The sequence below is a fragment of the Mesorhizobium sp. genome (genome assembly GCF_965229135.1).
Classification (GTDB): domain Bacteria; phylum Pseudomonadota; class Alphaproteobacteria; order Rhizobiales; family Rhizobiaceae; genus Mesorhizobium.
Genome location: NZ_OZ245860.1, coordinates 4,194,009 through 4,249,208, shown reverse-complemented (window position 1 = coordinate 4,249,208; position 55,200 = coordinate 4,194,009). Strand labels below are relative to the sequence as shown.

Annotated in this window: 57 protein-coding genes and 1 pseudogene (2 of these 58 running past the window's edge); 28 read left to right on the top strand and 30 right to left on the bottom strand. The window is 63.1% G+C overall.

Annotation, left to right across the window (positions count from 1 at the left end; translation table 11 throughout):
* Positions 1-975: the 5' portion of an NAD(P)H-quinone oxidoreductase gene (locus tag ACO07C_RS20235; RefSeq protein ID WP_421915929.1), read on the bottom strand. 36 nt of this gene lie to the left of the window's left edge; the window shows 975 of its 1,011 coding nt (coding positions 1-975); its start codon is at positions 973-975; the stop codon falls past the left edge of the window.
* Between the two features lie 159 nt (positions 976-1,134).
* On the opposite strand from ACO07C_RS20235, the gene ACO07C_RS20230 reads away from it, so the two are divergent.
* The 3 genes from ACO07C_RS20230 to ACO07C_RS20220 all read left to right on the top strand — a co-directional run bounded on the left by ACO07C_RS20230 (position 1,135) and on the right by ACO07C_RS20220 (position 2,962).
* Entirely contained in the window at positions 1,135-1,329 is a 195-nt protein-coding gene (locus ACO07C_RS20230; RefSeq protein WP_421915928.1) for a DUF1192 domain-containing protein, read from the top strand.
* Positions 1,330-1,419: 90 nt separating this feature from the next.
* The gene (locus tag ACO07C_RS20225; protein ID WP_421915927.1) at positions 1,420-2,667 is read left to right on the top strand and encodes an MFS transporter; all 1,248 of its coding nucleotides are present in this window, start codon (positions 1,420-1,422) and stop codon (positions 2,665-2,667) included.
* Between the two features lie 31 nt (positions 2,668-2,698).
* On the top strand, positions 2,699-2,962 hold the full coding sequence (locus tag ACO07C_RS20220) for an ArsR/SmtB family transcription factor (protein ID WP_227344874.1): 264 nt from the start codon (positions 2,699-2,701) through the stop codon (positions 2,960-2,962).
* 121 nt (positions 2,963-3,083) lie between these two features.
* Here the strand turns inward: ACO07C_RS20220 and ACO07C_RS20215 are convergent, their stop codons facing one another.
* From ACO07C_RS20215 to ACO07C_RS20200, 4 genes are all read right to left on the bottom strand, one after another.
* Positions 3,084-3,548, bottom strand: a complete 465-nt coding sequence (locus ACO07C_RS20215; RefSeq protein WP_421915926.1) for an SRPBCC family protein — start codon at positions 3,546-3,548, stop codon at positions 3,084-3,086.
* Between the two features lie 13 nt (positions 3,549-3,561).
* A complete protein-coding gene (locus ACO07C_RS20210) occupies positions 3,562-3,936 on the bottom strand; it encodes a nuclear transport factor 2 family protein (protein WP_421915925.1) in 375 nt (124 codons plus the stop codon).
* Between the two features lie 171 nt (positions 3,937-4,107).
* Entirely contained in the window at positions 4,108-4,452 is a 345-nt protein-coding gene (locus ACO07C_RS20205) for an ArsR/SmtB family transcription factor (protein ID WP_421915924.1), read from the bottom strand.
* A gap of 3 nt (positions 4,453-4,455) precedes the next feature.
* Positions 4,456-5,112 (bottom strand): glutathione S-transferase family protein, encoded by a 657-nt coding sequence (locus tag ACO07C_RS20200; protein ID WP_421915923.1) that lies wholly within the window; start codon positions 5,110-5,112, stop codon positions 4,456-4,458.
* Positions 5,113-5,325: 213 nt separating this feature from the next.
* Here ACO07C_RS20200 and ACO07C_RS20195 point away from each other — a divergent pair.
* The 3 genes and pseudogenes from ACO07C_RS20195 to ACO07C_RS20185 all read left to right on the top strand — a co-directional run.
* Positions 5,326-5,451: pseudogene (locus ACO07C_RS20195) on the top strand (transcriptional regulator); the annotation flags it as partial.
* Positions 5,452-5,597: 146 nt separating this feature from the next.
* On the top strand, positions 5,598-5,831 hold the full coding sequence (locus ACO07C_RS20190; RefSeq protein WP_421915922.1) for a hypothetical protein: 234 nt from the start codon (positions 5,598-5,600) through the stop codon (positions 5,829-5,831).
* A 193-nt stretch (positions 5,832-6,024) separates the two neighbouring features.
* Positions 6,025-6,456, top strand: a complete 432-nt coding sequence (locus ACO07C_RS20185; protein WP_421915921.1) for a GlcG/HbpS family heme-binding protein — start codon at positions 6,025-6,027, stop codon at positions 6,454-6,456.
* A gap of 30 nt (positions 6,457-6,486) precedes the next feature.
* Here ACO07C_RS20185 and ACO07C_RS20180 read toward each other — a convergent pair whose 3' ends face one another.
* From ACO07C_RS20180 to ACO07C_RS20170, 3 genes are all read right to left on the bottom strand, one after another.
* The gene (locus tag ACO07C_RS20180; protein WP_421915920.1) at positions 6,487-6,888 is read right to left on the bottom strand and encodes a hypothetical protein; all 402 of its coding nucleotides are present in this window, start codon (positions 6,886-6,888) and stop codon (positions 6,487-6,489) included.
* A gap of 275 nt (positions 6,889-7,163) precedes the next feature.
* Positions 7,164-7,346, bottom strand: a complete 183-nt coding sequence (gene rpmF / locus ACO07C_RS20175) for a 50S ribosomal protein L32 (RefSeq protein ID WP_008834724.1) — start codon at positions 7,344-7,346, stop codon at positions 7,164-7,166.
* Between the two features lie 143 nt (positions 7,347-7,489).
* Positions 7,490-8,251, bottom strand: a complete 762-nt coding sequence (locus ACO07C_RS20170; protein ID WP_421915919.1) for a biosynthetic peptidoglycan transglycosylase — start codon at positions 8,249-8,251, stop codon at positions 7,490-7,492.
* Positions 8,252-8,330: 79 nt separating this feature from the next.
* Here ACO07C_RS20170 and ACO07C_RS20165 point away from each other — a divergent pair, with 79 nt between their 5' ends.
* Positions 8,331-9,248: a polyprenyl synthetase family protein gene (locus ACO07C_RS20165; RefSeq protein ID WP_421915918.1), complete on the top strand. Its 918-nt coding sequence runs from the start codon at positions 8,331-8,333 to the stop codon at positions 9,246-9,248.
* 88 nt (positions 9,249-9,336) lie between these two features.
* A complete protein-coding gene (locus tag ACO07C_RS20160; protein ID WP_421915917.1) occupies positions 9,337-11,673 on the top strand; it encodes a response regulator in 2,337 nt (778 codons plus the stop codon).
* Between the two features lie 21 nt (positions 11,674-11,694).
* Here ACO07C_RS20160 and ACO07C_RS20155 read toward each other — a convergent pair whose 3' ends face one another.
* From ACO07C_RS20155 to ACO07C_RS20135, 5 genes are all read right to left on the bottom strand, one after another.
* Complete coding sequence (locus ACO07C_RS20155) at positions 11,695-12,447, bottom strand: Stf0 family sulfotransferase (protein WP_421915916.1); 753 nt, start codon at positions 12,445-12,447, stop codon at positions 11,695-11,697.
* Between the two features lie 59 nt (positions 12,448-12,506).
* Positions 12,507-13,058 (bottom strand): chloramphenicol phosphotransferase CPT family protein, encoded by a 552-nt coding sequence (locus ACO07C_RS20150; RefSeq protein WP_421915915.1) that lies wholly within the window; start codon positions 13,056-13,058, stop codon positions 12,507-12,509.
* A 34-nt stretch (positions 13,059-13,092) separates the two neighbouring features.
* Positions 13,093-13,947, bottom strand: coding sequence for a lytic transglycosylase domain-containing protein (locus ACO07C_RS20145; RefSeq protein ID WP_421915914.1), 855 nt, complete (start codon positions 13,945-13,947; stop codon positions 13,093-13,095).
* A gap of 5 nt (positions 13,948-13,952) precedes the next feature.
* On the bottom strand, positions 13,953-15,203 hold the full coding sequence (gene ispG / locus ACO07C_RS20140; RefSeq protein ID WP_421915913.1) for a flavodoxin-dependent (E)-4-hydroxy-3-methylbut-2-enyl-diphosphate synthase: 1,251 nt from the start codon (positions 15,201-15,203) through the stop codon (positions 13,953-13,955).
* A 321-nt stretch (positions 15,204-15,524) separates the two neighbouring features.
* Positions 15,525-15,698, bottom strand: a complete 174-nt coding sequence (locus ACO07C_RS20135; RefSeq protein WP_421915912.1) for a YdcH family protein — start codon at positions 15,696-15,698, stop codon at positions 15,525-15,527.
* Positions 15,699-15,938: 240 nt separating this feature from the next.
* On the opposite strand from ACO07C_RS20135, the gene ACO07C_RS20130 reads away from it, so the two are divergent.
* Positions 15,939-16,142: a YdcH family protein gene (locus ACO07C_RS20130; protein ID WP_421915911.1), complete on the top strand. Its 204-nt coding sequence runs from the start codon at positions 15,939-15,941 to the stop codon at positions 16,140-16,142.
* A gap of 5 nt (positions 16,143-16,147) precedes the next feature.
* On the opposite strand, the gene ACO07C_RS20125 is transcribed toward ACO07C_RS20130, so the two are convergent.
* The gene (locus ACO07C_RS20125) at positions 16,148-16,300 is read right to left on the bottom strand and encodes a hypothetical protein (RefSeq protein WP_421915910.1); all 153 of its coding nucleotides are present in this window, start codon (positions 16,298-16,300) and stop codon (positions 16,148-16,150) included.
* 170 nt (positions 16,301-16,470) lie between these two features.
* Here ACO07C_RS20125 and ACO07C_RS20120 point away from each other — a divergent pair, with 170 nt between their 5' ends.
* From ACO07C_RS20120 to ACO07C_RS20105, 4 genes are all read left to right on the top strand, one after another.
* The gene (locus ACO07C_RS20120) at positions 16,471-17,916 is read left to right on the top strand and encodes an alginate export family protein (RefSeq protein ID WP_421915909.1); all 1,446 of its coding nucleotides are present in this window, start codon (positions 16,471-16,473) and stop codon (positions 17,914-17,916) included.
* Between the two features lie 106 nt (positions 17,917-18,022).
* Positions 18,023-19,249 (top strand): serine hydrolase domain-containing protein, encoded by a 1,227-nt coding sequence (locus ACO07C_RS20115; protein ID WP_421915908.1) that lies wholly within the window; start codon positions 18,023-18,025, stop codon positions 19,247-19,249.
* A 106-nt stretch (positions 19,250-19,355) separates the two neighbouring features.
* On the top strand, positions 19,356-19,853 hold the full coding sequence (purE, locus tag ACO07C_RS20110; protein ID WP_354464926.1) for a 5-(carboxyamino)imidazole ribonucleotide mutase: 498 nt from the start codon (positions 19,356-19,358) through the stop codon (positions 19,851-19,853).
* The gene (locus ACO07C_RS20105; protein ID WP_421915907.1) at positions 19,850-20,926 is read left to right on the top strand and encodes a 5-(carboxyamino)imidazole ribonucleotide synthase; all 1,077 of its coding nucleotides are present in this window, start codon (positions 19,850-19,852) and stop codon (positions 20,924-20,926) included. Before purE ends, ACO07C_RS20105 begins: the two co-directional genes overlap by 4 nt.
* Before the next feature lie 14 nt (positions 20,927-20,940).
* On the opposite strand, the gene ACO07C_RS20100 is transcribed toward ACO07C_RS20105, so the two are convergent.
* Positions 20,941-21,357, bottom strand: a complete 417-nt coding sequence (locus ACO07C_RS20100) for a lysozyme inhibitor LprI family protein (protein ID WP_421915906.1) — start codon at positions 21,355-21,357, stop codon at positions 20,941-20,943.
* A gap of 237 nt (positions 21,358-21,594) precedes the next feature.
* Here ACO07C_RS20100 and ykgO point away from each other — a divergent pair, with 237 nt between their 5' ends.
* From ykgO to ACO07C_RS20085, 3 genes are all read left to right on the top strand, one after another.
* Positions 21,595-21,720: a type B 50S ribosomal protein L36 gene (gene ykgO, locus ACO07C_RS20095; RefSeq protein WP_006203764.1), complete on the top strand. Its 126-nt coding sequence runs from the start codon at positions 21,595-21,597 to the stop codon at positions 21,718-21,720.
* A 209-nt stretch (positions 21,721-21,929) separates the two neighbouring features.
* Complete coding sequence (locus ACO07C_RS20090; protein WP_421915905.1) at positions 21,930-22,514, top strand: tetratricopeptide repeat protein; 585 nt, start codon at positions 21,930-21,932, stop codon at positions 22,512-22,514.
* A 128-nt stretch (positions 22,515-22,642) separates the two neighbouring features.
* Positions 22,643-23,710 carry an alpha/beta fold hydrolase gene (locus tag ACO07C_RS20085; RefSeq protein WP_421915904.1) on the top strand — a complete coding sequence of 356 codons (1,068 nt, stop codon included), beginning with the start codon at positions 22,643-22,645 and terminating at the stop codon, positions 23,708-23,710.
* Between the two features lie 33 nt (positions 23,711-23,743).
* Here the strand turns inward: ACO07C_RS20085 and ACO07C_RS20080 are convergent, their stop codons facing one another.
* The 3 genes from ACO07C_RS20080 to ACO07C_RS20070 form a co-directional block, all read right to left on the bottom strand.
* On the bottom strand, positions 23,744-24,289 hold the full coding sequence (locus ACO07C_RS20080) for a L,D-transpeptidase (RefSeq protein ID WP_421915903.1): 546 nt from the start codon (positions 24,287-24,289) through the stop codon (positions 23,744-23,746).
* 393 nt (positions 24,290-24,682) lie between these two features.
* On the bottom strand, positions 24,683-26,119 hold the full coding sequence (gene pyk, locus ACO07C_RS20075; protein ID WP_421915902.1) for a pyruvate kinase: 1,437 nt from the start codon (positions 26,117-26,119) through the stop codon (positions 24,683-24,685).
* Positions 26,116-26,604 (bottom strand): DUF1036 domain-containing protein, encoded by a 489-nt coding sequence (locus ACO07C_RS20070; RefSeq protein WP_421917573.1) that lies wholly within the window; start codon positions 26,602-26,604, stop codon positions 26,116-26,118. The genes pyk and ACO07C_RS20070 overlap by 4 nt, the downstream gene beginning before the upstream one ends.
* A gap of 245 nt (positions 26,605-26,849) precedes the next feature.
* On the opposite strand from ACO07C_RS20070, the gene ACO07C_RS20065 reads away from it, so the two are divergent.
* The 3 genes from ACO07C_RS20065 (at position 26,850) to ACO07C_RS20055 (ending at position 29,556) form a co-directional block, all read left to right on the top strand.
* Positions 26,850-27,647 carry an N-formylglutamate amidohydrolase gene (locus ACO07C_RS20065; protein ID WP_421915901.1) on the top strand — a complete coding sequence of 266 codons (798 nt, stop codon included), beginning with the start codon at positions 26,850-26,852 and terminating at the stop codon, positions 27,645-27,647.
* An 18-nt stretch (positions 27,648-27,665) separates the two neighbouring features.
* The gene (locus ACO07C_RS20060) at positions 27,666-27,974 is read left to right on the top strand and encodes a DUF1244 domain-containing protein (protein WP_421915900.1); all 309 of its coding nucleotides are present in this window, start codon (positions 27,666-27,668) and stop codon (positions 27,972-27,974) included.
* A gap of 400 nt (positions 27,975-28,374) precedes the next feature.
* The gene (locus ACO07C_RS20055; protein WP_421915899.1) at positions 28,375-29,556 is read left to right on the top strand and encodes an MFS transporter; all 1,182 of its coding nucleotides are present in this window, start codon (positions 28,375-28,377) and stop codon (positions 29,554-29,556) included.
* On the opposite strand, the gene ACO07C_RS20050 is transcribed toward ACO07C_RS20055, so the two are convergent.
* Positions 29,514-30,428, bottom strand: a complete 915-nt coding sequence (locus ACO07C_RS20050) for a LysR family transcriptional regulator (RefSeq protein WP_421915898.1) — start codon at positions 30,426-30,428, stop codon at positions 29,514-29,516. The two genes, ACO07C_RS20055 and ACO07C_RS20050, sit on opposite strands and share 43 nt — an antisense overlap.
* Before the next feature lie 109 nt (positions 30,429-30,537).
* On the opposite strand from ACO07C_RS20050, the gene ACO07C_RS20045 reads away from it, so the two are divergent.
* Positions 30,538-31,497 carry an SDR family oxidoreductase gene (locus ACO07C_RS20045; protein ID WP_421915897.1) on the top strand — a complete coding sequence of 320 codons (960 nt, stop codon included), beginning with the start codon at positions 30,538-30,540 and terminating at the stop codon, positions 31,495-31,497.
* 66 nt (positions 31,498-31,563) lie between these two features.
* On the opposite strand, the gene ACO07C_RS20040 is transcribed toward ACO07C_RS20045, so the two are convergent.
* The 6 genes from ACO07C_RS20040 to ACO07C_RS20015 form a co-directional block, all read right to left on the bottom strand.
* Positions 31,564-31,722 carry a DUF3309 family protein gene (locus ACO07C_RS20040; RefSeq protein WP_421915896.1) on the bottom strand — a complete coding sequence of 53 codons (159 nt, stop codon included), beginning with the start codon at positions 31,720-31,722 and terminating at the stop codon, positions 31,564-31,566.
* Positions 31,723-31,815: 93 nt separating this feature from the next.
* On the bottom strand, positions 31,816-34,989 hold the full coding sequence (locus ACO07C_RS20035) for an efflux RND transporter permease subunit (protein WP_421915895.1): 3,174 nt from the start codon (positions 34,987-34,989) through the stop codon (positions 31,816-31,818).
* Between the two features lie 84 nt (positions 34,990-35,073).
* Positions 35,074-36,249, bottom strand: coding sequence for an efflux RND transporter periplasmic adaptor subunit (locus ACO07C_RS20030; RefSeq protein ID WP_421915894.1), 1,176 nt, complete (start codon positions 36,247-36,249; stop codon positions 35,074-35,076).
* A gap of 806 nt (positions 36,250-37,055) precedes the next feature.
* Positions 37,056-38,186 carry a patatin-like phospholipase family protein gene (locus ACO07C_RS20025; RefSeq protein ID WP_421915893.1) on the bottom strand — a complete coding sequence of 377 codons (1,131 nt, stop codon included), beginning with the start codon at positions 38,184-38,186 and terminating at the stop codon, positions 37,056-37,058.
* Positions 38,187-38,279: 93 nt separating this feature from the next.
* Positions 38,280-39,062 carry a 3-hydroxybutyrate dehydrogenase gene (locus ACO07C_RS20020; RefSeq protein WP_421915892.1) on the bottom strand — a complete coding sequence of 261 codons (783 nt, stop codon included), beginning with the start codon at positions 39,060-39,062 and terminating at the stop codon, positions 38,280-38,282.
* Positions 39,063-39,290: 228 nt separating this feature from the next.
* A complete protein-coding gene (locus ACO07C_RS20015) occupies positions 39,291-40,379 on the bottom strand; it encodes a citrate synthase/methylcitrate synthase (protein WP_421915891.1) in 1,089 nt (362 codons plus the stop codon).
* Positions 40,380-40,470: 91 nt separating this feature from the next.
* Between ACO07C_RS20015 and ACO07C_RS20010 the strand changes: the two genes are divergently transcribed.
* Positions 40,471-41,610 carry a citrate synthase gene (locus tag ACO07C_RS20010; protein ID WP_421915890.1) on the top strand — a complete coding sequence of 380 codons (1,140 nt, stop codon included), beginning with the start codon at positions 40,471-40,473 and terminating at the stop codon, positions 41,608-41,610.
* Between the two features lie 43 nt (positions 41,611-41,653).
* Here the strand turns inward: ACO07C_RS20010 and phaR are convergent, their stop codons facing one another.
* Positions 41,654-42,265 (bottom strand): polyhydroxyalkanoate synthesis repressor PhaR, encoded by a 612-nt coding sequence (gene phaR, locus ACO07C_RS20005; RefSeq protein ID WP_421915889.1) that lies wholly within the window; start codon positions 42,263-42,265, stop codon positions 41,654-41,656.
* A gap of 297 nt (positions 42,266-42,562) precedes the next feature.
* On the opposite strand from phaR, the gene ACO07C_RS20000 reads away from it, so the two are divergent.
* The 6 genes from ACO07C_RS20000 to ACO07C_RS19975 all read left to right on the top strand — a co-directional run bounded on the left by ACO07C_RS20000 (position 42,563) and on the right by ACO07C_RS19975 (position 50,520).
* Positions 42,563-43,741: an acetyl-CoA C-acetyltransferase gene (locus tag ACO07C_RS20000; protein ID WP_421915888.1), complete on the top strand. Its 1,179-nt coding sequence runs from the start codon at positions 42,563-42,565 to the stop codon at positions 43,739-43,741.
* 90 nt (positions 43,742-43,831) lie between these two features.
* Entirely contained in the window at positions 43,832-44,557 is a 726-nt protein-coding gene (gene phbB, locus ACO07C_RS19995) for an acetoacetyl-CoA reductase (RefSeq protein WP_421915887.1), read from the top strand.
* Between the two features lie 712 nt (positions 44,558-45,269).
* Entirely contained in the window at positions 45,270-48,668 is a 3,399-nt protein-coding gene (locus ACO07C_RS19990; RefSeq protein ID WP_421915886.1) for a helicase-related protein, read from the top strand.
* Positions 48,669-48,694: 26 nt separating this feature from the next.
* Positions 48,695-49,081: an RNA-binding S4 domain-containing protein gene (locus ACO07C_RS19985; protein WP_421915885.1), complete on the top strand. Its 387-nt coding sequence runs from the start codon at positions 48,695-48,697 to the stop codon at positions 49,079-49,081.
* 150 nt (positions 49,082-49,231) lie between these two features.
* The gene (gene fdxA, locus ACO07C_RS19980; RefSeq protein WP_421915884.1) at positions 49,232-49,570 is read left to right on the top strand and encodes a ferredoxin FdxA; all 339 of its coding nucleotides are present in this window, start codon (positions 49,232-49,234) and stop codon (positions 49,568-49,570) included.
* Positions 49,571-49,938: 368 nt separating this feature from the next.
* Positions 49,939-50,520, top strand: a complete 582-nt coding sequence (locus ACO07C_RS19975; protein WP_354464903.1) for a CarD family transcriptional regulator — start codon at positions 49,939-49,941, stop codon at positions 50,518-50,520.
* 103 nt (positions 50,521-50,623) lie between these two features.
* Here the strand turns inward: ACO07C_RS19975 and ACO07C_RS19970 are convergent, their stop codons facing one another.
* The 3 genes from ACO07C_RS19970 to ACO07C_RS19960 form a co-directional block, all read right to left on the bottom strand.
* The gene (locus ACO07C_RS19970) at positions 50,624-51,397 is read right to left on the bottom strand and encodes an amino acid ABC transporter ATP-binding protein (protein ID WP_421915883.1); all 774 of its coding nucleotides are present in this window, start codon (positions 51,395-51,397) and stop codon (positions 50,624-50,626) included.
* Complete coding sequence (locus ACO07C_RS19965) at positions 51,394-52,074, bottom strand: amino acid ABC transporter permease (protein ID WP_421915882.1); 681 nt, start codon at positions 52,072-52,074, stop codon at positions 51,394-51,396. The genes ACO07C_RS19970 and ACO07C_RS19965 overlap by 4 nt, the downstream gene beginning before the upstream one ends.
* Positions 52,075-52,204: 130 nt before the next feature.
* Complete coding sequence (locus ACO07C_RS19960; RefSeq protein WP_421915881.1) at positions 52,205-52,978, bottom strand: amino acid ABC transporter substrate-binding protein; 774 nt, start codon at positions 52,976-52,978, stop codon at positions 52,205-52,207.
* A 300-nt stretch (positions 52,979-53,278) separates the two neighbouring features.
* On the opposite strand from ACO07C_RS19960, the gene ACO07C_RS19955 reads away from it, so the two are divergent.
* Entirely contained in the window at positions 53,279-54,136 is an 858-nt protein-coding gene (locus ACO07C_RS19955) for an RNA polymerase factor sigma-32 (protein ID WP_421915880.1), read from the top strand.
* A 23-nt stretch (positions 54,137-54,159) separates the two neighbouring features.
* Here the strand turns inward: ACO07C_RS19955 and ACO07C_RS19950 are convergent, their stop codons facing one another.
* On the bottom strand, positions 54,160-55,200 hold the 3' portion of the coding sequence (locus tag ACO07C_RS19950) for a M48 family metalloprotease (RefSeq protein WP_421917572.1). Its footprint extends 429 nt past the window's final position; 1,041 of the gene's 1,470 nt are visible here — the last part of the coding sequence; its start codon lies off the right edge, out of view; it ends in the stop codon at positions 54,160-54,162.

Here is a 55,200-nt window from a genome sequence, read left to right as displayed (position 1 = left end):
TCCGTCCTCCATGCGCTCATGCGCCCGCCACGCATCGGTGAGCGGGAAGATCATGTCCATGACCGGGGCAACCTTGCGGGTGCCGAGCAGCGGCCACACCTGAGCCTCCAATGCAGCGGCTATGGCCGCCTTGAACTCGACTGTGCGTGGCCTGAGCGTCGAGCCGGTATGGACAAGCCGCTTGACCATGATCTTGCTGAAATCGGCGCTCGCCACGGCCCCGCCCTGCACCGCGATCTGGACGATTCGGCCTTCGATCGCCGCGGCCTCATAGTTCCTCGCCACATAGTCGCCGCCGACCATGTCGAGGATCACATTGGCGCCCTTGCCTCCTGTTGCATCCTTGACCGCCGCGACGAAATCCTCTTCCCGGTAGTTGATCGCGCGATCCGCCCCCAGTTTCAGGCAGGCGTCGCATTTCTCCTTGCTGCCGGCCGTGGTGATGACATAGGCGCCGAACGCGGCGGCAAGCTGGATGGCCGTGGTGCCGATGCCCGACGAGCCGCCATGGACAAGCAAGGTCTCGCCGCGCTTCAGGCCGCCGCGCTCGAACACATTGTGCCAGACCGTGAAATAGTTTTCCGGCACAGCCGCCGCCTCGGTATGGGTGAAGCCGGCCGGCAGCGGCAGGACGCTGCCGGCATGCACCTTGACGTACTCGGCATATCCACCACCGGGCGTCAGCGCGCAAACACGGTCGCCGAGGCGCCAGCGTGACATCTCGTCGCCAAGGGCCGCCACTTCGCCCGACGCCTCGAGGCCGGGCAGGTCCGACGCACCGGGCGGCGGCGGATAGGCGCCCTTGCGCTGCTGCACGTCGGGCCGGTTGACGCCCGCTGCGCGCACCCTGATCAGGATTTCACCGGGGCCGGGCCGCGGCACATCACGTGTTTCGGGCTTCAGCACCCGAGGACCGCCGGGTTCCGAGATCGCGATGGCCGTCATCTTCGCCGGAATTTTCTGTCCATTCGCCATGCTTGCTTCCATCCCTGGTTCGCCAGACTGCCGCCATACTCTTGCCGGCTGCCATACGCTTGCCGGCTCCGAATCTTGCCGGATGTTTGCATCCGTACCCATGCCCTATGTATGCTCATTGCCAAATCAGGCAAATAGCCAAATCAGGGAGGAGCGACGATGGCGATCTTCGACGACGAACCCAGGAAAAAAGCACGCACGCACGAGATCGGGCAGGACCTGTCCCTGCTTTCCGTCGGCGAATTGTCGGAGCGGATCGGCATCCTGCGAGACGAGATCGCCCGATTGGAAGCCGAGCTCAAGGCCAAGGACAGCACGAAGTCCGCGGCCGAAGCATTATTCCGCCGCGGATAGTTTCAAAGGCGCCGGTTCGACGCCGCCGAAAAGCCGGAATGCGGATATCTTCAGACCCTGCGCTTCAGCAAACTCCAGCCGGATCAAAACATGTTCGCAGCCTATCGACCGATCCTCTCGCTGCTTCGCGGCACTGCGTTCCTGCTGGCGGCATCCGGCTTGCACGGCCTGCTGCTGCCGCTGCGGGGACAGTTGGAGGGGTTCTCGACAGCATCGCTTGGCCTTATGGGTACGGCCTGGGCGGGTGGCTTCGTCACCGGCTGCTTCTTTGCCCCGCGCATTGTGCGCCGGGCCGGTCATGTGCGGGCCTTCGGCGCCTTCGCCGCATCGGGAGCGATCGTGGCGCTGCTGACTGGCCTCATCATCGACGAGTATGTCTGGATCCTGCTGCGCGCCTTCACCGGCTTCACCATGGCCGGCGCCTTCATGGTGATCGAGAGCTGGCTGAACGAAAAGGCGACCAACGAGAACCGAGGCACTGTCTTCGGCCTCTATATGATGGTCACCTATGCCTCGATCATGGGCGGGCAGATGATCGTCGCCGGCGGCGACGTGCGGTCCGCCTCGCTGTTCATGATCACCGGCATCCTGTTTTGCCTGTCGCTCATTCCAACCGCCGTTTCGACGGCGTCGCATCCCAAGGCGTTGCAGGACGTCAAGCTTGACGTCAAAGGCCTTTATGCCAATTCGCCAGTGTCTGCGGTCGCTTGCCTGCTGGTTGGTATTGCCAATGGCGCATGGGGCACGCTTGGCGCGGTGTACGGCGCGCGCATTGGCATCTCCACGGCGGAGATCGCCTTGATGATGAGCCTCGTCGTCGTCGCCGGCGCCGCCATGCAGCTTCCCGCCGGGCGCCTGTCCGACAAGACCGACCGACGCTTCGTGCTGGCGGGCGCGGCTTTCGGCGCGGCGCTGTTCGCGCTTGCGATCTTCCTGCTGGCGCCGCGCTCGGGCATCTTGGTCCTGATCTGCACGGCCGCCTACGGCGCTTTTGCCTACACGCTCTATTCGATCGCCGTCGCCCACGCCAACGACCACGCGCGATCCGAGGATTTCGTCAAGGTTTCGGGCGGCCTGCTGCTGCTCTATGGTTTCGGCACGATGATCGGTCCGTTGCTGGGCGCGGCCCTGATGGGATGGGTGCGGCCGGAAGGCCTGTTCCTGGCGACGGCGTTCGCACATCTCAGTCTCGCTGGCTATACGCTGCTGCGCATCAGCCGCCGCGCCCCGGTGCCGATCGGAGACCGCGACGCCTTCAAGACACAGCCGGCCGACCGTTCGGTCACGCCGGAAGCCTTGCGGCTTGACCCGCGAAGAAAAGCTGAAACCAACGGTTGAGATTCGAAAAGCTTTGCCTCACAAATAAGGCATGATGTTTTCCGACGCCTTCATGGCGATTGCCGATCCCAACCGGCGCCATCTCTTGGAAGAACTCCGGCGCGGCCCGAAGACCGTCAACGAATTGGCCGCCGGACTGCCGGTGTCGCGCCCCGCGGTCTCCCAGCATCTGAAGGTGCTGCTCGATGCCGGCCTGGTCAACGCCAAGCCGGAAGGCACAAGGCGGGTCTATACGGTGAGCAATGCCGGTTTCCTGAAGCTGAACCTCTGGCTCGATCAGTTCTGGGAAACCTGATGCCTTTCTCTCAAAAGCGGGCAGCGGTTTTGAGACGAGGACATGCATGAGTGCTTGACGCCTCGCTTGAATGGCGAAATCGCCGCCCGCTTTAAGGCGCCCCGGATACCAGTATCCGGACTCAGGCTTCCGCCGATAGCGCCGCACCCAGCGCGTCAAGCAGTTCGCGGGTGCCGTGCTCGCGGGTGGCAGAGCTGTCATGGCCATCCAGAAAGGCGCCTTGCTCGGTCAGCACCAGCCGCGTCCCCTCGCCTTCGGCGTGCAACTCGATCGTAGCCAAGGATACCGAGATGCGGGTCTCGCCAAAAAGCATCTCATAGCTGTAGACGATGCGCTGGTCCGTTACGATGTCCTGATAGGTCGCGTTGTAGACGTGGATCGGTCCGTCCTTGGGTCCGCCGGCATTGACCTCCTTGCCGCCAACGCGAAAGTCCATCTCATGCCTGTTGGGCATCGGATTTCTGGGATCCGTGAACCAGCGCCTCTTGGCCGCCGGATTGCTGAGCGCGAAATACACTTTCGCCGGTGGCACCGGATAGAAGCGGTCGATGACGAAGGTGGAATGGACGACGGATCGAAGGGTCACGGGAGCTCTCCTGCTAGGCTGAAGGTTGCTGGGCGACGAAGACGCCGTCCCTGTAGGCAGCGCCGAAATAGACCTCGACACCGCGCAGACTGTCGCCTCGGAACGTATGAAGCTCGGTGTTACGGAAACTTCTGCCGTCGTGCATTTCGCAACGGTAGAGAACGAAGGCGCTGTCCCCGTCCTCGCAGATCCTCTCGATGGTAAGCGACTTGAAGAGGTTGCTGTTCGGCCAGCACCGCACGAAATAGGTCGCCCGGTCGATGGCATCGTCATAAGGGCTGGTGAAGGTGAAATCATCGGTCAGGACTGTCTCTATGAGGTCCCGATCGTTTGCCTGATAGGCGGCGAAGTAGCTGCGGATCAGCTCGGATCTGCTTTGGGCGGGCATAGTGGATGCTCCTCCAGTCTTGAGATGGCGGCCGTGCCGACCATTGGCTTCGCCGTCAACTTGTGGCCGGCTCATGTGCGAACTCCGCCGCCAGATTGGCCAATGCCGCGCTGAAGCCTGCCTCGCCGCAGCTGATATGCGTCACGGACGGTTCGGTCATGATGGCCTCCTTCAGTTTTCGCCGGTCTCGTTATTGGGTTCGGCAAGAAAGGCGCCGAGCCGGTCAAGCCGGCGCTCCCATGTCAGGCGCCGTTCGTTGATCCAGTGTTCGGCGGTTCTCAGCGCCTTCGGTTCGATCTGGCAGGTGCGTACCCGGCCGAGCTTCTCGGTGCGGACAAGGCCACTCGCCTCAAGCACATTCAGATGCTGGACGACGGCCGACAGCGACATCGCCAGCGGCTCGGCCAGTTGGCTGACCGAGGCCGGGCCGCGCGACAGGCGGTCGACCATCTGCCGGCGCGCCGGATCGGCAAGTGCCTGGAACATGAGATCGAGCTGGGCCGGATCGTGCAGCATGGCCTAACCGTCGTTGTAAGGGAACATGTGGAAATAAGGCTTCGCTTCCTCGATCACCCTGGCAAAGGAGGGCCGCGCCACCAGCCGATCATGATAGCGCTTCACAGCCGGATATCTGTCGCCGAATGGCTCAACCTTGTTGGCGTAGAAAAGCGCCGGCGACGCCGCGCAGTCTGCCATGGTGAAGGTCTCGCCCGTCGCCCAGCTCTTTGCCTGCATGTCCTGCTCGAGGAATGCATAGGAATTGCGCAACTGGCCGCGGGCCTGTTCGACACCGAACGGATCGGTCTTGCCTTCCGGTCGCAGCCGGTCGCCGACGATCTTCTGCATCGGCTCCTGCACGTAGAAATCATGGAAGCGGTCGGCCACGCGGACCTTGCTGGCAAGGTCGACATCGGCGGGAAGCAGTTCGACCGGCCCGGGATAATGGGCGGCCAGATATTCGACGATGATGGTCGATTCCGGCACCGTGCGGTCGCGCGCATCGTCGCGCAACGCCGGCATCTTGCCCGACGGCGACAATTTCAGGAAAGCGGCTCGCGACTGCTCGTTGCCGAGATCGACGATGACCGATGTGAACGGCGTGTCGTTCTCATAAAGCGCGATCAACGGCTTCCAGCAGAAGGAGGCCAGCGGATGAAAATGGAGCGTAAGCGTCATTGTCCTGCTCGTCTGTTCCTTGGGACACCAGCTTGGCGTCCTTGTTTTCGTGAAAACTAACACTGAAGCATTTACTTAACTATTAGCGCAGGCTTCATGCGTCAACCCCTGGCATTGCCTCTACCTGGCCTTGGTATGAGCGAGATGGCGGCTGTCATCGTCCAATCGTCCCGGTGCGGTTCGTGGCCGCTGCCTTCGATGTGGGGGAGCCGTGCGCCAGCGCTGGTGCCGATCCCTGCGCATCTTGGCGCCTGGGGCCGCGTCTGGCTGCCGGTGAGCGACGAGCTGTCGATCCGGGCCGAGCTTCTCGAACAGGGCGGCCAGTCAATGTGGGAGCAACCCTGCAGGCGGCTTACGAGGCGGTCGTCGCCTGCAGGAGAGACGCGGAGCATGGCGCGCCGGCCTGATCAAGTTATTTTTCCATTTAAAGGCCGGCTCTGCTATCAAGGAGCCGAAATCATAATTTACGGGATTGGATAGAGCCCTTGGTTGAGAACTCTAAGGATACGGCCCGCGCGCGGGCGGATTTGCGATTCAAGAAGCAGGAAGAAGCCGCCACGGTCCGCCAAAAGGCCATGGCGGAATATGTCGCGGAGAGCGATGCCCGGCAGGCCAAGACCAACAAGCTGAGAGCTTTGCGCCTCGCCAAGGAAGCGGAAGACCTCGCCAATGCGCCAGCAGTTCCGGCCAAGAAGCCGGCGCGCGCCAAGAAAAAGTAAGACAGCCAACCACTACGCAGCAGAGTCCGCGAAGCGGAAGACGGCACGCCGTGTCCATCATGCGGGATGTCGGGGCGGCACCGGCCTGCCTTTGCCATCACGCCATTTCTGGCGAAGCAATTTCAACGCAAACCGGGATTTCGCACCGCCCGCACCCGGTCAATGATTCACGTATTTCAAGAGGAGATCGCCCATGACCGCACTGACGCTCGAAAAAGCCAAGCAGATCATCGACGCCGCCTTTGCCAAGGGCACCGAACTCAAGCTCAAGCCGCTCGGCGTCTCGGTGCTTGATGCGGGCGCCCATCTGGTCGCCTTCCAGCGCCAGGACGGCGCCTCGTTCCTGCGTCCGCAGATGTCGGCCGGAAAGGCCTATGGCGCGCTTGCCATCGGCATGGGGTCGCGCCGCGTGGAAGCCTTCGCCAAGGAGCGCCCGCACCTGATGGCCGGCATTTCCGATGTCTCGGGTGGCCGTGTCCTGCCGGTCGTCGGCGGCGTCCTGATCCGAGACAAGGCCGGCATGGTCATCGGCGCGGTCGGCATTTCCGGCGACACATCCGACAATGACGAAGCCTCCGCAATTGCCGGTATCGAGGCTGCCGGCTTCACCGCCGACCCAGGCTGAGGACGAGCCGCGCGCCGAACCTCGATATCCCTAATTCAAATTGATATCCCGGCTGGCCGACCGCATCGACACGGCGAAACCGGCCAGCACGTCGATCAGCGCGATGACCATCAGCGTAAAGAAGACGGAATGAGCCGCGCCTTTCACCAGCAGGAACTCCACCAGGAACGCCACGAAGACGAAGGTCGATAGCAGGTGGTCCATGATCGACGCATTCGTGGTGCGCGTCGACTTCACCATTTCCGCGAAGAAGAAGACCAGCCCGATCAGCACAATCAGGTCGCCGATGGTCATCGAAAACACGCCGCCCGACATCATGTGGACGGAGAATATCTCGGTCGCCCATGGATCGTCGCCGCCGCCGAATATTCCCAGAAGTCCAAGATTGTAGACGACGAAGGGCACGATCAGCAGCGGAATGGCTCCGAACATCTGGCGTCTCCGGTTGGGGCATCTTCTGTAGAATGCGGCGCACGCTCGCCGTCAAGAATTTTCGTAGAACCCGGCCGGACGACATAGTACCCGGAGGCATTAAAGTCCGCCGGCCGAAGCTTCGCCAGCAATCATGGCGATGACATCGTTGAAGTCGTATGCCCGTAAATGCGGCTATGCGCACGCATAATGCACCCTTAATGGACCGCCAACGCAAAAAGACCGGCCAGGGGCCGGTCTTTTTGTCTAGATCGAACGTTCGAGGAAAGCTGATCTCAGCTTTCCTTGGGCGTCAACACCTGGCGGCCGCGATACATGCCGGTCTTCAGGTCAATGTGGTGCGGGCGGCGCATTTCGCCGGAATTCTTGTCCTCGACATAGGTCGGGGCCTTGAGGGCGTCGGCCGAGCGGCGCATGCCGCGCTTGGACGGGGAGGTTTTTCGTTTCGGAACGGCCATGGATATGCTCCATTACATGGTCAAAAAAGCCCCGCCTGCCCTCGTGAAAGGGCCGTTTCAGGGGCCGGAATCTGAGAAAGTCGGGTGCCTATACACGCCCTGCGCCGTTTTGGCCAGCGCCACCGCGAATTTTTTTGAGTTGGCTACTGGAGACATCCGACATAGGCGCCGGATCGGCCCGCCCGCCGCTCGATCAGGTTGGCGAGCCGTTTGAGACCCGGACCGGGCTTTGCCGGATTGCGTTCGATCGGGTTGGGCAAGGTCACGGCCAGCAGCGCCGCCTGACGCCGTGACAGCTGCTTGGCCGAAATTCCGAAATGATGCTGGGCGGCGGCCTCGATGCCATAGATGCCTGGCCCCCATTCGGCGACGTTGAGATAGATTTCCATGATGCGCCGCTTCGACATGACGGCATCGAAATAGACGGCGAGCGGCAATTCGACGACCTTGCGCACCGTGGCCAGCGGCCGCGCCCACAGAAAGAGGTTCTTCACCGTCTGCATGGTGATGGTCGAAGCGCCGCGCGTCGCCTCGCCGGCCAGCGCGTCGTCGACGACACCCTTCAACTCGCCAAGGTCGACGCCGCGGTGGAAACAGAACTGCCCATCTTCCGACATGATGACGGAATGCGCCAGCACCGGTGCCACGTCGTCGATCGAAACCCAGCGGCGGTCGTAGCCGGAAAACGTCGCCAGGTCTTTCAACATCAGCGTCGAAACCGGATGCACGAACGACGGCAGATAGAGGAAGGTCAACACGGCCGGTATCAGCGCCATCACGAAGAGTACGGCAATCCCGCGCCGGACCCAGCGTTTGAGACCGATGCGGTTAACGCCCTTCGGTCTCCCCGCCATGTCCAGCCCTTCGGTTTCGTGATCGACGATCGGTTCCGTCAAGCCGCCCAACCCGTGCTACTCCCCCTCCCCGGCATAATGGCGCTTGGCTTCTTGCGCAATGTCTGAGTGTCGGCTACCCGTCCCGGCCATGACGAAAGACGATCAAATGGCGTTCGAAACCATCCTTGTCGAGCATGCGGCCGCGATCGAGGCGCAACTGCGTCAAATCCTCGACGGACGCGCGCTCGCGGGCGAGATCGCCCGTCCCGAACGGTTGATGGCGGCCATGCGCCACGGCGTGCTCAACGGCGGCAAGCGCCTGCGCCCGTTCCTTGTCATGGAAAGTGCGGCCCTGTTTTCCGCCGATGGCGAGGCCGCCTGGCGCGTGGCGGCGGCGCTTGAATGCATGCATTGCTACTCGTTGATCCATGACGATCTGCCGGCCATGGATGACGACGATTTGCGCCGTGGCCAGCCGACCGTGCACAAGGCCTTTGACGAGGCGACCGCCATTCTTGCTGGCGATGCCCTGCTGACATTGGCCTTTGACATTATCGCCGATGCGGGGACCGTGCTGCCGCCGGACCGCAAGGTGGCATTGATGCTGGCGCTTTCCCGCGCTGCCGGAGCCGGTGGCATGGTCGGCGGCCAGATGCTCGACCTCGAAGCCGAGCGGCATCGGCCGGACGAGGCGGCCATTATCCGCCTTCAGGCGATGAAGACGGGGGCACTGATCCGCTTTGCCTGCGAAGCCGGCGCGATCGCTGCTGGCGCGCCATCCGAACACCGCGAAAGGCTGGCTGAATTCGGCTCGGCGATCGGACTCGCCTTCCAGCTTGCCGACGACCTGCTCGATCTGACGGCCAACGCCACCCAGATGGGCAAGGCAACCGGCAAGGATGCTGCGGCCGGCAAGGCGACATTGGTGGCTCTGCATGGCACGACCTGGGCGCGGCGCCAACTCCAGGGCCTCGTCGACCAGGCCCATGTCCTGCTCGAGCCCTATGGCGAACGCGCGGCACTTCTGAAGGAAGCCGCCAAATTCGTGGCAGTCCGCAACAACTAAAGCGCGGCTTTGCTCCACGAACGAAATTTTAATGTAAATGAAGCGTAATCCCGATCATTAAAATGATGCGTATGTGTTGGGGTTGCGCATGCCGGAATATTCTTCCTTTATCCGGTCGATCCGGATCCGCTACCTTTCAGGACTGTTGATTTTCGCACTCGCTTCCGCCGCCATCATGGTTGCGCTGGATCGGGTGAATTCCTTCCGTCGCGACATCGAGGCCGTGAGCAGCAACCTCGTGGTTTTCACGCGCGACTTGCGCAACGCGACAAGTTTCGCCGAGACGACCGGCACCGCCTGGCAGACGGAAACGCGCGATGCGCTCGCCACATCGGCGCGTGGCCACTCGGAGCGCCTGACCAGCGACATCGAGACACTCGATGCCCAGATCGCCGCGATACGGCCGCGCCTGTCGACGCGAACCGTAAACGAGCTCGATTCCGCGTCCGTCAACGGCGATCTGTTCTGGTCGCCGCGCGACATGGTGCGTAATTTCAACCGGATGTCGGTGGCGCAGAAGGCCGACGAGTGGAGCTATCGCGAGATCCGCAACCAGAACGACTTGGTTGCACAGCCGATGCTGGTCCGTGTCCGCACCGCCATGGACAACGAGCGTCATCTGGCCGATGCCGCCAGCGACAGGCTGCTGTTGTGGGCAAGCGGCCTGCTGTTTGCCGTTCTCGCCATCGTTGCCTTCTGGATCTTCCGCCCGATGGAAAAGGCGATCCGGCGAGCCTTCACCGAATCCGCCGCATCGCTGTTCAAGGCAGAAGCCGCCGATCGCGCCAAATCCGAATTCCTGGCCAATATGAGCCATGAGATCCGCACCCCGATGAATGGGGTTCTCGGCATGGCGGAGTTGCTTGCCAAGACCGAGCTTACGCCGCGCCAGAAGACCTTCACCGATGTCATCGTCAAGTCCGGCAATGCACTGCTGACCATCATCAACGACATCCTCGATTTTTCGAAGATCAACGCCGGACAGCTCACGCTGGACCCGACTCCGTTTCGCCTTTCCGAAGCGGTCGAGGACGTGGCGACCCTGGTGTCGGCGCGTGTCGCCGAGAAGAACCTGGAACTGATCGTCCGCGTCGACCCGCGTCTTCCCGCCTTTGTCGTCGGCGACGCCGGACGGTTCCGGCAGATCATCACCAACCTGCTCGGCAATGCCGTGAAATTCACGGAGAAAGGCCATGTCCTTATCGATGTCGGCGGCGACACCGTCGATGGCGTGGTTCAGCTCAAGGTGCGGGTCGAGGACACCGGCATCGGCATTCCGGCCGAGAAGCTGCAGAACGTGTTCGAGAAGTTTGCCCAGGTCGATGGTTCCTCGACACGCCGCCACGAAGGCACTGGCCTTGGCCTTGCGATTGCCGCCCGTCTCGTCGACCTGATGGGTGGCAAGATCGGCGTGGAGAGCGAGATCGGCCGCGGGTCCGTCTTCTGGTTCGCGGTGCCGCTGCCCGCGCATCAGGCGCAACAGCGCGACGAGGTCGTGCCGGTCGATGTGACCGGCGCGCGCGTATTGGTCATCGACGACAATCCGGTCAACCGCGAAATCCTGCTCGAACAGCTCAGAAGCTGGAGCTTCGACTGCGCCGCCGCCGAAAGCGGCGCTGTCGGTCTGGCTTTCCTCGATCGCGCCTGCCAACTGGGCGCCGCGGTCGACTGCATCATCCTCGACTATCAGATGCCTGGCATGAATGGCGCGGATGTCGCGAGAGCCATTGCCGCCGACAGCCGGCTGAACACCATTCCGGTCGTGCTGCTGACGTCGGTCGACCAGGTCGACTTCGGCAGGATGATCATCGACTTCGGCATCGCCGCGCACCTGACCAAGCCGGCCCGCTCGGCGGTGCTGCTCGGCACGGTCATCTCGGTCGTGCAGAAGGCCCGCGCGCAGGGCAGCAAGGCACAGTTCGTGCGCGAGCCCATAGCCGTCGCGCAGCCGTCGGCCCCGGCCTTCACCGTCATTCGCGGCCCTGTCATGCCGGTCTCCGCCGCGCCGGAATCCGCTGTGACGCCAAACGGGCCGATCGACATCCTCATCGCCGAGGACAACGACGTGAACCAGTTGGTTTTCGGGCAGATCCTCAACGGCCTGGGCCTGAGCTACCGCATCGCCGGCAACGGCCGCACCGCTGTCGAAATGTACCGCGCGCTTCGGCCCAAGCTCATCCTGATGGATGTCTCGATGCCCGAGATGAACGGCTACGAGGCAACACGCGCCATCCGCGCAATGGAGGCCCCTACGGGCAGTCACATACCGATCATCGGCGTCACCGCGCATGCGCTGAAGGGCGACCGCGACAAATGCATCGAGGCCGGCATGGATGACTATCTGCCGAAGCCGGTCTCGCCCGATCGTCTGGGAACGAAGATCGGCACATGGCTCAGCGAGACCGTGGTGGCCAAGACGGCTTGATCCAGGGCGTCTGCCGGTGGCTCAGAGGGCTGCGTCCACACGATAGCGCCGCATCCAGTCAAGGCTTGTATCATCAGCGAGCTTTGCAACGCCGGGTCTCACATCCTCGGCATTCGGCGACCGAATCCCGAGAGCTTCGCAGATTGACACCAATGCCGCGGCCGGGTTGGCCGAAAGCCGTTCGTAGCCAATTCGCAGCGGGGTTATGCCTTGCTCGGAAAACCATCTGTTCCAGGCCAGATCGTAGGCCTCAAGCTGGGCGACCTCGCGTTTGATCCGCTGGAAGTCGTACCGCGATTCATTTGGAGGTCCGACCCTTTCGATCTCGGTTCCATCAGGAGCGATATGCCAGAGACCGGTCTGCTGCGCCTTGATCAGGGAAATGGCCTGCGCGAGTTTGTTCTCCCGCGAGAGATGTATGTAGAGCACGCGGCCAAAAGCTTTTTCAAAACGCACCGTGTCTGACGCAAGTCCAGGGAAAATCTGATCGAGGATCCCCGAAAGCTCATCCAGGTTTTCGCGCATCAGGCGCAGGCCAAAGACGCCTGTGCCACCCTTGCCGGCACTGATTGCCGCATCGAGGTAGGCCGTGTTGAATTCAATCTCGTCCATCATATCGCGAGCGGGCAAGTTCCACTCTTCGGCCCACTCCGGCACGTCCTGCCGCCGATAGAATGAGTGGGGATCGCCGGCCGCTCCGGTGGATGCCAGGAGCTTGCACAGCAAAGTGCTTCCGGTTCTCGGCGTGCCGCAGATAATATATGCGTCGAACATGTTACAGCCCATGCTGGTCGCCGAAGGCAGCGCAACCGCCCCTGACAGATGATGGGCGCCTATAAACGAAATTCCATTTGTATGCGACGGGCGCATTCCAGCGGCGTGAGCAGACTGGTGTCGACTTCGAGATCGTAGCGGATACCCTTGTGCACGCGGCCATATTGCCAGCGCGCCAGCCCCGGCAACCGGTCGGCCCGCTGGACTTCACGAGCCTCGAGAACCTTCAGTGGCGCCAACACGCCAACCAGACGAAGGTCGAAGGCGGCGAGCACTTCGAGATATTCCGGCAGTTCGCCGTCGCACAGCACATCGTCGACGATGAGGTTGTTGCCCTGCCCCGCCATGGCGGCGATGGCGTGCCGCATGCCCCGCAAGGCCCGGGCCCCGGCCACGCCGGTTTTGACGACAACGGATGGTTTGTCGTCGTCAGCAGCGGTTTCATAGGAAAAACCGTCCTCATGGTCCTGCAGGGCTTCCGGCAGCATCTCGATAAAAGCATCCATCTGGACGTGCAGGAAGGGCTCGGCGGTCAAGGTCTGCAGCGCCTTGGCGATCGAGCTTTTGCCGGCACTGCCAACGCCATTGAGAAGAATGATCTTGGCGGCCATACCGACTTGCCCTCACCAGGAATTTCCGGCTGTTCTACCGGTTGCGCATGACCAGGCAGGAGCCACCGACACTGTGCAGTTTCTGGCAGATAGTATCGGCATTGGCCCTTGTGTCGGCCCCGATCCTGACCGCATAGATGCCGCGTCGGCCGATCGGCGTGCGCACCCGGCTGATCACCGGATCATGATTGGCGAGCAAGGCCGGAAAGCGGCTTCTCACCCGAAGCCATTGGTTCAGCGCGGCGGAGCGGCGGAAATTGCCGGCCACCTGCACGCCCCACGGCATGACGTTGATCGAGGCCATCGCCACGGTCGTCGACATGATCGCCGGCAGCCTGCGGCAGGCGACGGCGAAACTCGCCTTGGGGTCAAGCGGCCGGGAGGTTCCGGGGTAGGATGTGTCGGTGAACTTGTCCACCGGCTCGCCCATGATGTCGAACACGTAGCTTTCGGTCTCCATCGGCAAAAAACCGCCGGAGCTCAGCCAGCGCGACACCCGGTTCTCGCCGGCGTTGTAGGCGGCCGCCGCAAGGCCGAGATTGCCATAGGTGGTTTTCATCTCGGCGAGATATTTTGCCGAGGCCGGGATCGCCTGGGTGATGTCGAAGGAATTGGCCAGGCCCCGCATCTTGGCGGTGCCCGGCATGAACTGGGCGATTCCCTCCGCGCCAACCGGGCTCACCGCATTGGGATCAAAACGGCTCTCTTTCCAGATCAGCCGGGCGAAGAAATCCTTCGGCAGGCTGTTCTGGTCGGCATAGGCCTCGATCAGGTTGCAAACCTTGTCGATGAGCCGCTGCTTGGCGGATTGGGGCGGATCGGCCTGGACGACGGTAGACCAGCCTAGCCCACACAGCAGAACCAGCGTCGCCCTGAGGAAACGCTGCATGAGGCCTACTCCGCCGCGGCCTTGCCGCGGCCGAACCGCTGCTCGATATAGTCGGCGACCATCTTCTCGAAATCCGCGGCGATGGACGGTCCGCGCAGCGTCGCCGCCTTCTTGCCGTCGACGAACACAGGCGCGGTCGGCGTCTCGCCGGTGCCGGGCAGGGAAATGCCGATATCGGCATGCTTCGACTCACCGGGACCGTTCACGATGCAGCCCATCACCGCGACCTTGAGGTTCTCGACGCCGGGATATTTTTCGCGCCAAACCGGCATGTTCTTGCGCAGGTCCGCCTGGATATTCTGCGCCAGTTCCTGGAACACCGTGGACGTCGTGCGGCCACAGCCGGGGCAAGCGGCGACGATCGGCACGAACTGCCGGAAGCCCATGGTCTGCAGCAGTTCCTGCGACACCTGGACCTCGCGCGTGCGGTCGCCATTGGGCTCCGGGGTCAGCGAAATGCGGATCGTGTCGCCGATGCCTTGCTGGAGCAGGATGCCCATCGCTGCGGAAGACGCGACGATGCCCTTCGAACCCATGCCGGCCTCGGTGAGGCCGAGATGCAGGGCATGGTTGGAGCGGGTGGCGAGTTCCGTGTAAACGGCGATCAGGTCCTGCACGCCGCTGACCTTGGCCGACAGGATGATCTTTTCGCGGCCAAGGCCGATCTCCTCGGCCATCTCCGCCGACAGGATGGCCGACTGCACGATCGCTTCGCGGGTGACTTCCTGAGCGGTCAGCGGGAACCCCCGGGCCTGGTTGTCGTCCATCAGCCGGGTCAGCAATTCCTGGTCGAGCGAACCCCAGTTGACGCCTATGCGCACCGGCTTGTCGTATCGGATCGCCATCTCGACTATTGCCGCGAACTGCCGGTCCTTCTTGTCCCTGAAGCCGACATTGCCGGGGTTGATGCGGTACTTTGCGAGCGCTTCGGCACAGGCTGGGTGATCGGCCAGGAGCTTGTGGCCGATATAGTGGAAATCGCCCACCAGCGGTACATTGATGCCGAGCCTGAGCAAGCGCTCATGGATGCGCGGCACGGCGGCGGCGCTCTCGTCACGGTCGACTGTGATGCGTACGATCTCGGAGCCCGCGCGATGCAGCGCCGCGACCTGCGCGACCGTCTGGTCGATATCGGCGGTGTCGGTGTTGGTCATCGATTGGACGACGACAGGGGCGCCGTTGCCAACCATCACACCGCCGACATCGACACCGACCGAGGTCCGGCGCGGAAACGGAGAGGAAAAATATCCGGTCATGCCGGCTACCCTTTATCCAACACTTTGAATCTGCGCGTCGCTCCGAAAACCGTATCCGGTTGCGGGCCGGCGCGCCAAAGTCCGGGCATGAGGTGGAGGAGCATGGCTGGCTTGTCAATGGCGACACGTCGCCATTGCTTCAAATCAGACCAGGGATAAGCCGGAAAACTTCGATCTCGTATGGCCGAGAACAACAAAAAAATGTCTCCGGAATCCGGGTTCGGTTTCCGGCCGCGTGCACCAGGATCGACAACCACCATCCGGCGGCCGAAGCCGCCGGCGGGGAATCTCGAACTGTGGTGCTGCTATCTCAGCTGGGCGTCAGTGTTTGGTAGCCCTCAGTTTTTCAATCTCGTCCTTGAGTGCCAGCTTGCGTCGCTTGAGATTCACGATTTCCAGGTCGTCGACCGACGGATGGTTCATCGCATTATCGATCTCGCGTTCGATATCGCCGTGTTTCCGCTGCAACTCATCAAGATGGGATGCAAGAGACATGATTGGTTCTCCCTTTCATGGTTTTCCTCGATTGCAGCCGTCAAAGGCACGTCCACCGCAGGTCGCATCTGTGACGGCACGATGACACTGTGCCACCATCCGGAAGCGATGTCGAATGATCCGTGGTAGCATTCCACGACAATGCGAAATGTGATATGGGCTGCGCGCCGGCTGAAAAAGACGCCGGCCCCGCCCAATCAGGCCCAGTTCTGGGCGCCGCAGACGTGCACACGGTAGAGAATGTCCGATCAGGAACAGGCCGATACTCGACTCGAATTTTCACGGCTGAAGCAGGAACATGCCGATTTCGACGCCGCGATCAACGCGATGATCGCAATGAATTGCGACCCGCTCCAGATACAGCGCATGAAGAAGAAGAAGCTGTTCCTGAAGGATCGGTTGATGGCGCTGGAAGACAAGATCATTCCCGACATCATTGCGTGACGCACCTATGCGGCGATCGAAAGCCTCGCGGCGCGGTCGCACAGCAAGCCGATGAGATTGCCGGTTCGTTCCTCGGACGTGTCGATGGGAACAACAAGGCACATCGTCGCCTCGAACCGTGGCGTCGCGCGCGCCATGAAGGTCGGCAAGGAAAGCATCGCCGGCAGCCAGAAACGGCGTGTGCAAGCAAGTCCCCGGCGGACAGTATTTCGTCCGCGTTATCCATCTGTCGCAGAAAGTGCGGAAGAAGGGTCAATGATGATCTATAGTGCCTGATGCCAGTGGCTTGTCGAGAGTATGACAGACATGCTTGCATTAGGAGATGCGAATGCGCCGGCATAAACCATGGCCCGTCGCAATTGTCTGTTTCTCCGAAGTTCTCTTTGTCCCCAGCCTCGCATTGGCTGATGATCCCATGGTGCTGCTGGACAGTGATGGGCTTGTGGTCAGGGCGCATCTGCAGGCTGGCTTGAACGTCGTCTCCGAACATAACCTGTTCTGGAATTATGCCGACACGTTCGCGGCGGGCGCCGGGTTCAACGCCAACCCGACCTGGCTCGAAGGCTATGTCAAACCCGGCCTGAGCTTCTCCAAGGAACTCACCTCCGTCGTCTCGGCCTATGGCCTGATCTCGCTGGTCGCTTCAGGCACCCTCGGCATCGACGCCTATGACACGGGCAACACAGGCCGCATAACCCTCGAGGAGGGCTATCTCGGCCTTCGCTCCACCAACAAGGACGGCAGCCCAACATTCGACATTTCGGTCGGACCGCGCGAGTTCAAGGCGGGCACGGGCATGCTGCTCGCCAATGGCGGCTCCAGCGGCTTCGATCGCGGCGCGCTCAAGCTCGGGCCGCGCAAGGCATGGGAGCAGGCCGCGATCGGGCGGGTCGGCATCGACGGCTTTACCGGTACCGCCTTCTTTCTTGACGCCAATGAGCTGTCCGACACCGACAGCAACACCAGGATCGCCGGCGCCGACCTTCGCTATGACGCGGGGCCCGAGAATTTTGCCGGCGTCACGTTGGGCCACGTGCTGGACTCCGACGCCCCATACCCCAAAGCCGCGCCCAACGGCATCGGTGCGCCGAGCATCCTGCCGGGAGGCCGCGACGGCCTGAATTTCACCAACCTCTATGGCCGCGTCAGCCCCGAGCAGGGGAGTCTCGAGGACTTCTTCGTTGGTGGCGACTTCGCCTATGAATGGAACGACAGGATCGACATGGCGGCATGGGCGGGCCGGGTTCAGGTCGGCTACACCTTCACCGAGTATTCATGGGCGCCGACGATCACCTATTCCTACCAGACATTTTCGGGCGACGATCCATCGACCTCGAAACTCGAGCGCTTCGACCCCCTCTTCTACGAGGGCAGTCCGAGTTCCTGGTCGACCGGGTCGAAATCGTCGATGCTCTTCATAAACTCCAACGTCAACGCTCACCAGATCAGCCTGCGCGTGACGCCGAACCCCCGGGACACCTTCACCCTTCGCTACTCCTATATCGACGTCAATGAACTGCGCAGTCCGATCCAGTTCGGCCAGGCGACGCGTGTCGACGACTCGTCCGAGGGCGTGCCGAACGCGATCACCGGTGCCACGGCCAGGCATCTCGCCGATGACATCTTCCTCGAATACAACCGTGTCTTGACCCCCAACATCTATCTCACCGCCGGCTTCAGCGTTTCCTTTCCCGGGCCTGGAGCGGCCTCGCTCGTCAACGGCAATCTGCCAGTCTGGACAGGAGGTTTCGTCAATGTCGTCGCCAATTACTAAGATCGGTGCCGGAAGGAGATTCACTCTAGCTGCCGTGCTGCTGTTCACCGCGGCACCGGGCGCGGCGATCCTGCCGACGATTTCCAGTGCCGGGGAGACAACCCCCATGTCCGCCGAAGCCTCCGACCCCGGCAAACTCGGATGGATGGTCGGCGCGCCGCCGCCGTCGGACAAGATCATCCGTTTTTCCGACCCCGATTATTTCAGCTTCCCCAAGCTGCGCTGGACCGTCTGTCACTTCCGCCAGTTGATGCCGACGGTCGGCGTCAGCCGGGGGATCGGCGCGCCGGTGTCACTTGAGCGAAAGCTCGACCCGACTATCGACGCCGTAACATTCACCCCGCTGGGCAGCGACAAGCCGATGAGCTGGGAGGAATCGCTGGCCGCCAACTACACCGACGGCATCGTCGTCCTGCATGACGGAGTCGTGGTCTACGAGCGCTACTCCGGCTGCCTCGACGATACCGGCCAGCACGGCGCGATGTCGGTAACCAAGTCGCTGACCGGGCTTCTGGGCGAGATGCTGGTGGCAGAAGGCACGCTCGACGCCAACGCCAAGGTCGCCACCATCGTGCCGGAGTTGGCCAAGAGCGCCTTCGGCGACGCGACCATCCGGCAGGTGCTGGATATGACGACAGGCCTTCACTACAGCGAGGACTACGCCGATCCCGATGCCGATGTCTGGATCTATTCGGCGGCCGGAAATCCCCTGCCCAAGCCGGCCGACTATTCCGGCCCGCGCACCTACTTCGAATACCTGCGGACAGTGCGCAAGGAAGGCGAGCATGGCAGCGCTTTCGGCTACAAGACCATAAACACCGATGCGTTGGGCTGGGTCATCGCGCGCGTCACCGGCAAATCCGTCGCCGACCTGTTGTCGGAGCGTATCTGGAGCAAGATGGGCGCCGAGCAGGACGGCTACTACACAGTCGATTCCATCGGCACGCCTTTTGCTGGTGGCGGCCTCAACGCCGGCCTGCGCGACCTGGCCCGGATCGGCCAGTTGCTCCTTGACGACGGCGTCCTCAACGGCCAGCGCCTCGTGCCGGAAGCCGCGATCGCCGACATCCGCGCCGGCGGCGACAAGGCTGCCTTCGCGAAGGCGGGATATTCACTGCTCAAGGGCTGGAGCTATCGTGGCATGTGGTGGATCTCCAACAACGAGCACGGCGCCTTCATGGCGCGCGGCGTCCACGGCCAGGCCATCTATATCGACCCGACCGCCCACATGGTCATCGCGCGCTTTGCGTCCAACCCCGTCGCCAGCAATGCCGCCAACGACCCGACCTCATTGCCAGCCTACGAAGCGCTCGCCAGACACTTGATGCAGTGACGTCCAGGTGGGGCGCGTCAGGACCGGCATGCGGCCTGCGCTGCTCGTCCTTGCGGCTTCTGGCGAATTCGGCTAATGCGCGCCTTTGTCGCCAGGGAGCAAAAGCTTGGACGATCAGCGCGCCGACGTCGCCATCATCATGGGCAGCCAGTCCGACTGGGCGACCATGCGCCATGCCGCCGAAACGCTTGAGGCGCTGGGCATCCCGCACAAGCGGCTGATCGTCTCCGCCCATCGCACTCCCGACCGGCTCTATGATTTTGCCAAGGGTGCCAAGGCTGCCGGCTACAAGGTGATCATCGCCGGCGCCGGCGGCGCCGCGCACCTGCCCGGCATGACGGCGGCGATGACGCCGTTGCCGGTTTTCGGCGTGCCGGTGGAATCGAAGGCGCTCTCCGGACAGGACTCGCTGCTTTCCATCGTCCAGATGCCGGCCGGCATTCCGGTGGGCACGCTGGCCATCGGCAAGGCGGGCGCCGCCAATGCAGCCCTTCTGGCCGCCGCCGTGCTGGCGCTGAATGACGAAAAACTCGCCGCGAGGCTCGATGCCTGGCGCGCATCCCAGACCGCCAAGGTCGCGATCGAACCGACGGATACGCCGTGAGCCTGCCCGCCGGATCGACGATCGGCATCATCGGCGGCGGCCAGCTTGGCCGCATGCTGGCGATGGCCGCGGCGCGGCTAGGTTACCGCACCTTGGTGCTGGAGCCTCAAGCCGATTGCCCAGCCGCACAGGTGGCCAACCGGCAGATAACGGCCGCCTATGACGATCCGGCCGCCCTTGCCGAACTGGCTGATGCCAGCGCCGTCGTCACCTACGAGTTCGAGAACGTCCCGGTGGCGGCGGCGGCGGCGCTTGCCGCCAAGGTCCCTGTCTATCCGCCGGCGCGTGCGCTGGAGGTGGCGCAGGACCGCGTGACCGAGAAGACATTCCTCAATGGCATCGGCATTGCCACCGCGGATTTCCGCACCGTCGACAATGATGCCGAACTGACGGCGGCGCTGAAGGCCTTCGGCGGCAGCGGCATATTGAAGACCCGCCGCATGGGCTATGACGGCAAGGGCCAGCGTGTCTTCCGCAACGTGGAAGCGGGCGGTTTTGCCGGCACCTGCGAGGCGATGGGCAATGTGCCGTTGATCCTCGAAGCCTTCGTACCGTTCGAGCGAGAGGTCTCGGTCATTGCCGCGCGCGGCATGGACGGCGCGGTCAACGCTTACGACCCGGCCGAGAACGTCCACCGCAACGGCATCCTGCACACCTCGACGTTGCCTGCCGGCATAAGTGCCGGCACCGCTATGGCGGCCCAGGCAGCGGCATCGAGAATACTTTCGGCGCTGGATTATGTCGGCGTCATCGGCGTCGAGTTCTTCGTGCTTGCCGATGGTTCGCTGCTGGCCAACGAGATTGCGCCGCGCGTCCACAATTCCGGCCACTGGACGGAAGCCGCCTGCATCGTCTCGCAATTCGAGCAGCATATCCGCGCCGTGGCCGGTCTGCCGCTGGGTGACACCCGGCGCCATTCCGACTGCGTCATGGAGAACCTGATCGGCGACGATGTCCTGCGCGTTCCTCAACTGCTCGCCGAGCCGGACCTGATGCTGCACCTCTATGGCAAGGCCGAGGCACGCCCTGGCCGCAAGATGGGCCATTTCACCCGGATCGGCCGGCGCGGCTAAGCCTTTCCAGCCCCCTAATCGTCGCCGTCAGTGTCGCTGGCATTGGCGCAGCTCTGGTCCCCCTGCGGGCAGGTCGAGTCGGCCTTGAGCTGCTTGATGCGGTCGTTGGTCAGTCGCATCAGGCATTCCGACACGACCATCGGATGGATCGAGCCGCTCTGGCTGCCGGAGGCGGCATAGTTGCATTCCGCGTCACGAAACACGATCCACCGTTGCTCGGCCGTCTGCAGCAATTGCCTGGTCGCGTCGTCGGCTGCGCCGGCTATGCCTTGATAGGTGCTGTTGAGCTTTGCATTGGCGGTCGCATAGTCCTCCGCGGCGCATACGTTCATGCCCGACTGGCTGTCGTCATTGCGGTCACATTCCTGTGCCTGGGCAGCCGAGGCCGCCGCCAGGATGGTAAAGCAGACGGGCAGGATAATTCGGCGCATGATGATCTCCACGGCTTCGCGACGGCGGCATCATTCCAGCCGGGCACCGACCACGCAATGCCGCCAGGCTCGGATGCCGGATATTTCATGGCGCCAACCAATCGGGCCGGTTATGCGGCATGCTTGCGGTTGACACGGACAAGGCTCCTCGTTTATGAGCCACCCACACGTTCAAAGGCGCGCTTCTGGCGCGCCTTAAAAATTAGGCCCAGCGGGCCCAGACCGACAGGCAAGACCATGAAGATCAAGAATTCGCTCAAGGCGCTCAAGGCGCGTCATCGCGACAACCAGCTGGTTCGCCGCAAAGGCCGCATCTACATCATCAACAAGACCGCCCCGCGCTACAAGGCGCGCCAGGGCTGAGTTTTCGGCTAGAGGCGCTTGGCCTCTGTCTGTGTGATGCCGCCGCATCGGTCCGAGAATCGGATCGTTTTGCGAAAGCATGATGCGGAAATTCAAAAAGCAGAGCACCGCGCGGCCGCAAGGTCGCGCGGTGCTCTGCTTTTCGGCCTGCCCGCCGCCTCACACGAAATTCAGTTTGACGTTCCGCTGTCCGGGACTAGGTTTCGTTGATGCGGATTCACCATGCATTGCTCGCCGCCCTTGTCTTGTGCGGCTCGATTGCAGGGCCAGCCTGGGCGGATGACCCGGCCGGTCCTCCGGTTGCCGCGACGAAGGAAGCCCGGCTCGATCAGCTGTTTGTCGACCTGAAGCGCGAGCGCAATGAGAAGGCCGCCGAGCGGATTGCCGGGCGCATCTGGGGTGAGTGGTACCAATCGGGCAGCGCCTCGATCGACCTGATGATGCAATGGTCGCAGAAGGCGATCGAGAACCAGAAGTACGACGTCGCGCTCGACTTCCTCGACCAGGTGGTAACCCTGCAGCCGAACTACGCCGAGGGGTGGAACCGACGCGCCACCGTACATTTTATGATGAAGAATTTTGGAAAGTCGATGTCCGACATCGACCGTACGCTGCAGCTGGAACCGCGCCACTTCGGGGCGCTTTCGGGCCTGGCGCAGATCATGGCCCTGACCGGCCACAAGCAATCGGCCCTCGAAGCCTGGCAGAAGGTACTGGCCATCTATCCGATGATGCGCAGCGCGCAGAACCAGGTCGCCACGCTGTCGGAAGAACTCGCCGGCGAAGGCATATGATGCAAGGGATTAGGCAGTAGGGAATAGCCATTAGGCGCCTGAACCTCCTCTACTGCCTACTGCCTACTGCCTACTGCCTACTGCCTACCGCCTAGAACTAATCCCGCTCCACTCCCGTATATCCCCCCATGAACCTGATCTACGCCGTGCTCGCCTTCCTGATGGCTGTCGTCTTCACCCTGGTCGGGGTCACTCGTGTCGGCTCGTGGCTGGTCGAGCGCGGCAACCCGCCGGCCGGAGGGTTCGTCGATATCGACGGCGCCCGTATCCACTATGTCCATGTCGCGGCGCCGGCCCATGCCGACCTGCCGCCGATCGTCTTCATCCACGGCGCCAGCGCCAATCTGAAGGACCAGATGCTGCCGCTCAGGCCGCTGCTGGAAGGTCGCGCCGAGATGCTGTTCTTCGACCGGCCGGGATTTGGCTGGTCCGGCCGCGGCTCTGGCAACAATGAGACCCCCTCGGCGCAGGCGAACACCGTCGCGGCCTTGATGGACCGTCTTGGCATCAGGCAGGCGATCATTGTCGGCCATTCCTTCGGCGGCGCTGTCACCACCGCCTTTGGCCGCGAGCACCCCGACAAGACGCTCGGCCTCGTATTCCTGTCTCCGGCGAGCCATCCATGGCCGGGCGGCGCCACCTCCTGGTACTACGACCTGACGACCATTCCAATCGTCGGCTGGCTGTTTTCCGAAACGCTGACCTATCCGGCAGGAACGCTGCAGATGGCGGCGGCCACGACATGCGTCTTCTCGCCCAACAAGGTGCCGGACGACTATGTTGCCAGGGCTTCGATTCCCATGGTGTTGCGGCCGTCGGCCTTTCGCGCCAACGCCACCGATGTCGCCGGGCTCTATCGCTACGCTGTCGGCGCGGCGCCGCACTACGGTGAGATCAAGGCGCCGACGGTGGTCATCTCGGGCGATCGCGACAAGGTAGTCTACGCCAAAATCCACTCGGTCGGCCTTGTCAGGGACATTGCCGGTGCCGAACTCGTATGGGTGCACAATCTCGGCCACAAGCCCGACTGGATAGCGCCGGACCTCGTTGTCGGCGCCATCGAGAAGGTTGCAGGAAGGGATGCCGATCTACAGGCAATGGCCAAGACAGTGGAAGCGCGAATCTCCGGCGACATGTATGGTGCCGGCAAATGCGCCGATATCAAGCTGCCGGAGGCGGAACTCGCGCCGACCTGAAATTTGTACTTGGCTACGCGCGGGCACGCAGCACTAGATGACCAGCAGCGGTGTCTTGCTGGGGACGCGATCGTAAAGATCAATCACATCCTGATTGAACATGCGCACGCAACCGGACGACGCCGATTTGCCGATGGACTTCCAGTCCGGCGATCCGTGGATTCGATAAAGCGTGTCGATGCCGTCCTTGAAGATGTAGAGAGCGCGCGACCCGAGCGGATTGCTGATGCCGGGCGGCATGCCCTGGCGCCATTTTTCCAGTTTTGGATCCCGGCCGATCATTGCCGAGGGCGGCGTCCAGGTCGGCCATTTGCGTTTCCACTGGACGATCGCACGCCCCTTCCAGGAGTACCCCTGGCGCCCGAGCCCGACGCCATAGCGCATGGCCTTGCCGTCCTTGAGAACCCAGTAGAGGTGCTTGTCCGTGGTGTTGACGACGAGCGTGCCGGGTTTTTCTCCTGTCGGATCGTCAACGATCTGCCGCAGGAACCGCTCGTCGACCTTGGTGAAGGGAATGGCCGGAAGCGAACGCCCGTCATCTTCGACCGCGGCATACATGCTCGCGTAGTCAGGCGACACCCGGGCCCGCTCAGGCGCGGCAACGTCGGCCGGCGCCTTCTGCGGTGTCGGCTCAAGCGGCCCCGGATTTGCGGGAAGGGGGCTGGCAATGCCGACCGATTGTCTGGGAAACTGGGCACAAGCCGAGATCGTTGAAACCCCAATAAGCGACATCCCGGTCAAAAGTGACCGGCGCGAGACGAGAGATGACATTCAGTATACTTTCAAGCGATGGGAAATGCAGGCGGGCGCGATGCGACTGTTAACGCCGCTTCACCGCGCTTTGTAGAGGTGATCGCGGCAACCCTGTGTCGAGACAAAGGCCGGGATCATTGTCCTGGCCTTTGTTGTATTATCGACACAGCCTGGGCCGAGCAAAGTCGCGCGATGCGCTTCCGTCAGGAAATGAACGGGCTACCGGCTGCTCTGCACTTCCGATCCGACATAGGCGATGCGCAGCATGTTGGTCGAGCCCGGCGTCCTCAGCGGCACGCCGGCGGTGATGATCACGCGGTCGCCCGGCTTGCCAAAGCCTTCTTCCAAGGCAATGCGGCAGGCACGGTTGACCATATCGTCAAGGTCGGTGGCATCCGGCGAGACCACGCAATGCGTGCCCCACAAAAGCGACAGCCGCCGTGCGGTGTTGAGGATCGGCGACAGGGCGATGATCGGCACCTGCGGGCGCTCGCGCGCGGCGCGCAGGCCCGTGTTGCCGGACGCCGTATAGGTGATGATCGCCGACAGTTTCAGCGTTTCGGCAATCTCGCGCGAAGCCAGCGAAATGGCGTCGGCCCCCGTCGCTTCCGGCTCCGAGCGCTGAGCATTGATGATGCCGGCATAGGTCGGATCGGTTTCAACCTTCGTCGCGATGCGGTTCATCATCGCCACCGCCTCGACCGGATAGGCGCCGGCCGCCGACTCCGCCGACAGCATGATGGCGTCGGCGCCTTCGAAGACGGCGATCGACACGTCCGATACCTCGGCCCGGGTCGGCACCGGTGCGGTGATCATCGATTCCAGCATCTGCGTGGCCACGACCACGGGCTTGCCGGCGCGGCGCGCGGCGCGCGTGATCTGCTTCTGGATGCCGGGCACTGCCTCGAGCGGCATCTCGACGCCGAGGTCGCCACGGGCGACCATCAGCGCATCGGAAAGCTCGATGATCTCGGCCAGCCGGGCGACGGCCTGCGGCTTTTCGATCTTGGCCATGATCAGCGCCCGGCCACGCGCGATCTTGCGCGCCTCGGCGAGATCCTCCGGCCGCTGCACGAAGGAGAGCGCGACCCAATCGACGCCTTCCGCCAGCACGGCATCGAGATCCTTGCGGTCCTTCTCCGTCAGCGCACCGACCGGCAGGTCCGTGTCCGGCAGGCTGACGCCTTTCTTGTCGGAAATGGTGGTGCCGGCGACAACGGTACAGACGATCGACTTGCCGTCGCTCCTGAGCGCCTTGAGCTCAAGCTTGCCGTCGTCGATCAAAAGACGGTGACCGGCCTCGACCGAGCTCAGGATTTCCGGATGCGGCAGGTACACCCTTGTCGACGTGCCAGGCTCGGGATTGTTGTCGAGCGTGAAAGTCTGGCCGACGGTCAGCACTTCCTTGCCGTTGGCAAACTTGCCGACCCGCAGCTTCGGGCCCTGCAGGTCGGCAAGAATGCCGATCGGCCGGCCAACCTTGTCCTCGACGGCACGGATACGCCCGACCAGCGTGCGCATCAGCTCATGGTCGGTGTGGCTCATATTGATGCGGAACACATCGGCGCCAGCCTCGAACAGCTTCTTCAGCATCTCCTCGGAAGAAGAGGCCGGACCGATGGTGGCGAGGATCTTGACCTTGCGGCTGCGTCTCATTGACTGTTCGTTCCCGGGGCGGCTGGCGCGCCCCCCGTTGCGGGCTCATCGGTCAGCTGGACCATCCAGCTAGCCTGTTCACCCGTGTCATATTCCTGGAATCCGGCGCGCTGGAAGCCCCGGGCGACGCAGTCGGTTACGCCGGCGATCTTGAACTCTTTCTCAGCCACGCACATGTTGATCGGGCCGTCCCAGCGTCCGCCGCGCTCGGCGTCTTCTGCATAAAGATAATAAAACCTTGATGACAGCGGGCCTTCGATCAACGTCTTGCAGCTCGATCCCTCGATGTGCCACCAGCCCTCGGTGATCCAGCCGGCCTTGGCCCGGTAGCCGATGCCGACGCCCACGAGGTTCTGCGTGGCGTTGCAGACGCGGAAATCGGCACGTGCCGGCGAGGCCATGACAATCGCGGACAAACCCACGGCAAGGGTCAGGAGGGGCATGGCAAAGGCATAGCGCGCGCGCTGCCTGCCAGCGGAACCCATTCCAAAACCCGTGAAGAACCACATCAGCATCTCTCTGCGCCCCTTTTCGGAAAAGTCCGGGCGCATGTCAACGCGCCGTTCTGTCCAATTCCAATCGATTTAGAAAGGCCCTGGCGCGAGATTCCGTCGCTTCTGCCAGATTTCCGCGGAAACCGTGGCCAAACAACGGCATTGCGCGAGCGTCCTCTTCGTGGAATGACGATAGCATCCTCCCAGGAAGCCAGCGAACAGACCATTTCCCGCCAATGACCCGATCCACAGTTTTCGCGCCTTTCGATATTGTCGAGGGAGACCGCAAGCGAGGCATCGTGCTGCTGGCCGACCATGCCCGCCGCGACCTTCCAGAAGACTATGGCAGCCTCGGCCTGCCGGCGGCGGAACTCGATCGACACATTGCCTACGACATCGGCGTCGAGACGGTGACGCGTGAACTGGCTGCCTTGCTCGGCGTGCCCGCCGTCCTCAGCAATTTCTCGCGTCTGCTGATCGACCCCAACCGCGGCGAGGACGATCCGACGCTGATCCGTCAACTCTATGACGGCACGGTCGTGCCGGGAAATTATCCCCTGGCCGCCGAAGAACGCGAGAGACGGCTCGATCGCTTCTATCGCCCCTATCATGACGCGGTCGGCGCGATGGTCGCCTCCGTCGCGCAGGCGTCGGGCCAGGCGCCTTTCATCTTCTCCGTGCATTCCTTCACACCGGCCATGCAGGGCGTCAAGCGCCCCTGGCATGTCGGCATCCTGTGGGACCTGGACGACCGCGTGGCGCGGCCGCTGATCGACATGCTGGCAGCCGACACCAGCCTCGTCGTAGGCGACAATGAGCCTTATGACGGCGCGTTGCGCGGCGACACCATGTTCAAGCACGCCATTGTCAACGGTTTTGCCCATGCCCTGATCGAGATCCGCCAGGACCTTATCGCCACCGGCAAGGATGCGCTTGCATGGGCGGAACGGTTGGCGCCGATCGTTGACGCGATCGATCGTCGTCCCGATATACATGTGGTCAAAATGTTCGGCTCGCGTACCGGGCCGCTCTAAGCCCGCAAGGAGGTTTCGATGACCGAACTCAGCGACGAGCAGAAGCGCGATTTCGAGGCCGCCGCCTTTCGCCGGCTGGTCGAGCATCTGCGCGAACGCAATGACGTACAGAACATCGACCTGATGAACCTCGCTGGCTTCTGCCGCAACTGCCTGTCCAACTGGTATCGCGAGGCGGCGAACGCCGAGGGCGTCGATCTCACCAAGGATCAGTCCCGGGAAATCGTCTACGGCATGCCCTATGCGCAATGGCAGGCGCTCAACCAGACCGAAGCCTCCGACGCCAAGAAGGCCGAATTCGAGGCAAGGCGACCGAGGGATCACTGACGAACCGATAAGGCGAGGCTCTCCGATTTCGTCATCCTAGGGTGGAGCAGTCGCGAAGCGACGTCGCGGAAACCCTAGGATCCATGCCGCGACGGCCGTCAAGAGCACAGCGACTCAGAATGAAGGTTGCTGACCGGAGTTGGTTCAGCACCGTTAGAATCGCTCAGAATTCGCGGCATGGATCCTCGGGTCTGCGCCGCGTCGCTACGCTCCTTGCTCCGCCCGTGGATGACGAAGGGAGAGGCGTTTTCGCCAATCTCAAACGTCGGATAGTTTCAGCACCAACCGTACCGATCCCATTTCGCGTTTGGTCCAAGCATTTCCGGTCAATCGGCGCTTGACTGAAAATTGAATCGATCTAATTTGCCGCTCCAAGCCATTTTCGGACCGGAATCGCCTAATGAACGCGTCGAACGCCATGCAGACAGCCACTCGGGGACGATGGGCGGTTGCGGCCATCTTTCTCGCAAACGGCTTCCTGACCGGCAGCTGGGCGCCGCAGATTCCGGTGTTCCTGACCCGGCTTGATATCTCGAAATTCACCCTTGGCCTGCTGATCCTGCTGTTTGGCGCCGGCGCGGTCGCCGCCATGACCTGGTGCGGCCATCTGATCTCGAAACATGGTTCGCGCACCGTGCTGCGCTGGTTCGGCCTGTGCGGCAGTCTCGGCCTGCTGCTCGTGGCGTTGGCGCCCAACGTGCCGCTGGCGGCCATCGCGATGTTCATCTTCGGCGGCTCGATCGGCGGCATGGATGTCGCCATGAATGCCAATGCCGTGGTGGTCGAACGGCGGCTTTCCCGCGCCATCATGTCCTCCTCGCACGGCTTCTGGAGCCTTGGCGGCTTCGCAGGCGGCGGCCTGGGCGGGTTCGCCATCCAGCATTACGGCCATCTTGCCCATGCAGCCGTGGTGACGGCGCTCGCCTTCGCGGTGATCGCGGTGGCGATCCGCCATCTGATCGCCGAGGACAGGCCGCGGGCATCCGAGCACCACAAATTCGCGCTGCCGGGAAATCCGCTCGTCTATCTGGTCGGGCTGATGGCGCTGCTGACGATGATTTCCGAGGGCGCGGTGCTCGATTGGGCGGCGCTTTATCTCCGCCAGGAGCTTGGCGCCGACCTTGCCGTCGCAGGCCTCGCTTACGCCGCCTTTTCCGGCGTCATGGCCATCATGCGCTTCTTCGGCGACGGCGTGCGCAATCGCTTCGGCGCGGTGATGACGTTGCGCGTGTCGGCCCTCGTCGCTGCCGCGGGCATGCTGATCGCCGGCCTCTCACCATCGCCCTGGCTCGCCATCGCGGCCTTTGCCTTCTGTGGTTTCGGCATCGCCAACATGGTGCCGATCATCTTTTCGGCCGGCGGTAACCAGGAGGGCATGTCCTCGGGCACCGGCATGAGCGTGGTCACCACCATGGGCTATTCCGGCATCCTCGTGGCGCCGTCCGCAATCGGCTTCGTTGCCGAGCATTCGAGCTTCGGGCCGATCTTCATTGCCATGTCCGGCCTGCTGATCGTCGTCCTGCTGATGGCCAACCTGGCTCACCGCGCCGAATTCGCGCCGAGCGCCGCGCCGGCCGAATAGCGCTTCAGTTCCTCGTGGAGGAAATCGGCCACACGACGTAAACGCACGCTGGTGCGCACATCACGGTGCATCGCCAGCCACACCGGCAGCGCCGGCAATTGTAGTCCAGGCAGGACCTTCTCCACCAGTGGATCACGGTCGGCCAGCGGTTCCTGGCCAAATCCAATGCCGTTTCCGGCCCGTATCGCTTCCCACAAAACGATCTGGTTGTCGGCCCTGAAGCGAAAGGCGCTGCGGCCTATCGAGACCCCGAACTGGGCAAAGCCCCTGATGATTTCGTCGCTGCGGTCGAAGCCGATCAGATCATGTTCGGCAAGGTCATGGGGCGTGCGTGGCCGGCCGCGACGGTCGAGATAGGATTTTGCCGCGCAGGCGCAGAGCGCAATATCGCAGACCTTGCGCGCCACCAACTCGTTCTGCGCCGGCTTGACCATGCGAATGGCGATGTCGGCGTCACGGCGCAGCAGGTTCTCGACCTGGTTCGACGCGACGATCTCGACCTCGATGCCGGGCTCCTCGATGCCGAGCAGCGCCGTCATCTCCGGCAGTACATAGGCGGCCACCACCTCGCTGGCGGCGATGCGCACCGTACCCTGGATCGCCTCGACGGATCCCAGCGCCAGGAGTGAGAACGCGCTCGCCTGTTCGCTGACGGCCCTGCCGCGCTCGAACAGCGTGCTGCCCGCTTCCGTCAGTGCATAGCCGCGCCGCCCGCGCCGGAAGAGCGTTACGCCCAGCACCTGCTCCAGCTCCGAGATATGGCGGCCAAGTGTCGGCTGGCTCGCGGAGAGTTTTCGCGCGGCGGCCGACAGGCTGCCGGTTTCGGCAACCGTGACGAAACTCTTGATCAGGTTCCAATCGATGTCAGTCATTCATTTATGAATATCAAACGCTCATTCCTAGTCAATTTCTATTCGCGTTAGAAGCGACGATATTCCGACTGCAAACCAATCAGACCAGACCCAATCAGGAGCACGCAACATGACCAGGATCGCAATTCTCGGTGCCAACGGCCGGCTTGGCCGCGTGGTCGCAAAGGCTTTCATCGACGCCGGCTATGACGTCCGCGCCATTACACGCGGCGGCAAGGTGCCGGCGGAACTCAAGGGCGCGACGGCCGCCGCCGGTGACGCACTCGACCGTGATGCCCTCATCCGCGCCACTGCAGGCGTCGACATCATCTTCAACGGCCTCAATCCGATCTACACCGACTGGGGCAAGTGCCTGCCGATGGCCGAGAACGTCATGGCGGCCTGCCATGCGAACGGGGCGCTGCATCTCTTCCCCGGCACCGTCTACAATTACGGCTCGCCAATGCCGGCCGTGATCACCGAGGATACGCCGTTCCATCCGACGACGGAAAAGGGCCGTATCCGCTGCGCCATGGAGGACCTGTTTCGCGCCGAGGCCGACGCCGGCCGCGTCCGCACCATTCTCCTTCGGGCCGGCGATTTCTTCGGCGGCACCGGCAGCGGGTCGTGGTTCGACCTGGTCGTCGCGGCCAAGATCAGCAAGGGCATCTACACCGCGCCTGGCCCGGCCGATCTCGTGCATGAATGGGCCTATTTGCCTGACTTCGCCGTAGGCTTCGTCGCGCTGGCCAAGAATCTCGACAAGCTCGGTTTCTATGAGGCTCTGAACTTTCCGGGCCACGCGGTCACCGATCTGGAGATCAGGGCCGCCGCCGAGAGGGCTGTCGGCCGTCCGCTCAAGATGACCTCAATGCCCTGGTGGGTGCTGCGCGCCGGCAGCCCGTTCGTGGCGATGTGGCGCGAGATCGTCTCGATGTCCTACCTGCGCTTCGAGCGCCACCAACTGGCCTCGACACGGCTGGAAGGCATCATCGGCGAGATCCCGCACACGCCGCTGGATCGAGCTGTTCGGGAAGCCCTTGAAGACATAGGCGTCATAACGCTGGCGCACGCCTCCAGGGCCGCGTGACCTCAACAGCGACCGGCATGGTGATCATGGCCATGCCCGTTGCTGTTTCCCGGCCCAACGCAACCTTCAAAGCCGCCCAAGCACCAGCAGGATGAGAAGCAGGACCAATACCGCTCCGACCACTCCCGATGGCCCATAGCCCCAGGACCGCGAGTGCGGCCATGCCGGCACGGCACCAATCAGGAGAAGGATCAGGATGATGACGAGGATTGTGGTGATCGGCATCGAACGCTTCCCCCGCGGTGAGATTCCCGGCAACAATGCGAAAGGCCGCCCGGTTGTTCCGGGCGGCCTTTCGTCATCGATCGGAGGCAGGTTCTATTCGGCGGCCTTGGTGAACGCCGCTGCCGGCTCGACACCGCGTCCCGGCGTTTCGGTCGATGCCGCGCCGTCCTTGCCGCGCCGGAACAGCCGGCTGAACCAGCCGCGCCGTGCGCCTGGCTTCACCTTGGCGCGGGTGAACACCATCAGCATCGACGGCGTCACCACCAGCGTGAGGATCGTGGCGAAGGACAGGCCGAAGACGATCGCGGAGGACAGCGAAATCCACCACTGCGTCGACGGCGCGTTGATCGTCGTCTCGTGATGGAAGATTTCGAGACCCAGACCGAAGGCAATCGGCAGGACACCGAGGATCGCCGACACCGCCGTCAGCACCACCGGCCGGGCGCGTTCCCGGCAGGTCTGCAGCACCGCGTCCATCTTGTCCCAGCCCTCCTCGCGCAGCCGGTCGTAGGTGTCGATCAAGACGATGTTGTTGTTCACCACCACGCCGGCCAGCGCTATGACGCCAATGCCCGACATGACGATGCCGAACGTCTCACCTGTTATCAGCAACCCCAGGAAGACGCCGATTGTCGCCATGACCACGCAGGACAGCACAAGCCATACGCTGGTGAACTTGTTGAACTGCGCCAGAAGCACGAGGAAGATCAGGAAGATCGCCGCGCCGAAAGCCTTGCCGAGGAACGCGCTGGCCTCCGCGCTGTCTTCGTTCGAACCGGCAAGCTTCCAGCGTATGCCGCTGCCGAGGTTCATGTCGGCGACGGCCTTCGTGACCTCCTGCTGGACGGCCGCGACCTGCGCGCCGGCCGCGACATTGGCCTGCACCACCACCGTGCGGGCGCCGTCGATGCGGTTGAGGGTGCCGACGCTCGGCTTGGCCTTGCGGACCACGAAATTCGAGATCGGCACCGACCCTTGCGAGGTCTGGACGCGCAACTCGTCGAGCGTCGACAGGGTGCGCCGGTCCTCCGGCAGCCGTAGCCTTATATCCACCGCCTTGTCGGCGCCGGCAGGGCGATATTCACTGAGCTTCAGCCCGTTGGTCACCAGTTGAACCACGGTTCCCACCGAGGTCGGACTGATGCCGTATTGCGCTGCCTTGGCACGGTCGACCTCGATTGCCCAGTCGACGCCGGGCGGCGGCAGGCCGTCGGAGATGTCGATGACATCCGGCACCTTGGCGATGCGCGCCGCAACCGCGCGTGCCTTGTCTTCAAGGCCCTTCGGGTCTACCGCGGAAAGCCTGATCTGGATCGGCTTGCCGGTCGGCGGGCCGGCTTCAGGCACCCGCACTTCAACATCGACACCGGGAATTCCGGCCATGACGCCGCGAAGATCGTTGAGGATCTGATTGGCGGACTTGCGCTCGCGCCAGTCGACGAACTCGTACTGGATGACACCGACGACATCCTCGGGAACATCGCCGCCGCCGCCCTGCGTCTTGCCGACACGGGTGTAGACCGATTTGACTCCGGGCCAGCCGAGCAGCCTGTTCTCCGCCGTCTTGGTCGCCGCATCCATTTCGGCCAGCGAAAGGTTGCCGCGGGCATGTACATAGAGAAGGCCGTAATCGGGTTCGACGCTCGGGAAGAACTCGACGCCGGCACCGTATTTCGAATAGGCGAAACCGATACCGAACAGCAGCGTGACCGTGAGCACGAGCACGGTGATGGGGAACCGCACCGCCTGCTTGACAACAGCCATGTACCAGCCGTCGCGATTGCCGTCGTCATGATGCTGCGGCGCCTTGGCGAAGATCGCCCCCAGCGTCGGCGCGAACACCAGCGCATAGAGCATCGAGGCCGACAGCGTGACGATCAGCGTGATCGGCATGTACTTCATGAAGTCGCCGATGATGCCCGGCCAGAACAGCAGCGGCGAGAAGGCGGCAATGCGCGTCATCGTCGCGGCGATGACCGGGCCGGCCATGCGCTTGGCGGCAAGCGCGAAGGCTTCCTCCTTCGGCATGCCCTCGCTCATGCGCCGTTCGGCGAACTCGGTGACGATGATGGCGTCGTCGACCAGCATGCCGACCGCCAGGATGAGGCTGAACAGCACGATCATGTTGATCGTGTAGCCCATCATGGCCAGGAGCAGGATGCCGATCAGGAATGACGAGGGAATAGCGAGGCCAATGAGTAGCGAGGCCCGGCCCGACAACGCGTAGAGGATGACGATAAACACCAGGATGACGGCGATCATCACATGGTTCTGCAGGTCGCCCAGCAGCTGGTTGACGAAGACCGACTTGTCCTGCGTGTAGGTGACGTTCATGCCTTCCGGCATCGTCTTCACAAAAGCGTCGGACACTGCCCGCACCTTGGTCAGCGTATCGATCAGATTGGCGCCGATGCGCTTCTTGACTTCGATGGCGATGGCCGGCTTGCCGTTCAGCCGCGTGATCGTCGTGGCATCGGCGAAGGTCGACCGGATCGTCGCGATATCCTTGGCTTGGACCACCGCATTGGGACCGGCGACCACCGGCAGGGCCGCCACGTCCTCCGGTGTTTCGATCAGCGACGGCACCTTAACCGCGTATTTGCCCTGGGAACCCTCGATGTTGCCGGCAGCGACGAGGCTGTTGGAAGCGCTTACGGCGCCGATCAACTGATCGAGCTGCAGGCCGTACGACGACAGCTTCATCGGATCGATGACGACTTCGACGAGGTCGTCGCGCGAGCCCTGAAGCGAACCCTCGAGGACGCCTGGCACTTCCTCGATCCGGTCACGCAGCTCACGCGCCGCGGTGGCCAGCACGCGCTCGGGCAATTCGCCCGACAGCGTGACGACAAGCACGGGAAATTCGGAGATGTTGACTTCGGTGACGACAGGCTCCTCGGCCGCCTGCGGCAGGTCGGCCTTGCCGTCCTGCACCTTGCTGCGCGTGTCCTGCAAGGCGGTCGCCAGATTGGTCTGCGGCTGGAACTCGACCAGCACATAGCCGCCGCCCTGGAAGGCGGCCGAACGCATCTCCTTGAGCCCTTTCAGGCTCTTCAGCTTGCTTTCCATTGGCCGCAGCAGCAGCCGCTCCGAATCCTCGGGCGAAATGCCCTGGTAGATCAGGCTGACATACATCATCGGAATCGGAACGTCCGGTTCCGCTTCCTTCGGCGTCGACTGATAGGCGAGCGCGCCCGCGATCAGCAGGAAGATCAGCACCGAGATGGTCAGGCGCGCATTGTTGATTGCGAGTTTGACGATATCCATGAATTTGCCTGCTATGAACCTTGGGGGGCTGCACGGCAGCCGGTTTCGTCGCCTCGGAACCTTCTTAGGTCCGGATCAACGGACCTACTGTGTGCCGGCGGTGGCTTCGCCCAGCAGCTTCTTGATGGTCGCCTGGTCGGCATCGACGGCCTTGACCATCTCGCCTTCCTTCACGAGTTCCTGGCCGGCAACGATAATGCGTGCCTCGGCCGGGATGCCGCCCAGCACGAGACCGGTCGGCGTGTCGTCGACGAGGTCGATCGGGAAGAACACCACCTTGTTGTCCTTGTCGACCGCGCGAATGCCGAGGTCGCCCTTGTCGCCCAGCGTCACCACCGAGCGCGGCAGCAAGATCGCGTCCGTCGGCAATGCGCTGAGCGCGATCTCGGCGGTCATGCCGGCGGGAATTGTGCCGTCCGGGTTGGGGATCGCGATCTCGACCCGGAACGTGCGGGTCGCCGAGGATGCATCCCGGCTGATGTATCGCACGGTGCCCTTGACCGTCTGGTCATTGACCATGCGGACATCGGCTTCATCGCCGATCTTGACATAACGCAGATCGCGCTCGCTGATCTCGCCACGGGCGATCACCGGATCGAGCTTGAGAATGGTCGCCACCTCGCCGCCCTGCATGACGGAACTGCCGAGTTCCACCGGCACACGGTCGATGACGCCATCGAACGGCGCCTTGACCTCATTGCGGTCGAGCTCGGCCTGCGCGGTGTCCAGCTGGGATTGCGCCAGGGTCAGGTTGGAGCGGGCGGTGTCGAGCTGCAGCTTTGGCAGATTGCCTGTCTTGGCCAGCCGCTCCGAGGCATCGAGCTCAGCCTGGCGCTGGGCCACCAACTGCTTGGCGTTGTTTACCATCGAGATCTTTTCCTCGGCGGCGAGCATGAGCACCAGATCGCCTGTCTTGACGTGATCGCCTTGCTTGACCGGCAGCTTTTCGATGACGCCACCGACGCGTGTGGCAAGCACGGCGCGCTTGTCGGCTTCGGTCAGTCCGGAAATGCGGATGGCTCGCGCATAGGTCTTGCGCGGAGGCATCACCACGGCGACGGTGCGCAGTGGCGCCTTCGACTCGGCTTCCCCTGTCTTCGGCTTGCTCGCATCCGGCGTCTTGCCTTGCTCGACCTCAGCGGCCTTGGCCTTGTTCGCCGCCACGCTGCCGACGGACGAAAACTCGCCTGTCAGCATCCATGCGGCGAAGCCGACAAGCACGACAACAGCGGCAAGCTTGTGAAACCTGATTCTCGGCATCGTCATTTTTCCATTGCGCGGGGTTCGGCCAGACCGTGTCCAACAACTGCCGCGTCTTCCAAAGTCAGGCGCGTCGCCGATATGGGTGCGCGCCAAGCCAGGTTCAATTTGCCGTGATCGGCGAAGCGCGCTTCTACATCAAAGTTGCACTGCGATATAGCTGCAAAGTTGCGAGAACATTGCGCCGCCGGCCAGGACTGGCCCGCCGGGGTCAATTCTTAGGCGGCTGCCAAATGGTTCGTCGCGAGCGTGACGCCGACATACGAACTGCCTTCGGCATCCAGCCGGCTCAATCCGTTCTGTCGTCGTGGAGGCTTCGCGGAAGCCTTCCAGGTGCCGCTACCCATTGCAGCCTGGTTCGTTGATCCTCGGCCGGATTTCGTAGGGAGCTTCCCAAACCAGGCCATGCCGGACGCAACAAGGTCTCGCCCAGCGGCGCGCGTCGGATCGGCCAATACTATGTAATTGCTATAAATTTCGGATCAGGCGATCCAGTCCGGATTGCGTCGGATTGACGGCAACCGACATGCCTTCCGTCGAAGAGGTGAATGACGACAGCACCGCAATGCGCACCTGCATCGACTCCCAGGGTCATGGGTGGCATGGCAGCCAGCGTCATGCCTCGATGACACCCCGGACAAACCGGGCCGCGCTCCGGCAGGTTCATTCGTCGCGCCAGCGATCCGAGATGACGGCGTCTGCCTGGCCTTGCTGTCGCTAGAAGCGATTCCGAGACAGGGTGGCAACAGGCGTCAGCATGATTTGCAACTTTTCCTGGCCGACGTCACCTCTGCCCGCGTCAAGCCTCATGCCTGCCGTCTTACCACCTCGGGTTTCAGCCGCGCCGCAAGGAACTCCTTGACCCGCCTGCCCGGCGCCGGGCCACGCACCGGCTTGAAGCCGTCATCAAGCTGGCCAGAGAGATCGAGCGTCGCCGTCTTCCCCACCGCGTCGTAATTCTCCTCCAGCCAATCGCTTGCGGCGGTGCGACCGAGATCGCGCAGATAGGCCAGGAACGCCCACTCGGCATTGACCTTGGACGACGCCGAAAGATCCTTGAACGCCTCGTCGGCATCGATGCGGTGCATGCGGATGTCGCGGTATTCGCCATGTGGCAGGCGGCCGGCGGCGATCAGTTCCTTGACGAAGGCGATCGAGCGGAATTCGCGCAGCAGTCCGGCATTGAAAGTGATCTCGTCAATCCGGTTCTGGATCTCGTTGGCGCTTTTCGGCGTTCCCTCGCGCACCACGGGATTGATCTGCACCAGAAGCACATCCTCGGTCGCGCTCGCCTTGAAGAACGGGTACAGCGCGGGATTGCCGCCATAGCCGCCATCCCAGTAGGGAACGCCCTTGATCTCGACCGCGCGGAACAATTGCGGCAGGCAGGCCGACGCCATCACCGTATCGAGATCGATCTCGCCATCGGAAAAGACCCGCAACTGCCCGGTCTCGACATTGGTGGCCGAGATGAACAGTTCGATCGATGTGCAGGCGCGCACATTGTCGAAATTGATCTCCCTGGCGACCACGTCGCGCAACGGATTGAGGCCAAGCGGATTGGCGACATAGGGCGAGAACACGCGCGACATGGTGTCGAAGAACAAATAGCCCGGCGTGTTCTCGATCGACCAGTTGCCCCAGGCGACATCCCACGGCATGCGCTGTACCGGGCTGAACCGGCCCTTGGCCGCCACCGCGCGCCAGAAATCGTCGAGCTTCCGTCTGGCGCCCTCAACCCCGCCTCGGACGAAGCCGTCGGCCAGCGCCACCGCGTTCATGGCACCGGCACTGGTGCCGGAAACCGCTGCTATGTCGAGCCGCCCGTCCTCCAGCAGCCGGTCGAGCACGCCCCAGGAAAAGGCCCCGTGCGAGCCTCCGCCCTGCAACGCGACATTGATCTTCTTGGTCTCCTCCGCCTTGCCGTCTTTCGTCATGGCGTCGTCCTTTATCTGTCGAGCTCTCTGCTTGAGCCGCTCATCGCTCCGCTTGCGAAACCGGTCCGGGTAAGTTTGAAGAAATCTCAGGCCTCACTGGGCGGTCCAACCGCCATCGACCGATATATGCGTGCCGTTGACCTGTGCCGCCGCGTCCGAGCACAGGTACACCGCCGCCGCCGCGACCTGATCCACCGTCACGAATTCCTTGGTCGGCTGCTTTTCGAGCATGACCTCTCGCACAACCGTCTCGCGGTCCATCTTGTTGGCCTTCATCTGGTCGGGGATCTGCGCCTCGACCAGCGGCGTCAGCACGTAGCCGGGACAGATGGCATTGCAGGTGATCCTCTCGCGCGCAAGCTCGAGCGCGACGGTCTTGGTCAATCCCATGATGCCATGCTTGGCCGAGACATAGGCCGATTTGAATGGCGACGCGACCAGGCCGTGCGCCGACGCGATATTGACGATCCGCCCGCCGCCGGCCTGTTTCATCAGCGGGATCGCCGCCGCGATGGTGTGGAACGCCGACGACAGGTTGATGGCGATGATCGCATCCCACTTCTCGGTCGGGAAATCCTCCACCGGCGCGACATGCTGGATGCCGGCATTATTGACGAGAATGTCGACCGTGCCGAAGACCTCCGCCGCCTTGGCGATCAACGCCCGGCACTCGGCCGGCTTCGACATGTCGGCCTTGATATAGGCGGTCTTGAAGCCATGCTGTCTGGCGATCGCATCGGCGATGGCATGGTCATCGGCCGTATCGGAGAAGGAATTGACGACCACATGGTGGCCTTGGGCCGCCAGCGCATGCGCAATGGCCAGTCCGATACCCGAGGTGGAACCGGTGACTACAGCTGTTTTTCTGGCGATCAAGGCAGAGCCCCTTTGCGGCGCGAGCAGACATAGATGTTGCAGTGCAGCATATATGCCCTGTACGCCGCGAAAACAGCCGTACCGCTGGGTAATGACGTGAAATTTTCGTTATCGGGAGTGCCCCGCGCCCTGTTCACGAAAGCCGGAAATCTCCGACCATCGTGTCCAGGGGCGGCTGCGTCCGTCCGCCCAAGCCCTCACCTCTCAAGGATCGAGGAACGTGTAGCGTCAGGCGACAAGATCCGGCACCGGTCCGACATAGCGCGACTGCGGACGGATCAATCGGCCGGTCACCTGCTGCTCTCGCGCATGCGCAATCCAGCCGGCGACACGCCCGGCTGCGAAGACATTGCTGAACGCCTCCTTCGGGAAACCGGCGGCCTCCAGCAGCAGTGCGGTGTAGAACTCGACATTGGTCTGCAGTGAGCGGGACGGCTTGGCAACGCGAAGCACGTCGAGCGCCGCTTGCTCGACTTTTTCAGCGAAAGCCAGCCGGCGACCGGTCTCGCCCTCGTTGCCAAGCTGGCGCACGACCGTCTTCAGCACGTCCGCGCGTGGATCACGCACCCGATAGATGCGATGGCCGAACCCCATGATGCGCTCGCCTCCGGCGACTTTGTCGCGCAGCCAGCCGGCCGCGTCGCCATGCGCCGCGATCGCGTCGAGCATCTCGATCACCGGTCCGGGCGCACCGCCATGCAGCGGTCCCTTCAGCGCCCCGAGGCCAGCGAGGATGGACGATGTGAGCCCGGCCTGCGTCGAGGCGACCACACGTGTCGCGAAGGTCGAAGCGTTGAGTCCGTGATCGCAGACGGTGACCAGATAGGTGTCGAGTGCCTTCGCCAATGCCGGCGTGGCAGAGGTACCGTTCAGCATCCTCAACATGTCACCGGCATGATCGGCTCGCATGTCCGGCGCCACCGGCCGCGCGCCACGCTGCAGGCGCAGCAAGGCCGGCGTCAACACCGCGGGGGCGGCGATCAGCCGGAGCGCGTCCTCCAGCGTGTCGCCATCCGGCAGGAATGCCATGCCGGCGCGCATGGCGCCGTAGATATCCAGTGAAACCAGCGATGGGAGTATCGGCTCAAGCCGGGTGAACACCTCGCCACGCGCCCGGCCGATCTTTTCGGCCAGCACCGCGTCGCTCTCAAGGTCGTCGAAAAAGCCGTCCAGCAGCAACCGGACCACCTGGCAAAAGCTCCAGCGGCCAGCAACTTCCGGAAGCGAATGACCTCGGATCGTCAGGCGACCGCCAAGACCGTCGACATCGGAAAGTACGGTCTCCGCAGCCACCACATCATCGAGCCCGTTTGCCATAGCTGTCTCCTTGAATGATTTCGGGATCGGAGATAAGGCTGGGCAATCAATTCATCAATCTTGATCAATATAATCAATATCCAGGGCCAACATGTCGGAGTGGCTGTCACGGGAAGAAGCGCTGGCAAGGCTCAAGGTGCGGGCGCAGACGCTTTATGCCTATGTCAGCCGCGGGCATATCGGCATGCGGCCGGACGAGGAAGATCCCCGCCGCAGCCAATATCGTGCCGACGACATCGCGGCGTTGGCGACGCGCCGGGCGCGCGGGCGACGCCCTTCGGCCATTGCCGAAAGTGCGATCGCCTGGGGTGAACCCGCGATCGCCACCTCCATCTCGACCATCCTGCATGGCCACCTCGTCTATCGAGGTCAGGACGCTGTCGCGCTTTCCCATGAGGCCACGCTGGAAGAAACGGCTGGCGTCCTTTGGGCAATGCCAAACCCTGTGCGCTTCCGGTCGCAGCCGACGGATACGCCGCATCAAAGCGGCCGATCGGCTGCCTTTGCGCAACTTGCCTCGCTTGCCGGCGAGGGCCGTACGTCCCTCGGACGCAGTCCCGCCTCTCTCTATGGCGATGCGGCTCACGCGGTTGGGGCGCTGGCTTGCGCACTCGGTGCCGTGCCCGGAACGGATGCCGTGCACAGCCGCCTGGCGCGGGGCTGGTCCGTCGATGAAACGGGCGCGCGGACGATCCGTCGCGCCCTTGTCCTGCTCGCCGATCACGAGCTGAACGCATCGACCTTTGCCGCGCGTGTGGCGGCCTCGACCGGCGCGCCGGTCGAGGCCTGCCTGCTCGCGGGGTTATCGGCGCTCGCGGGCCCGCGCCATGGCGGCGCCGCCGAAGCCGTGATGCAACTGGCAGATGATGCCGCCCGGCATGGGGCCGATAAAGCGATCCGGCGCTGGCTCGATCATGACCGGCCGCTGCCGGGGTTTGGCCATCCGCTCTATCCCGACGGTGATCCGCGAGCAGCCGCGCTGCTCCCCACGATTGATGACGACATCATCCTGTCGTCCCTGCGCGACGCCGCCTTCGCAGCAACAGGCATGCGTCCCAATGTCGACTTTGCCCTGGCCGCGCTGACACGCAGCCTCCGGTTGCCATCCGACGCGCCATTCCGCCTGTTCGCGCTCGGCCGCGGCGTCGGCTGGGCCGCACATGCCGTCGAACAGATAACGAGTGGAAGCCTGATCAGGCCGCGCGGACGCTATGAGGGATTGCTGCCATAGCGGCCTGCCCAGCCGGCAGGCCGGTTTTGTAGGCGGTCAGACTTCACGACATGGTGTCGAGCTTGCGCTGCATGGCGGCGATCTGATCCTTCAGTTCCTGCAGGTCGTCGGACTTCTCCGTCGTTTCCTTCCTCGCAGGCTCGGCCGGGGCCGCGGCGGCGCCGTTCGAGCCGGCAGGCGGGAACGGTGTGAACAAGCGCATCGCGTTCTGGAACATTTCCATGTTGCGGCGGGTCTGCTCCTCCAGCGCCTTGATCGGCGTGGTGATCTTCATCATGTCCAGTGGCGACTTGCCGATCGCCCCCTTCATCTGCTCGCGGAAGCGCTCCTGCTCCTTGGAAAAGGCGATCATCGACTGTTCGAGGAAGCTCGGCACGATCATCTGCATCTGGTCGCCATAGAAGGCGATCAACTGGCGCAGGAACGGGATCGGCAGCATGTTCTGCCCATCCTTGTTCTCGAGTTCGAAGATGATCTGCGTCAGCACGGGATGGGTGATGTCGTCGCCGGTCTTGGCATCCTGGACGGTGAACTCCTCGCCCTTCTTGACCATCTCGGCGAGGTCCTCCAGCGTCACATAGGTGCTGGTCCCCGTATTATAGAGGCGGCGATTGGCGTATTTCTTGATAATGATCGGATCGTCTTTCGCGGCCATCTGCATCCTCCCGGGGACACCGGCATGCCTGAGTAAGCCGCCGGTAACGATTGTGCCTTTTTTTGAGGATATGCGCAAAAGCGTCATAATTCCAAGCAGTTTGTGCAGTGCGGGATTATATATTGCTGCATAGCAGGCGAAATATGTTGCGCAGCAATGCACGGACTGCTGGGGAGGCGATGCGTGGCCTGCTTGCGGCGCATGGGCGCCATGCCCATTTCCGGTTTGACTTGGGTTCTGGAAAGGGCAAGAAAAGTCCTCAACGACAGAACGTCAGCTTGAAGTCTGGAGAAGAAAATGTCCGCTTCCATCGTCATTGCCAGTGCCGCGCGCACGGCCGTCGGTTCCTTCAACGGCGCCTTCGCCGCCACCCCCGCTCATGAACTCGGTGCCGTCGTCATCAAGGAATTGCTGTCGCGTGCAGGTGTCGAGGCCGCCGAAGTCGACGAGGTTATCCTCGGCCAGGTGCTGACCGCGGCCCAGGGACAGAACCCGGCCCGCCAGGCATCGATCATTGCCGGCCTGCCCAAGGAAACCACGGCATGGGGCCTCAACCAGGTCTGCGGCTCCGGCCTGCGCGCCATTGCCCTGGGCATGCAGCAGATCGCAACCGGCGACGCCAAGGTGATCATTGCCGGCGGTCAGGAATCGATGTCGCTTTCGCCGCATGCCGAGCATCTGCGCGCCGGCGTCAAGATGGGCGACTACAAGATGATCGACACCATGATCAAGGACGGTCTGTGGGATGCCTTCAACGGCTATCACATGGGCAACACCGCCGAAAACGTCGCACGCCAGTTCCAGATTACCCGCGACGACCAGGACCAGTTCGCGCTGGCTTCGCAAAACAAGGCAGAGGTCGCGCAGAAGGCCGGCAAGTTCAAGGACGAGATCGTCGCCTTCACCATCAAGGGCAAGAAGGGCGACACCATTGTCGACCAGGACGAATACATCCGCCACGGCGCCACGATCGATGCCATGACCAAGCTGAAGCCGGCCTTCGACAAGGACGGCACGGTGACCGCCGCCAACGCCTCCGGCATCAATGATGGCGCGGCCGGCGCGCTGCTGATGAGCGAAGCCGAAGCTGCCAGGCGCGGCATCGCCCCGCTGGCGCGCATCGTTTCCTGGGCAACGGCTGGCGTCGATCCGGCGATCATGGGCACCGGCCCCATCCCGGCCTCGCGCAAGGCCCTGGAGAAAGCCGGCTGGTCGGCTGGCGATCTCGACCTGGTCGAAGCCAACGAGGCCTTTGCGGCCCAGGCCTGCGCCGTCAACAAGGACATGGGCTGGGATCCATCGATCGTCAACGTCAATGGCGGCGCGATCGCAATCGGCCACCCGATCGGCGCATCGGGCGCGCGCATCTTCAACACGCTGGTCTACGAGATGCGCCGACGTGGCGCCAAGAAGGGGCTCGCCACCCTATGCATCGGCGGCGGCATGGGCGTCGCCATGTGCATCGAAGCACTCTGAGGAGATCACGGACCGGGCGGCGAAAGCCGCCCGTTTCATATCCAGTGCCTGCCAAGCCCGAAAACAGGGCGATATCAAAAGGGGAAATGCATGAGCAAGGTAGCAATCGTCACGGGCGGATCACGCGGCATTGGCGCCGCCATCTCGATCGCATTGAAGAACGCCGGCTACTCGGTTGCCGCCAACTACGCGGGCAATGACGCGGCCGCGGCGAAGTTCAAGGCTGAAACGGGCATCCCCGTCTATAAATGGTCGGTTGCCGACTATGATGCCTGCGCCGCCGGCATCAAGCAGATCGAGGCCGATCTCGGCCCGGTCTCGGTGCTGGTCAACAATGCCGGCATCACCCGCGACGCCATGTTCCACAAATTGACGCGCGAGCAGTGGAAAGAGGTCATCGATACCAATCTTTCGGGCGTCTTCAACATGACGCATCCGCTGTGGAGCGGCATGCGCGACCGCAAGTTCGGCCGCGTCATCACCATCTCCTCGATCAACGGCCAGAAGGGCCAGGCGGGCCAGGTCAACTATTCCGCCGCCAAGGCCGGCGATATCGGCTTTTCGAAGGCCCTTGCCCAGGAAGGCGCGCGCGCGGGCATCACCGTCAACGTCATCTGCCCCGGCTATATCGCCACCGAAATGGTCAAGGCCATCGACGAGAAAGTGCTGAACGAGCGCATCATCCCGCAGATCCCGGTTGGCCGCCTCGGCGAGCCCGAAGAGATCGCGCGTTGCGTGGTGTTCCTTGCCTCGGAAGATGCCGGCTTCATCACCGGCTCGACCCTCACCGCCAATGGCGGCCAGTATTTCGCCTGACATGACGCTCGGCTGAAGGTCTCGGACTTTGGAAAAAGCGGGCACGAGTCCCGCTTTTTCTTCAAGGCCGCCTCCCACGCATCAGCTTCAAAGCCCGGTGGTCCGGTCCGGCACGGAAAGATTAACGGCGACCCCGCCGGCGAACGGAGATAGGCTGCGCAACCTGTGGATTGTCGGTGGAAAACCTGTTCACAACACAAGATGTTGAGGTGAACAAAACATGAAAATCGCTGTTTCGCCGATTCGTCGCCATTTCGTTCCGCCTTTGATCGGAAGGTTAACGATGGAGTGGGAAAAAGCACGAAAACCGGTTAAGACAAATTAAGAAAGATCAACAATTTCATAACCTTGGACAAAGCCGATCGGGCAGGCCGGATCGCTTCCGGGCAATAGTTAACGATGGTGCTCGCCCTGCATGAAACGGGCCAGTTCGGCGATTCAGCATGTGGTAAGAGTCACTGTTTAGAAATCCATATATAGCCGTGAACAAAACCTGAATCTCACCGAGTCAGCGATTCGTCGCTGATTCGTTCCAGACTCGTTCCAACTGTTAATCACAGCTGGAACGAATGCGAGATCGGCGCCTCGGGGCGGGCGTTCGGAACATTCCGCTTTCGCTTCGCGCACGAAATCCCTATGTGTCGCCTGTCACACGCGCCATTCAGGGCGCGCTCCCGACAACGAGAGGCGAGAAAGCCTTATTTCCAGGTCGATGAACATCCAACAAAAACACACCGAGCCGCTGATCCTGTCGGGCCGTGACGTGACCGCCGTGCTTGGGCCGACCAACACCGGCAAGACGCATCTGGCCATCGAACGCATGGTGGCGCACGAGACCGGCGTCATCGGCCTGCCGCTCCGGCTGCTGGCGCGGGAAGTCTACACGCGCGTCTGCGAAAAGGTCGGTGCCCACAAGGTCGCGCTCATCACCGGCGAGGAAAAGATCCAGCCGCCAGGCGCCAGATATTCGGTCTGCACCGTCGAGGCCATGCCGCGCGAGACCGACGCCGCCTTCGTCGCCATCGACGAGGTGCAGCTTGCCGGCGATCTAGAGCGCGGCCACATCTTCACCGATCGCATCCTGCATCTGCGCGGCCGCCAGGAAACGCTGCTTCTGGGCGCGGCCACCATGCACGGTATTCTCCAGCGCCTCTTGAAGGGCGTCTCGGTGGTGACGCGGCCACGCCTGTCGCATCTCGCCTATGCCGGCTCGAAGAAATTGACCCGCCTGCCGCGGCGCACCGCGATCGTCGCCTTCTCCGCCGACGAGGTCTATGCCATCGCCGAACTGATCCGCCGCCAGCAGGGCGGCGCGGCCGTCGTGCTCGGAGCGCTGAGCCCTCGCACCCGCAACGCGCAGGTGGCGCTGTTCCAGTCGGGCGATGTCGACTATCTCGTCGCCACCGACGCCATCGGCATGGGGCTCAACCTCGATCTCGACCACGTCGCCTTCGCCCAGAACCGCAAGTTCGACGGCTATCAGTATCGCAATCTGACGGCGGCCGAGCTTGGCCAGATCGCCGGCCGCGCCGGCCGGCACCTGCGCGACGGCACCTTTGGCGTCACCGGCCAGGTCGACCCGCTCGACGAAGAGCTGGTCAAGCGCATCGAGAGCCATGATTTCGATCCGGTGAAGGTGCTGCAGTGGCGCACCGCCCATTTCGATTTCGCCAGCCTCGATGCCCTGAAGCGCTCGATCGAGACCAACGCACCTGTCGAGGGCCTCACTCGCGCGTTGCCGGCGGTGGATGCGCAGGCGCTCGAATATCTGTCGCGCGACGAGGACATCCGCGCTCTCGCCACCGATCCCGGGCGCGTGGCTCTTCTTTGGGAAGCCTGCGCCCTGCCCGACTACAGGAAGATCGCGCCGGCGCAGCACGCCGACCTCATCGCATCGATCTACATGGACCTCGCCAAGCGTGGCCATGTCGACGAGAACTACATGGCCGAGCAGGTTCGCCGCGCCGACACCACCGAGGGCGATATCGACACGCTCTCCCACCGCATTGCCCAGATCCGCACCTGGACATTTGTGTCGAACCGGCCGGGCTGGCTGGCCGATCAGGCACACTGGCGGGAAAAGACGCGCGAAATCGAAGACAGATTGTCGGATGCGTTGCATGAGCGGTTGACGAAACGCTTCGTAGACCGCAGGACTTCCGTCCTCATGCGGCGCCTTAGAGAAAATACCATGCCCGAAGCCGAAATTAGTTCTACCGGAACCGTCCTTGTCGAAGGCCATCATGTTGGCGAGTTGCAGGGGTTCCGCTTCACCGCCGACCAAAGCGCCGGCGGCGAAGACGCCAAGGCCGTGCGCACGGCCGCGCAAAAAGCGTTGGCCGCGGAATTCGAGGCGCGCGCCGAACGCTTCGGCGCCTGCGCCAATGGCGACATCGCGCTTGGCTCGGACGGTACGCTGCGCTGGATCGGCGCGCCGATCGGCACTCTGGTCTCGGGCGAGGATCCGCTTAAGCCGCGCCTGGTGCTGCTGGCCGACGAACAACTGACCGGCCCGGCGCGCGACAAGGTCGCCGCGCGTGCCGAGCGTTTCGTCAACTTCCAGATCGAATCGCTGCTGAAGCCGCTGGTCGACCTCAAGAATGCCGAGCAGATCACCGGCATCGGCCGTGGCATTGCCTTCCAGCTGGTCGAACAGTTCGGCCTCATCAACCGCCGCGACATCGCCGACGAGATGAAGTCGCTCGATCAGGAAGGTCGCGCCGCACTTCGCCGTCTTGGCGTGCGCTTCGGCGCCTACCACATCTTCGTGCCCGCTTTGATCAAGCCGGCGCCTGCAGGGCTGGTGACGCTGCTGTGGGCGTTGAAGAATGACGGCAAGGACAAGCCCGGCTTTGGCGACGTGGTGCACGCGCTCGCCTCCGGCCGCACCTCGGTGGTCATCGATCCGGCCTTCGACAAGTCCTTCTACAAGCTTGCCGGATACCGCAATCTCGGCCGCCGCGCCGTGCGCGTGGACATTCTGGAGCGCCTGGCAGACCTGATCCGCCCGGCGACGAACTGGAAGCCCGGCCTCGGCCAGCGCCCCGACGGTGCCTATGACGGCCAATCCTTCATGGTGACGCCGCCGATGATGTCGATCCTGGGCGCCAATGCCGACGACATGGAAGAAATCCTGAAGGGCCTTGGCTACCGTGCCGAGCCGAAGCCCCCGGCCGAGGTCAAGGCACGGCTCGAAGCGCAGGACAATGCCGCGCGCGAAGCCGCGGCTGCGAAGCTGGCAGCGGAAGAGGCTGCCCGGGCTGAAAAGGCCAAGGCGGCAGAAGCAGCTGTCACCGACGCCGCCACCAACGCGGAGGCTTCGGCCGAAGGTTTGGAGCCGACCGTTGAGGCTCCCGTAGAAAATGCCGCCGAACCCATCGCGGAAGTGGCGGCAGAGCCTGTAGCGGAAGTGGCGGAAGAGCAAGCGCAAGCCACGCAAGAGGCTGCGGCGGACACCGCCGCCGACGTGCACGCTGAACCTGCGGCCGCTGCCGCGCCTGAGGCGGAGGCGGAAGCCGAGGCACTCGCACCGGCAGAGCCAAGTTCCGAGGCCGCGCCCGGAGTGGAAGCCGTTTCGGGCGCGATCTCCGTCGAACCTGAGGCGGCGGCCGGCGAGCCCGCTACGGAAGCTGAGGCGCCAAAGCCCATATTGTTGTGGCGGCAGGCCCGTTTCGATCAACGTCCGCGCCATCGCGAAGACAACCGCAGGAACAATCGCCCACGCAACGGCCAGGCCGCGCGCGGGCGCGGCGACGCATCGGCCGATGCGGGAGCAACCGGACAGCCGGCGGCTTCGCCCGGTGAGAGACCGGTTCGTGAGGGTCGTCGCGATCAGCGCGACGGCGCCGGCAAGCCGCGTTTCGACCGCTCGAAGTTCAAGCCCAAGCCGCAGGGTGAAGGTGGCGAGCCTCGCGAGGGCAAGCCACAGGGCGAACGTGCCGAGCGACGCGACAATCGGCCGGACTGGAAGGGCAGGCCCGATAACAAGGGTGGTCCACAGGGTGCAAAGCCTGTGTTCCAGCCGAAGCCGCGCGAGGAGCGTCCGGTGCGCTTCGATCCGGACTCCCCCTTCGCCAAGCTTGCCGCCTTGCGCGATCAGTTGAAGAAGTAGGCTGGCTCGCTTCGATGGTTGGTCCAATGGTCGCGAAAGACCGTCAACGCATCGACAAGTGGCTGTTCTTCTCGCGCGCCGTCAAATCTCGCTCGCTGGCTGCCAAACTCGCGGTGGCCGGCCGGGTTCGCATCAATCGCGACAAAGCAGCGCAGGCGTCCGACATGGTCAAGCCTGGCGATGTGCTGACCATCACGCTCGATCGGCGCATCTTTGTCTGGAAGGTTGTGAATACGGGGGTGCGGCGCGGCCCGGCCGAGGAGGCGCGCACGCTCTACGAGGATATGTCGCCACCGCCCGCACCCAAGGAAGAGAGCGTTCCAGACGCAATTCCCGCGCTGCGCGAGGCCGGCAGCGGTCGCCCGACCAAGAAGGAGCGGCGCCAGACCGACCGGTTGTTCGGCGAGGATTGAGCCATTCCGGCGCGCCCGGCGAGGCGGTCATATGGAATTGCATTCCGCAAACGCCGATATCAGCTGCGAAAGCCGCCCTTGCCAGCAGCGGGCAAAGGCGTTACCTCACGAAAAAAGCCCAGCGAAAATGGGACGTCCCGGAGCCGACCGATGACCTATGTCGTGACCGACAATTGCATTAAATGCAAGTACATGGACTGTATCGAGGTCTGTCCGGTCGACTGTTTCTACGAAGGCGAGAACATGCTCGTCATCCATCCTGACGAGTGCATCGATTGCGGCGTGTGCGAGCCGGAGTGCCCGGCCGACGCGATCAAGCCCGATACCGAGCAGGGTCTCGACAAATGGCTGCAGATCAACACCGAATACGCCGAGAAATGGCCCAACATCACGGCCAAGAAGGAGCCGCCGGCCGACGCGAAAACCTTCGATGGCGAGGCTGGCAAGTTCGAGAAGTACTTCTCGGCGGAACCCGGCGAGGGCGACTGACGGCGCGGCCGGTTGACCTGCATAACGCTGCGTAAGGGGCACAAGACATTAACTGCCTTGACAGCGCCGGTGTCGCATGGCCTTCGCGAATGCAGCAAAACCTTGATTCTTCCGACTTTTTGTGTTACACGATGGAAACATGCCGGTGACACAACGTCGATTTATGGCGCAGACGCCCCAAATCACTGAAAGGTGAATTTATCAATCGGACCAGAGCAATCTGGGCCAGGCGGTCGCAATATGTGCGGTTTGCCGGTCCCGGCTTTTCCGATGGGTTCACCTGTTGTGCGGCTAATGATCGGCACCCCACCGGTCTCGCGAATTAGGCTGGCAGGACGCTGGCACCACAACAAGGAGTTCAGGGCGTAATGGCAACGATCACCCCGCAGAAGAAGTCCAGCGCGGCACGTCACGGTTTCAAGACCGGCGAGTTCATCGTCTATCCGGCGCACGGCGTCGGCCAGATCGTCTCGATCGACGAGCAGGAAGTCGCTGGTCACAAGCTGGAACTGTTCGTCATCGACTTCCAGAAGGACAAGATGCGCCTGAAGGTTCCGGTCGCCAAGGCGACCTCGATCGGCATGCGCAAGCTGTCGGAAGAGGATTATGTCGAGCGCGCGCTGAAGGTCGTGCAGGGCCGCGCCCGCGTGAAGCGCACCATGTGGTCTCGCCGCGCCCAGGAATATGATGCGAAGATCAATTCGGGCGACCTGATCTCGATCTCGGAAGTCGTGCGCGACCTCTACCGCGCCGACAACCAGCCGGAGCAGTCCTATTCCGAGCGCCAGCTCTACGAGGCGGCTCTCGACCGCATGGCCCGCGAGATCGCGGCGGTCAACCGGATGTCGGAAACCGAAGCCGTGCGCCTCATCGAGGTCAACCTCAACAAGGGCCCCAAGCGCGGCGCCAAGGCCGACAATGAGGAAGCCGAGCAGGAAGAAGCTGCCTGAGCCTTTCCGCCTTCATATTCTGAAAACCCGGCCTCGCGCCGGGTTTTTTGTTTCCGGGAAGATAGGGCTGAAAGCGGGCTCGCCGCCTACCCCTGGCCTCTGCTTACCCTGGGCCGCCGCCTTCCCTCTCCGTCTCCTGCTTCAGCGTCGCGATGAAACGCTTTGTCCGCTGATGTTCCGGATTGCCGAACAGCACGGCGGCCGGGCCTTTTTCGACGATGACGCCGGCGTCGAGGAATACCACCTCCTGAGCGATCTTCGAGGCGAGGCGCAGATCATGCGTCGCCATCACCATGGTCGTGCCTTCGCTGGCGAGCTTGCCGAGCACGTCGACCACTTCCTGCGCCAGTTCCGGATCGAGCGCGGAAGTCGGCTCGTCGCAGAGCAGCACCTTTGGCGAGGGCGCTAGCGCGCGTGCAATTGCCACGCGCTGCTGCTGGCCGCCCGACAGCGTCGCCGGCCAAGCATCGGCCTTGTGCGCCATGCCAACCTTTTCCAGCAAAGCGAGCGCCCGCTCGCGCGCGCGCCCTGTCGGCCATTTCAGCACGGTCACCAGCCCTTCCATGACATTCTCGATCGCGGTGCGGTGCGGAAAGAGCTGGAAATTCTGGAACACCATGCCGGTCTGCAGCCGCAGGCGCTGGATATCCCTCGCCGCAACCTTGCCGCCCGGGCGGAATTCGATCGCCTCGTCGCCGATGCGCACCGTGCCGGAGGTCGGGATCTCCAGGAGGTTGATACAGCGTAGCAACGTGCTCTTGCCGCCCCCGGAGGGGCCGACAAGCGCGGTGACGCTGCCCTCATCGATGGTGACGGTCACGCCCTTCAGAACGAGATTGTCGCCAAAGCGCTTTTCGATTTTGGTGAGGCCGATCATGAGCGTGCCTCCAGGAAGCCGCCATAGCGATTGAGCCGTACTTCGAGCCGCGTCTGCAGGGCCGATAGAACCGAGCTCAGCGCCAGATAGAGGATCGCCGCCTCGACATAGAGGATCAGCGGCTCATAGGTTGTGGCGACGATGCGCTGCGCGGCCTGGAACATCTCCGGCACGGTGATGGCGGCGGCCAGCGACGTATCCTTGACCAGCGAGATGAAGGTGTTCGACAGCGGTGGCACCGCCACGCGGCCCGCTTGCGGCAGGATGGTGCGCCGCATCGCCTGGCTCCAGGTCATGCCGATCGAATAGGCGGCTTCCCACTGCCCCTTCGGCACCGAACCGATCGCCGCGCGGATGATCTCCGACGTGTAGGCGCCGATGTTGAGCGTGAAGCCGATCAAGGCGGCCGTGAAGGCGTCGAGCAGAATCCCGGCCGACGGCAGGCCGTAGAAGATCAGGAACAATTGCACCAGGAGCGGCGTGCCGCGAAATATCCAGACATAGAAGCGCACAAGCGCGACCAGCGGCTTGGGCCCAAACAGCCGTGCAAGCGCCGCGCCCAGACCGACAGTCAGGCCCAGAACGAATGACAGCAGGGTCAACGGCACGGTGAAGATCAGCGCGGCCCACAGCAGGGAAGGCAGCGACTCCAGCATCAATTGCAGCCAGTGCGGCACGAAAGACCTCTCCATCCGATCGAGACGGCTTCATCGAAGCGCGAAGCCATATCACGACAAAAGCGGCGGGCCGTCAAAGACGGCTCGCCGCTGCACATGCCGCGGGGCCGTAGACCGGCCCAAACATCAATTACTTCGAAACGTCCTGGCCGAAATAGGTGTCGGCGATCTTCTTGTAGGTACCGTCAGCCTTGATGTCGGCCAGCGCCTTGTTGATCGCGGCGACCAGTTCCGGATCGCCCTTGCGCACGATGACGCCGGAATAGTCGGCATTTTCTTCCTGCGCGGCAATCTTCACATTGGCGTCGGGCTTGTGCTTCTTGAAGTCGAGGAAGGACAGGCTGTCATTGATGGTGGCGTCGGCGCGGCCGGTCAGCAGCAGCTGGATCGACTGGTCGAAGCCATCCGTGCCGACCAGTTCCGCGCCGTTCGTCTCGGCCAGCTTGCCGAAGTTCGAGGTCAGCGACTGTGCGGACTTCTTGCCTTTCAGATCAGCGAAGCTCTTGATGTCGGTGTTGTCACCGCGCACGATCAAAACGGCCTTTGAAGCGATGTAAGGATCGGAGAAATCGTACTTCGCCTTGCGGGCGTCGGTGATGCCGACTTCGTTGATGACGGCGTCGTAACGGTTGGCATCGAGGCCGGCGATCAGCCCATCCCACTTGCCCTCGAGGAACTGCGGCTTGACGCCCAGCTTGTCCGCGATCGCCTTGGCGATCTCGACATCGAAACCGACCAGTGCGCCGGAAGCGTCGTGATAGGTGAAGGGCGCGTAGGTTCCTTCCGTGCCGATCTTGATCGTGCCGGCCTGCTTGATCTGATCGAGATTGGCGCCAGCATGACCGGCTGCGACGGCCATGACCTGAAGGGCTCCGGCGACTAAGAGTGATTTAAGCCATTTCATTTTTCTGTGATCCCGTCCTTGGCCGCTCCGCGGCGCATTGTGAGGATTGGAAAATGACATATGCGGGCAAACAAAATAAGGAACAAAATTCCGAAGAATAAAGCCACCTGAAATCAGATACTCAAAACTGCATCGATTGGCGCCAACCATCGCCTCTGCGGAACGCCATGATCGGCACGATCCGCATGATGGGCACAGCGGAACCATTCTCCCGCGTGACACGTTTTACCGCAGTTGTAGGGCACGGCGTCGTCATTTCAACCTTCCCGCCGTCCGAGCGCACGAAAGAGGGAGCGTGGTATGATCCAGGACACGGCAGGACGCACGATGGTCCGTGCGGCGATGAAGGCTCCCTATCTCGAACGAGACCAGGAGCACATCCTCGCTTTGCGTTGGAAGGAAGAAAACGACCAGCATGCGCTGCACAGCATCACCGTCGCGCACATGCGCCTGGTGATCTCGATGGCCTCGAAGTTCCGTCACTACGGCCTGCCGCTGGGCGACCTGATTCAGGAGGGCCATGTCGGCTTGCTCGAAGCGGCCGCGCGTTTCGAGCCGGAGCGTGAAGTGCGCTTTTCGACCTATGCGACGTGGTGGATCCGCGCGGCGATGCAGGATTATATCCTTCGCAACTGGTCGATCGTGCGCGGCGGCACAAGTTCCGCCCAGAAGGCGCTGTTCTTCAATCTGCGGCGCCTGCGTGCGCGTCTGGCCAACGGTAGCGAGCCGCTCTCGAACGCCACGCTCTATCATGAAGTCTCGGTCGCGCTCGGCGTCTCCGAGGCCGATGTCGCGATGATGGATTCACGCCTGTCGGCGCCGGACAGTTCGCTCAACGCGCCACTGTCGGACGAAGCAGGCACCACGGAACGCATGGACTTTCTGGTGTCGGACGATCCGCTGCCCGACGAGGTCGTCGGCGACACGATCGACATCGAGCGCCGTGCGCTCTGGCTCAAGGCAGCGCTCGGCGCGCTGAACGCCCGGGAACTGAGGATCATCGAAGAGCGCCGCTTGACCGAGGAAGGCGCGACACTTGAGGCGCTTGGCGAGACGCTCGGCATCTCCAAGGAACGTGTTCGCCAGATCGAGGCGCGCGCCATGGAGAAGCTCAAGGTCGCGCTGGTCAGGCAGAACCCGGAATTCATGGCTGCCTGACATGAGCGGCGTGAAGCGGACCGCTACTTGTCCGTGACGATCTTGACCTTGTCGCCGGCCGAAACCGCGGCACCCGGCGACAGCGCGTTGAGCACGCGGAACAGGTCGAGCTTGCGGTCGACGCCAACCATCTGAGCCGACAGCGAACCCAAAGTCTGCCCCGGCTGGACGGTGACGACGCGGATATGCAACGGCTTCAGTGCCGCCTTTTCGGCGGCGCTGAGGATGCGGAACGAGCCGCTGACCGAACGCGCCACACTGTCCAGGTTGGTGCTGGCCGATGGTGCCGCCGTCAAGAGCCGGTAAACCTGTCCACCGGCGCGGATCACCGCGATATCGAACTGCCATCCCTCGGCACCCGCATGCGCGGTCGCCGCCTCATTGCCGTTGATCGTCTCCTGCTTCACGCTGCTGTCGACAAGGCCGGCAACCCAGCCGCTGCGTATATAGTCGGTCAGCGCGCGGTTCTTGTCGATCGAGACGCCATCGAAACGGATCGCCATGTCGCCGGGGCCGGTCGCGGTCACCGCTGCCGCCGAATTGTCGATGACAAAGCCTTCGGGCACAGAGAAGGACACACCAAGGCCCGGATGCAGGAAGGTTTCACCCCGCACATAGCCTTCCTCGGGCGTGTCGCCGTAGAGCAGGCCGTCTATGCCAGCGAGGAAGGAATCGCGATCGCGCGTGCCGACGCCGGGCGCGCCGAACTGGCGGGCATGGCGCTGAGCCAGGTCGATGCGTTGCGGCGTGTTGGGGTGGGTCGCCAGGAAGTCGAGGCTTGGGTCGGTGGCGCCGCTGATCGAGCGGAAGTCGGTATAGGCCGACATCGACTGAAGGAAGCGGCCGGCGGCATAGGGGTCATAGCCGGCTTCGCCGATCGACTTGATGCCGATGGCATCGGCCTCCAGTTCCTGGTTGCGCGAGAACTGGGCGAGCCTGAGCTTGCCACGGATGAGGGCCGCCTTGGCGGTCGGGCTGTCGCCGAGCACGTCGGAGACCACCTTGGTCGCCAGGCCTTCCTCGGCCTCCAGCTGTTGGCGCTGCAGACCGTGATTGGCGGTGAC

Coding starts and splice junctions, on each gene's coding strand:
- ACO07C_RS19970 (WP_421915883.1), bottom strand. CDS start 51,397: ATGATCGGCCTCACCAAAATCGAAAAGCGCTTTGGCGACAATCTCGTT.
- ACO07C_RS20050 (WP_421915898.1), bottom strand. CDS start 30,428: ATGACTGACATCGATTGGAACCTGATCAAGAGTTTCGTCACGGTTGCC.
- ACO07C_RS20015 (WP_421915891.1), bottom strand. CDS start 40,379: ATGGCAAACGGGCTCGATGATGTGGTGGCTGCGGAGACCGTACTTTCC.
- ACO07C_RS20150 (WP_421915915.1), bottom strand. CDS start 13,058: ATGGCCGCCAAGATCATTCTTCTCAATGGCGTTGGCAGTGCCGGCAAA.
- ACO07C_RS20210 (WP_421915925.1), bottom strand. CDS start 3,936: ATGCCCGCCCAAAGCAGATCCGAGCTGATCCGCAGCTACTTCGCCGCC.
- ACO07C_RS20185 (WP_421915921.1), top strand. CDS start 6,025: ATGACCGCACTGACGCTCGAAAAAGCCAAGCAGATCATCGACGCCGCC.
- ACO07C_RS20125 (WP_421915910.1), bottom strand. CDS start 16,300: ATGCTTTCCTTGCCGACCTTCATGGCGCGCGCGACGCCACGGTTCGAG.
- ACO07C_RS20035 (WP_421915895.1), bottom strand. CDS start 34,989: ATGGATATCGTCAAACTCGCAATCAACAATGCGCGCCTGACCATCTCG.
- ykgO (WP_006203764.1), top strand. CDS start 21,595: ATGAAGATCAAGAATTCGCTCAAGGCGCTCAAGGCGCGTCATCGCGAC.
- ACO07C_RS20100 (WP_421915906.1), bottom strand. CDS start 21,357: ATGCGCCGAATTATCCTGCCCGTCTGCTTTACCATCCTGGCGGCGGCC.
- ACO07C_RS20135 (WP_421915912.1), bottom strand. CDS start 15,698: ATGTCTCTTGCATCCCATCTTGATGAGTTGCAGCGGAAACACGGCGAT.
- rpmF (WP_008834724.1), bottom strand. CDS start 7,346: ATGGCCGTTCCGAAACGAAAAACCTCCCCGTCCAAGCGCGGCATGCGC.
- ACO07C_RS20065 (WP_421915901.1), top strand. CDS start 26,850: ATGACCCGATCCACAGTTTTCGCGCCTTTCGATATTGTCGAGGGAGAC.
- ACO07C_RS20205 (WP_421915924.1), bottom strand. CDS start 4,452: ATGCTGCACGATCCGGCCCAGCTCGATCTCATGTTCCAGGCACTTGCC.
- ACO07C_RS20230 (WP_421915928.1), top strand. CDS start 1,135: ATGGCGATCTTCGACGACGAACCCAGGAAAAAAGCACGCACGCACGAG.
- ACO07C_RS20055 (WP_421915899.1), top strand. CDS start 28,375: ATGAACGCGTCGAACGCCATGCAGACAGCCACTCGGGGACGATGGGCG.
- ACO07C_RS20160 (WP_421915917.1), top strand. CDS start 9,337: ATGCCGGAATATTCTTCCTTTATCCGGTCGATCCGGATCCGCTACCTT.
- ACO07C_RS20085 (WP_421915904.1), top strand. CDS start 22,643: ATGAACCTGATCTACGCCGTGCTCGCCTTCCTGATGGCTGTCGTCTTC.
- ACO07C_RS20070 (WP_421917573.1), bottom strand. CDS start 26,604: ATGGGTTCCGCTGGCAGGCAGCGCGCGCGCTATGCCTTTGCCATGCCC.
- ACO07C_RS20030 (WP_421915894.1), bottom strand. CDS start 36,249: ATGCCGAGAATCAGGTTTCACAAGCTTGCCGCTGTTGTCGTGCTTGTC.
- ACO07C_RS20145 (WP_421915914.1), bottom strand. CDS start 13,947: ATGCAGCGTTTCCTCAGGGCGACGCTGGTTCTGCTGTGTGGGCTAGGC.
- ACO07C_RS20220 (WP_227344874.1), top strand. CDS start 2,699: ATGATGTTTTCCGACGCCTTCATGGCGATTGCCGATCCCAACCGGCGC.
- ACO07C_RS20115 (WP_421915908.1), top strand. CDS start 18,023: ATGTCCGCCGAAGCCTCCGACCCCGGCAAACTCGGATGGATGGTCGGC.
- ACO07C_RS20180 (WP_421915920.1), bottom strand. CDS start 6,888: ATGTTCGGAGCCATTCCGCTGCTGATCGTGCCCTTCGTCGTCTACAAT.
- ACO07C_RS20130 (WP_421915911.1), top strand. CDS start 15,939: ATGTCCGATCAGGAACAGGCCGATACTCGACTCGAATTTTCACGGCTG.
- ACO07C_RS20165 (WP_421915918.1), top strand. CDS start 8,331: ATGACGAAAGACGATCAAATGGCGTTCGAAACCATCCTTGTCGAGCAT.
- ACO07C_RS20225 (WP_421915927.1), top strand. CDS start 1,420: ATGTTCGCAGCCTATCGACCGATCCTCTCGCTGCTTCGCGGCACTGCG.
- ACO07C_RS19990 (WP_421915886.1), top strand. CDS start 45,270: ATGAACATCCAACAAAAACACACCGAGCCGCTGATCCTGTCGGGCCGT.
- ACO07C_RS19985 (WP_421915885.1), top strand. CDS start 48,695: ATGGTCGCGAAAGACCGTCAACGCATCGACAAGTGGCTGTTCTTCTCG.
- ispG (WP_421915913.1), bottom strand. CDS start 15,203: ATGACCGGATATTTTTCCTCTCCGTTTCCGCGCCGGACCTCGGTCGGT.
- ACO07C_RS20010 (WP_421915890.1), top strand. CDS start 40,471: ATGTCGGAGTGGCTGTCACGGGAAGAAGCGCTGGCAAGGCTCAAGGTG.
- ACO07C_RS20090 (WP_421915905.1), top strand. CDS start 21,930: ATGCGGATTCACCATGCATTGCTCGCCGCCCTTGTCTTGTGCGGCTCG.
- ACO07C_RS19960 (WP_421915881.1), bottom strand. CDS start 52,978: ATGAAATGGCTTAAATCACTCTTAGTCGCCGGAGCCCTTCAGGTCATG.
- pyk (WP_421915902.1), bottom strand. CDS start 26,119: ATGAGACGCAGCCGCAAGGTCAAGATCCTCGCCACCATCGGTCCGGCC.
- ACO07C_RS20045 (WP_421915897.1), top strand. CDS start 30,538: ATGACCAGGATCGCAATTCTCGGTGCCAACGGCCGGCTTGGCCGCGTG.
- phaR (WP_421915889.1), bottom strand. CDS start 42,265: ATGGCCGCGAAAGACGATCCGATCATTATCAAGAAATACGCCAATCGC.
- phbB (WP_421915887.1), top strand. CDS start 43,832: ATGAGCAAGGTAGCAATCGTCACGGGCGGATCACGCGGCATTGGCGCC.
- ACO07C_RS20200 (WP_421915923.1), bottom strand. CDS start 5,112: ATGACGCTTACGCTCCATTTTCATCCGCTGGCCTCCTTCTGCTGGAAG.
- fdxA (WP_421915884.1), top strand. CDS start 49,232: ATGACCTATGTCGTGACCGACAATTGCATTAAATGCAAGTACATGGAC.
- ACO07C_RS20120 (WP_421915909.1), top strand. CDS start 16,471: ATGCGCCGGCATAAACCATGGCCCGTCGCAATTGTCTGTTTCTCCGAA.
- ACO07C_RS20000 (WP_421915888.1), top strand. CDS start 42,563: ATGTCCGCTTCCATCGTCATTGCCAGTGCCGCGCGCACGGCCGTCGGT.
- ACO07C_RS20040 (WP_421915896.1), bottom strand. CDS start 31,722: ATGCCGATCACCACAATCCTCGTCATCATCCTGATCCTTCTCCTGATT.
- ACO07C_RS19955 (WP_421915880.1), top strand. CDS start 53,279: ATGATCCAGGACACGGCAGGACGCACGATGGTCCGTGCGGCGATGAAG.
- ACO07C_RS20025 (WP_421915893.1), bottom strand. CDS start 38,186: ATGACGAAAGACGGCAAGGCGGAGGAGACCAAGAAGATCAATGTCGCG.
- ACO07C_RS20060 (WP_421915900.1), top strand. CDS start 27,666: ATGACCGAACTCAGCGACGAGCAGAAGCGCGATTTCGAGGCCGCCGCC.
- ACO07C_RS19975 (WP_354464903.1), top strand. CDS start 49,939: ATGGCAACGATCACCCCGCAGAAGAAGTCCAGCGCGGCACGTCACGGT.
- ACO07C_RS20155 (WP_421915916.1), bottom strand. CDS start 12,447: ATGTTCGACGCATATATTATCTGCGGCACGCCGAGAACCGGAAGCACT.